We start from the raw sequence: 57,155 nt of genomic DNA, 5'->3' as shown, positions 1-57,155 counted from the left end.
AGGGGAGGGGCGGTGGCCCGCGACGCGCGGGCCCACCGGAAATGGGTCAGTCGGTGACGGTGACCGTGGCGGTGGCTCGCTTGGTCACCAGCTCGTCGTCGTAGGTCACGCCGATCCCAGGGCCGGAGGGCACGGGAAGGGTGCCGTCAGCGGCGATGGAGGTATAGCCGTCGGTGTAGCCACAGGTGTAGATCTCCGGCGATGGGTCGTCCAGGTGCGGTGAGACGTTGGCGACCTCGTAGAGCGAGGTCGCCTGCATGGCGGCGACCAGGTGTCGGTGGATGGGGCCCGGGCCGTGTACCTCGACGTTCACCCCGAGCGACTCGGCGAACTTGATCGTCTTGAGGCAGCCGGTGATGCCGAGGTCGTAGTGGGCGTCGACGCGGAGCAGGTCGGTGCCCCCGGCGAGCAGGAAGTCGGCCTTGGCCTCGGGGCCCGGGACGTGCTCGGTCTGCAGGATCGGGATGTCGAGCGCGTCGCGCAGCTGCTTGTGCTGGAAGGCTCCGATGCCGAGCGGCCGCAGGGGGTCCTCGTACCAGCGGAACCCCGCTTCCTGACACGCCTTGCCCACGAAGATCGCATCCGAGACCGAATCGAAGACACACGCGGGGTCGAGCATGAGGTCGGCGCGCTCGCCCAGGGTGGCGCGCATGTGCGCGACGTTCTCGGCTTCCTCCCACTTGTCGCCCTCGTGCCAGCTATGCATCTTGAACCCGGTCCAGCCCAGCTCACGTAGGGACCCGAAGAAGGCTGCCACCTCCTCTTTCGTGCTGAGGCTTCCCGCCCGATCAGAGTTCACCGAGGAGGCATAGGCCCGGACCCGCTCCCGGCCGCCCCCGAGAAGCTCGGTCAACGAGGCGCCGTAGACCTTGCCCGCCAGGTCCCACAGCGCGTTGTCCAACAGGCACAAGCCGTAGGAGTGGGCGGGGCGGGACAGCCGCCGGCCGGTGCGCAGGATCTGCTCGCGGGCGTGCCAGGGACGGCCGATGGCGATCCTGGCCACGTCGGCGGCCTGCTGTGCGGCACCGGTCGGTGCGTGGTTGGCGTACTCGCCGACGTGGCCGTCGGTGGTGTGCACGCGGACCATCACGACGGCGCGCTTGCCGGTGACGCCGGGCTGGTAGTACCAGGAACCGCCGCGGACGTCGACGTCGAAGGTGCGGGTGTAGCCGGGGGTGTCGACGTCGAACTGGACGACCTCGACCTTGTCGATGAGCGTGCTCACGTGGATTTCCTCTCGTGCCGCCCTGCTGTGCGCAGGCGGCGTCGACCGGGCGGCGGCGGCATGCCCGGCTGGATGCAACGGTCGGAACGGGTGGGTCAGGAAGGGAGGACGAGCGCTCCGTCCACCCGGCGGGGAACCGAGACGGTGCCGTCGCGCAGCTCCTCAGGCAGCACGTGCTCCGGAGCGGCCTGCCAGGCCATGGGGCGCAGGAAGCGGCGGATCGCCGTGGTCCCGACGGAGGTGTGGAAGCTGTCGGTCGAGGGCCACGGGCCTCCGTGGTGCTGCGCCCATGACACGGCGACACCGGTGGGGAAGCCGTCGAAGAGCAGCCGTCCGGTCCGCTCCCGGAGCACCGCGGCGGCGGCGTCCCGCTCCGCGTCGGCAGAGCTGCCGCCGTGCACACTGGCGACGAGAGATCCGGGAAGGCGGCGCAGCAGGGTCGCGAGCTCATCGGGCCGGTAGCGCACGACCACGGCCAGCGGCCCGAAGACCTCGTCGAGCAGAGCGTCGTCGAGCCGGTCGGTGACCAGGACGGCGGGACGCGCGGCGAATCCCTGCCCGTCCGGGGTGGTCCCGACGATCGGGTCGTAGCGGGTCAGACCGGCGAGAGCTTTAGCGTAGGAGTCGCTGATCCCGCGGTTGAGCAGTACCGGCGGCGCGACCTCGGCGAGGGATTCCCGCACGGCCTCGATCACCGCGTCGCCGGCCGCATCCGCCGGGACCAGGACGAGGCCGGGTTTGGTGCAGAACTGGCCGCCGCCCAGGGTGAACGAACCGACCAGGCCGGAGCCGATGTCCGAGGCGCGCTCCGCTGCCGCGATCGAGGTGACCAGGAGCGGGTTCACGCTGCCGAGCTCGCCGTAGAACGGGATCGGGTCCGGACGCTGGGCGATGAGGCGCTTCAACGCCGAGGCGCCCGCGTGCCCGCCGGTGAACGAGACCGCCGTGACGTGCGGGTCGCCGACCAGTGCCTCCCCTGCCCCGCGACCGAACACGACCGCGACGGTGCCCGCCGGCGCGCCGGCGTCGGCCGCCGCCCCGGCGAGGATCTCGCCGCACAGGGCCGAGGTCAGCGGGTGGCTGCCGTGCGCCTTCACCACCACGGCGCAGCCCGCCGCCAGCGCCGCCGCGGTGTCGCCTCCCGGCACCGAGAAGGCCAGCGGGAAGTTGCTCGCGCCGAACACCGCGACCGGCCCGGCCGGGACCAGCATCCGGCGCAGGTCGGGGCGCGGTCCCATCGGCGTGTCACCGGCGTGGTCGATGGTCGCCTCGAGGTAGGAGCCTTCCCGGAGAACGTCGGCGAAGAGCCGGAGCTGGTATGCGGTACGTGTCAGCTCGCCGTTGAGCCGGTCCGGGCCGAGGGCGGTCTCCCGGTCGGCGGTCGCGACGACGTCCTCGCGCCGCTGTTCCAGGGCGTCGGCCATGGTGGTGAGCAGCCCTGCGCGGAACCCCCGGCCGGCGGCGTCGAGCTCGCGGGACGCGGCGGCCGCTGCCGAGCAGGCGGCGGCGACGTCGGCCGGGTCGGTCTCGTGCAGGTCCGTGCTCGTCGACATCCCGCTCCGCGGGTCCACGGTGGTGACTGCGGCGCTCATCGGACACCCCACGCCGCGAGAATCTTCTCGACGTCGCCACGCGCGTCGGCGTCGAGCCGTGATGCCGGTGGCCGGACGTCGGGGCGGCCGTATCCGATCTGGTGCAAGGCCTCCTTGATGACGCTGACGTTGTCGGCGTTGTCGTGGGCGGCGCGAAGGTACTCGAAGTCCCGGACGGTGTCCCAGATCTGCATCGCCGCCGGGAAGTCACCCGCGGCGAGGGCCCGGTGCATCCCCAGCGACAGCTCGGGTACGACAGCGACCAGGCCCGAGGTGAAGCCCGTGGCGCCGGCGGAGGCGTAGGACGGCGCCGACAGCTCGGCGAGCCCGGCGATCCAGGTGAACCGGTCCAGCCCTGCGCGACGAGCCACGGCGGCGAAGTGCGCTGGGTCGGGGATCGCGTACTTGACGGCCACCACGTTGGGAGCGGCGTCGGCGAGTTCACCGAAGTCGCTCGCAGCGATCCGTGTGTTGCGGACGTAGGGGATCACCGCCACTTCCGGCACTGCGGTGGCGATGGCGCGGTGGTAGTCGATCCAGCCGCGACGGGACACGTAGGGGTGCACCGGTTGGTGCACCATGACGGCTGCGGCGCCGCGTGACGCGGCATGGCGGGCCGAGTCGACGGCCGTGGTGACGTCGAACCCGACGCCCGCCACGAGGAGAGAGTGCTCTCCGATCGCTGACGCGGTCAGGTCGACTACAGCACGGGTCTCCGCCGGCGTCAGGGTGTAGAACTCGCCGGTATTGCCGTTGGCCGTCAGTACCCGCACCCCGCCGTCGACCATCCGGCCGACGAGACGTTCGAAGGTGGGCGCGTCGATGGTGTCGTCGGCAGTGAACGGTGTCGGCGTGATCGCGACGACATCAGCCAGTCTGGTCCGAATCTCGTCGAAGTCCATGGCGCTCCTCGGTGTGTAGGCAGGGGACATCGCCTCCGGAGCCGATCGGTCCCGGAGGGAAGGTGGTCTCGTGTGAGCCTCAGCCGGCGGTTTGCTCCGCGGGCCCGTTCCGGTCGGTCGGATCTACGGTGCGGCCGAGCCGGGGGAGAACCCGCGCGACGAAGCCCGCGATGTGGTCGCGTAGCGAGTCGGCAGCGCGTGTGCTGTCACCGGCACGAGCGGCATCGAGGATTGCGCGATGCTCGTCTGCCTCGGTGCGCCAGCCACCGGCAGCCCGCCATCCGGACACGCTGACGAGGGCGGTCTGGTCCTTCAGCCCGTCGAGTGTGGCGACCAGCAACGGGTTGCCACAGCCGAGATAGAGCGACCGGTGGAACTCGCGGTTGGCCAGGCTCATCTCGACCTCGTCGCCGGCCTCGCCCGCCCCGAGCGCCCGATCCAACGCGGTCGACGCGGTGTCGAGGTCGCTGCCGCCCGCCACCGTCCGGCGGACGGCCTCGGGCTCGAGCAGGATGCGGAGATCGTAGATCGCGGCGGCCGCGGCACTGTCCAGCTCGCGGACCACCGCACCCTTGTACCGGCTCAGGCTGACCAGCCCGCTCCCGACCAATGTCTTCAGTGCCTCCCGCACGGGCGTCTTGGACATGCCGAGCATCTCCGCGATCTCGGACTCGATCAGCTGCTGACCGGGGCGCAACCGGCCGGTGAGGATGCCGCGCTTCACAACCGACAACGCACGGTCGGTGCGGTTCGCCAGCGGATCGTTGTCCGCGTCGGCCAACGACAGCCGCACGGCGGTCGTGGCATCCATGGGACTGCTCTGCATCGGGCTCCCGTCCTCGACTCTCATATACGAGATATGAAGGACTGTAGGATCCGATGTGGGTGGGGTCAAGAACCGCCCCGTTGCCGACGTGAGCGGAGGGGCCCGTGACAAGAACGGTCGAAGAGGTCGTCGCCTTGTGGGAGGCCGTGGTGCGCTCGGGTGGCGCAGTCGGATTCCCTGCGGACGTACCAGGCCGCGAGATCGAGACAGCAGCCGCCGCCCTGCACGAGGGCACGGTTCAAGGGACGGAGCACATGCTCGTCGAACGAGGAGCTGGGGGACTGCGCGGGCTGGTAGTGCTCAGGCCAGCACAAGGGAACCTGTTCGAGCATCGGGCGGCCGTCACGAAACTGATGGTCGAGCCATCCTGCCAAGGTGCCGGCATCGGTAGTCGCTTGCTCGAGCGCGTCGTCGACAGCGCGCGACAGCGTGGGTTTCTCCAGCTGCGGTTGTCGACGCGCGGCGGCGGGCCGCTGCCCGAGTTCTACTCCCGGCGAGGATGGACTCAAGTCGGTGTATTCCCTCGGGCGCTACAGGTCGCGCCAGGGGTGTTCTGCGATGAACACTGGTTTCACCTGAATCTATAGGTTGATGCCGGAACCGACACACCGACCGCCGCGCCGGAGCGGCCGGGTGGAGCAGCGGCCAGAACGCGGGGAACAGGCCCGACGGGTTCGTTCGAGATCTGCACCGCTGTTTTCGTCTGCGACGTCAGTCGCGGCCTATTTGAGCATGTCTTGACCCCTGGGCGGTCCGCCTTGCACCGGCTGCAGCAACTGGGCGAACGCGCGCTTCGGGTGTCGCGGCGGGGGCTCGGACAGCTTTCACCGGCTGTGCGTGGTCGGCTTGGCACCGCCATGGCCTTCGGACGATGCATGATCAACCGTACCGACTATCGATGATTCAGCCGCCGGCTGTCGACGGCGCGACACCGGCGGGTACACGGCGCTCCGGGCCGAGTGGGGTCTCTCGATCGGCACCATCGGTCTACTCACGTCCATCACCTTCGTCGGCATGATGTTCGGCGCCGTCCTCGGCGGGAGGCTGGCGGACCGCATCGGACGCCGGACGGTCATTCTGAGCTCCGTCGTCTTCTACTCGCTGTTCTCGCTCGCCGCCGCCGCGTCGCCGAACGTGGAGTGGCTCGGGGTGTTCCGCATCCTGACCGGGATCGGCCTGCAGGCCATGACGGGGGTCCTGCTCGTCTTCGTCAGTGAGATGTACCCGCACCTGCGCGGCCGCTACCAGGCGATCCTCCTGGGCCTCGGCTGCATCGGCGTGTCGCTCGTGGCCGGGATCTCGAGCCTGCTGGTGCCGCTCGGCCCGGGCATGTGGCGGTGGGTGATCGGCGTCGGCGCGCTCGGCGTCGTCGGCTGCATCCTCGGACTGCGCATCCTCCCCGAGTCGGTGCGCTGGCAGGTGGACAACGGACGGACGGTCCAGGCGGAGCGGCTGGTGAACCGCCTGGAGGCGAAGGCCCGGCTGAAGATCGGCGGTGCGCTGCCCGACCCGGTCGTGGCCCAGGAGACGGCGCCGGGTGTCCTCGGTGACCTGTTCACCCGGAGGTATCTCGGCCGGCTCGTGGTCCTGTCGATCTGCATGATCTGCTTCATCCTGCTCAACTACGGCTTCAACGGCTGGGTGGCGACGCTGCTGGTCGAGCGCGGGCTCCCCAACGCCGAGGCACTGCGCATCGCGTTCTCCATCTCCCTGGCCAGTGTGCCCGGCGCGTTCCTCGCCTATCCGGTCATCGACCGGTTCGAGCGGCGGGCCGTGGGCGCGGTGAGCATGGTGGTGGTCGCCCTCTCGCTGCTCATCTTCGCCTTCGCGCCCAACGCCACGGTGATGGTCGCCTCCGGCTTCGTGCTGACCGCGAGGAAGGATGCGCAGTGCTCGGCGGTCCAGGTCCAGTGGGTGACGCCGCTGTGGTCGTTTTCGATGTACTCGTCGGCGACGAACTGATGGATTCCGATGCCGTTCGTGGGGTCGGTGTTGGCGTATGTGGCGAACGTCGCGGCGATGGCTTCGCGCGTCGTGCTGCGCTGCCCGAGGACGGGGTCCTCGTGCACGATCGGTCCCTCGGTCGCCCAGTGGGCGAGGACCAGTTCGGGGCCCTTGGCGAAGGAGCGGATGTACTCCGCTGCCCAGTCCATGTTCATGATGATTTCCCTTGATCGGTGTGGATGGTGGCGGTCAGTTGCGCGGATCGGAGTCCGGCAGCTGGCCCGCCGTGATCCCGCCGTCGACGACGAGATCGGTTCCGGTGACCCAGGCGGCGGCGTCGGAGGCGAGGTATAGGTAGGCCTCAGCGACGTCGCCGGGTGAGCCGAAGCGGCGCAGGGCCGACTGGTTGGCCATTGAGTCGTGGAACGCCTGCGGGTCGTCCTGGTGGTCGATGAACTCCTGGAAGCCGGGAGTCAGGATGTAGCCGGGGGACACGCAGTTGACCCGGATGCCCACCTTGCCGCCCTCGATGGCCATCACGCGGGTCGCGGTGGCGATTGCGGCCTTGGATGCGCCGTAGGCGGCGAGGCCGAACATCGCCATCCGACCGGTGATCGACGACGCGTTGAGGATCGCGCCGCCGCCCGCGTCGGTGAACACCGGCCACACCGCGCGGGACATCACGAACACCGATCGCAGGTTCAGCGTGAGCATGTGGTCCCACTCGGGGACCGTCATGTCGGCGACGAACCGTGGGTCACCGTGGCCGGCGTTGTTCACCACGACGTCGAGCCGGCCCCAGGTCTTCAGAACCGTGTCGATGGCGGCGGCGACGGCGTTCTCGTCGGTGACGTCGACGGTCAGGGCTATGGCCTCGCCGCCGTCGGCCTCGATGACCTCGGCGATGTGATTCCCGGCAGTCTCCTCGAGCTCGAAGAGCGCGACGCGGGCGCCCTCGCCGGCGAACCGGCGTGCGGTCTCCCAGCCGATCCCGGCTCCGGCTCCGGTCACGATCACGACCTTCCCGGTGAACCGGGAAGCCGTGCGGACCAGGGGTGACTCTGACATGCTGACCAGCTCCTTCGCTGTGTGTGGGGTCAGGTCGGCAGGCCGCGAACGGGATCAGTCCCGTCCCAGCCGACCGCGGTCGCGGCGACGTGGGCGTACAGCTCGACGATCGCGTCGTCGTCGCGAAGCACTTCGGTCATGCACCCGAGTTCCCCGGCGCGTGTCGGCGTAGATGACCGAGGTCTGGCCGAACGTCAGCGACATGGCAATCCCGATCCCGCGCTCCTCGCAGAAGCGGCGGGCGGCGTCGACGTCCGGCACGAGCACGGCGACGTGATGGAAGCCCCCGACGCCGTCGGGGAAGGCGTCGCGGTAGACGCTCGGACCGTCGCAGAGTTGCTGGATGAGCTCGACGTGGGTCCCGCCGACCTGCGCCAGCGCTGCATCGCGGCCTCGATTTCGTCGACGACGAAACAGCACTGCACGACGTTCCCGGCACCGGGATAGATCATTCGGACCAGCTCCTTCGACGTTCCGACCGATCGCTCGCTCGGTACCCTTGCAATCGACATTCTGATGTGTCAAGTTGTGTCTTGTCGCCACCGCGGTCGCGCTTCACGCGGAGTAGCGGTCTGTCGGCGACATGCGTCCTCGCCAGGTTCAACTCGATCTTGAAGTGAAGGGGCACGACGTCGTGAACCGTTATCTGCGCGCATTCCGTGACTGTCTTCAGGTGATTTCTGACGCGCGTGAAGGTGAGAGAGACGCGCACCGCCAGGCGATTCTCGACAATTTCTTGCGGCATGCCGGTCTGGAGTTCTCCGGGCAGGACAAGAAGATCCTGACCCCGGAGATGACAGTCGAGGAGCCGATCTACCACGTGAAGTGGGGTCCGTCGCTGGCCGCCTACGAGGGCATGGACGCGGTCCAGGGCTACTACGACGCGGTGAACGAGGTCGTGTCGACTTTTCAGGACCACATCTGCTGGGTGAACGACTGGGGCGTCGCGTCGTACTCGACGTTCGTGCGGTTCACCACCGGCAGGGTTCTTGCTGCGGAGGGTGCCGACCTCGCCGCGGACGATCAGATGTACGCGCAGTTGCTGCCGATGGCGATGTTCTGGCGCTACGACGAGCGGGCCCGGCTGATCGGCGAGGACGTCTACATGTTGACCGCCCCGAGCTACGAGCGAATCCCGGACGGGGAGATGTTCGAGGTGGCCGAGCTGCACGCGGTCGCCCGCTCGTTCCTGAAGGACTGACGATCGTGCGGCGGGCCGGCCACGGCTCCGCCGGGAGGAGTTGCGCACGTGCCGCCATCCGTCGCCGAAGAGCACGAACCCGACCCGGGAGGTGTCGCCGCTCACCTGGAGCGACTGATCCGGGAGCGGGTTCCCGGGGTCGAGGACCTACGGCTGACCGGGCTGGTCCGCATCTCGGGCGGGCTCTCCCGGGAGAACTGGGTCCTGAACGCCGCATGGCGGGACACCGCGGGGGAGCACGACTTGCCGTTGATCGTGCGCCGCGACCCCGCAGGCAGCCTGTTGGACACCGAGCGTCGCGAGGAGTTCGCGGTGCTCCAGGCCCTGGAGCCGACGCCGGTCGCTGCCCCGCGGGCGCTGTGGCTGGACGAGGACGGGGCAGTGTTCGGCAGCCCGTCGCTGGTGATGGAGCGGGTCGAGGGTGTCTGCGACTGGTTCGTGCTGAACTCGGACCGTTCCGAGCCGGTCAGGTCGGGCCTCGCCCGGGCCTTCCTGGAGCAGCTGGTGTGGATCCAGCACGTGGACTGGCGCGCCCACCGGCTCGATGGTGCGCTCAAGGATCCCGGTGCCGACGCAGCGGTCGCCGCGTTGGACCGGTGGGAGGGCGAGCTGCGCCGGGTTGCCCTCGAACCGGTGCCCGAGCTCGAGCTCGTGCTGCGCTGGCTGCGCGAGCGGGCACGCCGCTCGACCCGAACGGTGCTCGTGCACGGTGACTTCAAGCCGGGTAACGCACTCGTCGTCGGCGATCGGATCAGCGCGGTGCTGGACTGGGAGACCGCGCACCTCGGGGACCCGCTGGAGGACCTGGGCTGGATCACCAACCCGGTCCGGGCGAAGGAGCACCAGATCCGTGGGCTCTGGGAGCGGGAGCAGATCGTCGCGGCCTACACGGCCGCGACCGGCCACGCGGTGGACGACGCCGAGCTCACCTGGTGGAACGTGTTCTCCTGCTGGAAGCTCGCCGTGATCGTGCTGACCGGCCAGCACGAGTTCGTCGCCGGCCGGTTCGACCGGGTGCACCACAGCCCGACCTGGCTCATACGGGCGATGCTGCGGATGATCGAGGAGGGGCCACGATGAGGCCTACCGTCGCCGAGCAGCTGGCGGGCACCTGCCTCGCGCTCGAGCGGGTGGTGTCGCCCGAGATCGAGGGCACCCCCGCCGCCGAGGTGCTGCGCGGGCTGGTGAAGAACCTGCGGATGCTGGAGACGAGCTGGGCCGCGATCCTGCCGTTCCTGCACTGGGACGTCGCTGAGACCGCCACCCTGCTCGGCCGCGCCCGCGAGGCGGCCCCCGCGCCCCTCGGCGCACGGATCGCGGAGGCGCTCGACGAGGCGCCGGTCGATCCGCTGGACGTCGTCGCGGTCGACGTCAGAAGCGACGGGCTGCGGGCGCTGCTCTCCGAGGTCGTCGTCGCGATCGACCCGACGAGCCCGGAACACGGGGCGATCGCTGCGCACTTCGACGAGCGCGCGCGCCGCTACCCGATGCGGATGGTGCCAGACGTACCGAAGGCAGGAGGGTGACGTGCTGACCAGCCTCGACGACAGCCTCTGGCACCAGCTGCCGACCACCTTCGACCACGTCGGCACCAGCGACCCGCGGTTCTTCGACCGCTACTGGTTCGCCTGCTACGCGCCCTACGGTGACACGGCGATCCAGGTCACCATGGGCGCCTACCGCAACATGAACGTGCTCGACGGCGGCGTCATCGTCGTGCACCGGGGGCGGCAGTACAACGTCCGCGTGTCGCGTTCGCTGGGCCATGAGGTCGACCCGGTCTGTGGGCCGCTGACCGTGCGACCCACCGTGCCGCTGCAGGAGTTCCGGCTCACGATCGCCCCCGGCGAGCACGGCGTGTCCGGGGAACTGATCTGGACCGGCGTGCTGCCGCCCGCCGAGGAGCGGCCGCACTTCGCGCGTACCCGCGGCCGGGTCACCGAGAACTACCGCCGGTTCGATCAGATCGGCACCGTCCGTGGACGGCTGGAAGTGGGCGGCGAGACGGTCGAGGTCGCAGACTGGTGGGCCTGTCGCGACCATTCGTGGGGAGTGCGCCCGCGGATGGGGGTCCGGGAGCCGGTGACCGGGCCGAAACCGGACCTGGCGCAGAAGGGGTTCGCCATGGCGTTCCTGTTCTTCGCCACCGACGCGGTCGCCGGGCACGTCCTGTTCGACCGGCGCGGCGACGATCCCGGCTACGTCACCGGCGACCTCGCGTGGCGGGACGGCAGCAGATTGGTGCAGGAGGTTTCCGGTACCGACCTGGACGTCTCACTGCACCCGGACACCCGGCGGTTCACCGACTGCGCGCTCGGCGCCACCCTGTCCGACGGCGAGGAGGTGACGTTCCGCTGCACGGCGCTGGGCTCCTCGATCGCGATGCAGGGCCTCGGCTACTCCGGCGGCTGGTCGGACCGCGGTGGCCTCGGCGTGTGGCGCGACGCGCGTCTCGAGCACGACGTCTGGGACGTCTCCCATCCCTCGACGATTCGCTACCCGGACGGCACCGAGAACGAGCACTGGCACCGGATCCAGCCGGTCGCCGTCGAGCTGGTAGGGGCCGGTCCGGTGAGCCGCGGGCAGGGAAGCATGACGCTGATCCTGAGTGGCCGGCTGCCGTGGCTGGGCCTGTCGTGAGCGCCGGCGAAGAGCTCCCGCTCGCCGGCATCAAGGTCCTGGAGCTGGCCCAGATGGTCGCCGGTCCGTCGGCCGGTCTGCTACTGGCCGACTACGGCGCGGACGTGGTCAAGGTCGAGCCTCCGCAGGGTGATGGCGGCAGGCTGCTGCGCTCGCTCGCGGCGGCGAGGCTGCCGGACTCACCGGTCTTCGTGGGCTACAACCGCGACAAGCGGCTGATCCGATTGGACCTGCGTAGCCCGGAGGGCCGCGAGCGGGTGCTGCGCCTGATCGACGAAGCAGACGTGGTGATCGAGGCTGCCCGGCCGGGTGTGATGGAACGTCTGGGCCTGGGTGCGGACGAGCTGCTCGACCGCAACCCGCGGCTGGTCTACGCGTCGGTGTCCGGCTTCGGGCGCGGACCGATCGGGCGGACCAAGGGCGGCGTAGACATCGTGGTGCAGGCCGAAAGCGGGATCATCTCGACCACGGGCTACCCGGACCGCCCCGGAACCAAGATCGGCTTCACCGCCGTGGACGCGGCGTGCGGGCACGCGCTGTGCCATGGCGTGCTGGCCGCATTGTTCCGCCGGGAGCGAACCGGACGTGGGGATGTCGTGCGGCTGAGCCTGTACGACGTTGCCCTGCACCTGCAGACCGGCCCGCTGACCGAATTTCTCATGACCGGTGTGCAGTCACCGCGGGCCGGCAACAGCGCCCCCCTCACCGCGCCCGCCGACCTCCTGCGATGCGCGGACGGCGCCATCATCGTCAGCGCCTACCTCGACTCGCACTGGCGCGCGTTCACCGCCGCGATCGGAGCTCCCGAGCTGCTCGACGACCCGCGGTTCACCGATGGTGTCGACCGGGCCCGGCACCGTGGCGAGCTGGTCGAGCTGATCGAGAAGAGACTCGCCGGCGGCAGCGTCGCGGAGTGGGTCGCCCGTCTGCTGGAGGTCGGCGTCCTCGTCGCCGAGGTCAAGGACTACGCCGCTGTCGTCGCGGATCCGCTGGCCGCCGAGAGCGGGCTGCTCCGAGAGGTCGGCGAGGAGCGCGGTGTGGCGAGCCCGGTGCGGTTGGAGCGCACCGTCGAACGCCCGCTGCGACCCCGTCGGGAGCTGGACGCCGTGGAGTTTCGAGGATGACCGACGCACTCGACCTCGCCGCGACGCTCGACGGCGGTCAGCGGAGCGCCGAGGTGCCGGTGAGCGAGTACGCGATCCGCACCTGGTGCGCGGCTCTCGATGAGACGAACCCGCTGTACCTCGACGAGGCGGCGGCGCGCCGAGCCGGATACCCGACGGTCCTCGCGCCGCCCGCGATGCTGCAGACCTGGACCATGCCGGTCACCGACCGGGCCGCGCACCCCACGCTGCACGCCCGGGTGCGCGGGCTCGCCCGCGAGGCAGGACTGACCGCGGTCGTTGCCACCGACTACGAGCAGGAGTATCTGCGCCCCATCCATCCCGGTGTGCTGCTCACAGAACGGTCCCGGGTGGAGGCGGTGTCCGCACTCAAGGACACCGCGCTCGGCCGCGGGCGCTTCGTCACGATCGGCTTCACGATCGCCGACGACGAGGGCCCCGTCGGCCGGCTGCGCGCCCGCACCTTCTACTTCGATCCGGCGCCGGGGGAGCGAGGCAGACGGCCAGCCAGCGTCAATGAGGGGCCTCAGAACCTGGAGCCGTTGGCCGTCCCCCTGAGCCGCACTCTGATTGTGACCGCGTCGTTGGCGTCGAACGACCACGAGGCGGTACACCACGACCATCAGGTCGCCACAGCGCAAGGGCTTCCGGACATCATCGCGAGCATCGTCACCACGGCGGGCCTGGTGCTCCGGTTCACCGGTGCAACATCGGGCCGGGCCTGGTGCCGCTCGCTGCAGCTGCGGCTGGCGCGCCCGGCCGTCCCCGGAGACGTGCTGACCCTGCGGGGGCACACGGACGGCCGGACCTACAGCGTGTGCGGCGACCACGCCCGGGGCGGCCACGTGTACGCCGAAGTCGGGTACGCCGCGGCCTGAGCCCGGCAAGGAAAGTGGTGTGATGACCAGCGTGGACCACGAGCAGCTAGACGTCGAGATCGTTGACTGGCGGCGCTACACGCACGACCGCACACTGCCGGACGTCCTCGACGCGGCACTCGACGTCTTCGTCAAGTTCGGCTACCACGGCACCACCGTGCGGGCCATCGCGATGAAGGCGGGCCTGTCGGTCCCCGGCCTCTACCACCACCACTCCAGCAAGCAAGAGATGCTCGCGACCCTGCTACGGATATCGAACGAGGACGTCATGGCCCGTAGCCGGGCCGCGCTCGCCGCAGCAGAGGATGCGCCCCGCGACCGGTTCATCGCGCTCGTCGAGAACATCGTGCTGTATATGTCGCACCGGCGCCGGCTCGCCAGAGCGGCCCGCGAGATCCATGCGCTGGAGGAGCCATACCGGAGCAGGCACGTCGCCCTTCGAGACGAACTTCAACGCATGGTGCTCACCGAGGTCGAGGCCGCCCGCGCCACCGGCGAGTTCCGCACAACCGACCCCAACGAGGCCACTCGCGCCGTGCTCGTGCTCTGCCAGGGCGTGGCCGAGTGGTACACCCCGGGCGGGCCCAAAAGGCCCGAGGAGATCGCCGCCCAGTACATCGGCTTCGCCCTCGCCCTCGTCGGCGGATCCATGGCCGATCCCACGTGACCGTTTCGCGGCCATAGGCCCACCCGGTCTGCAGGTCCGCCAGGCGGCCGGGGCAGGGTGCGCGGCCTCGGGCGAACTCGTGGGCTCACAGGTCTTCGAGATCCCCTGTGTGGACGACGGTCCGCCGCACGGCTTCCGACCGGGCCGAGGTGGCGAACGTGACGAACGCTCCGGGCTCTCCCCTTTCCACGCATTCCGATCGTGACCCTTGACACCGCCGTGTCCATACATACTATGTCCCTAGATTCTACGTCGGGGCTGCTCGCTCCGGCACAACGACGGAGGCGGCCCATGAAGGCGATCCAGCTCCTGGGGCCCACGAAGCTCGAGCTCACCGAGGTCGACACACCGGTGGTCGGCGAGCACGAGGTCCTGCTGCGGGTGCTCGCCGCGGGCGTGTGCCAGACCGACGTGCACATGCGCCGGACCACGGAGGCATGGATCCCTGCCGGCACGATCCTGGGACACGAAACGGCGGGCGAGATCGTCGAGGTCGGCGCAGGGGTTCGCGGCTGGGAAGCCGGAACCTCCGCGGCGGTCTATCCGGTGTGGTCCTGCGGGACGTGCTCGGCGTGTACCGCCGGCCGGCAGAACGCGTGCCGTCGCACCGGCAACCGGATGTTCCCGGCGGCGACGCCGGGTGTCAGCGTGAACGGCGGCATGGCGGAGTACATGGTCGTCCCGGCGGCGGCTCTCGTCGGGATCGCCGACCTCGACCCGGCCGTCGCCGCGACCCTCACCGACGCCGCGCTGACGCCGTACCACTCGGTGCGCGAGACCGCGCACCTGCTCACCCCGGGCTCGATCGCCGTCGTGATCGGCGCCGGTGGCCTCGGCCGGATGGCGATCCAGATCCTGCGGGCGATCACCGCCGCCCGGATCGTCGTGCTGGACGTTCGCGACGACGCACTGGACGCCGTCCGCAGCGAGGTCGACGCCGCCCTGCACTCCGCTGACCCGACGGTCGCGGAGCAGGTGCTCTCTAGAACCGGCGGCTACGGCGCGGAAGTGGTGCTGGACCTGGTGGGGACCGACTCCACGCTGGCGCTGGCCACCGGGATCGTCGCTCCGTACGGCGCCGTGCGGGCGATCGGGCTCACGGAGGGGCACTTCACGTTCGAGACCAGCCAGGGCGCCATGTCGCTGCCCTGGGGGGCCTCGCTGACCCGTCCCTACAGCGGGACGAAGGCGGATCTGGTCGAGGTGGTCGCCCTCGCGGCATCCGGTCACCTGAGGCCGCAGGTCCAGACCTTCCCGCTGGACCAGGGCCTGCTGGCGCTGGACGAGCTGGAGGCCGGCCGGCTCACCGGCCGCGGTGTGCTGCTCCCCGAGCAGAACTGACGTGCACCCCCCGTGCTGGATACCCCGGGACGGCAATGACGCCATCCGGAAGGAAGGGGAACGACCGTGACCACCGAACAGCAGGCCGCCGGGCCCGGAGTGCCCGTCGCCCCAGCAGCGCCGGGGCAGGGGTTGTCCCTGCGCAAGATCGCGGCCGCGTCGTGCGTGGGCAACCTGATCGAGATCTACGACTTCATCCTGTACTCGTTCGTCGCGGCCCTGGTCTTCGGGCCGCTGTTCTTCCCCGGGGCCGCGCCGTGGGCGGGCACCCTGTTCGCGATCTCGAGCCAGGCCGTGGCGTTCGTGGTCCGGCCGGTGGGGGCGATCCTGTTCGGGCGGATCGGCGACCGGGTGGGCCGGCGGCGCGGGCTGATCCTCACGCTGGGGCTGATGGGCGTCGCGACCGTGCTGCTCGGCCTGCTGCCGACCTACGCCACGATCGGGGCGGCGGCCCCGATCCTGCTGGTGACGCTCCGGGTGCTGCAGGGGCTTGCCTACGGCGGCGAGTGGGGCGGCGCGATCCTCATCGCGGTCGAGCACGCGCCGGAGAAGAGGAAGACGTTCTACGGCGCGATCCCGCAGGTGGGTGCGACGCTCGGCGTCGGTCTGGCCGCCGGATCGCTGTTGCTGATCGGCACCGCGGTGAGCCCGGAGACGTTCCAGGCCTGGGGCTGGCGGATCCCGTTCCTGGCCGGCGCGGTCCTGATCGCGGTCGGGATCGTCATCCGCACGCGGATCGAGGAGACCCCCGAGTTCAAGGCCGCGATCGCGCGCGCGGAGTCGGAGAAGGTGCCCCGTGCCGGCTTCGGGGTCACCCTCCGGGAGGGCTGGAAGGCCATCGTGGCCATGATTCTCTGTTGGCAGGCTGCGGCGATCGCCGTGCTCACCTTCGCGACGGGTCTGCTCGCGTTCGTGCCGCGCCACGTCGAGGGGCTGACGGCCATCGATGTCGAGATCGGCATGGTGATCGCGACGGTGGTCGTGGTGCCGGTGACCCTCGGGTCCGCGTACCTGGGCAGACGGATCGGCAAGGAGCGGGTGCTGCTGCTCTGCGGGATCTTCACGGCGGTGTGGGCGTTCCCCGGTTACTGGCTCGTCTCCGAAGGCTCGCCGGCGCTGCTGTGGCTCGGCATGACCGTGGGCCTGGTGAACTACGGGATGACCAACGGCGTGATCGGCGCGACGATGGCCGAGGCGTTCCCGGTCCGCTTGCGCTACTTCGGGCTGTCGTTCTCCTTCGCGATCGCCAGCGTGATCGGCGGGGCGCTCCTGCCGATCCCCGCGCTGGCCTGGGCCGAGGAGCTCGGCGGGTCCACGATGCCGCTCGCCCTGATCTTCCTGCTCGGTGGTCTGTGCACCGTGGCCGGCGCGTTGTGGACGATGCGGCTGCCGAAGTTCCGGGGCTCGGCCGACTCGTTCGCACAGGCCTCGGTCCACGACTGAAGCCCTGCGTGCCTGCGGGCCGTCCGCCCTCGCGGCGGACGGCCCGTCGTCGTCGTGGGGTCGTCTCTCGCATAATCTATGTATATAATAATCCTGAGTTGAGGAGGCGTGATGGACGAGGCAGTAGTGGTCGACGCGGTCCGGTCGCCGATGGGCAAGGGCAAGCCCGGCGGCGCACTGTCCGGCCTGCATGCGGTGGAACTGCTCGCGCAGACGATCTCGGGTCTGCTGGCGCGCACCGGGATCGACCCTGCCCGGGTCGACGACGTGGTGACCGGATGCGTGAGCCAGGCCGGCGAGCAGTCCGGCAACGTGGGCCGCATGGCGTGGCTCGCCGCCGGCCTGCCCGAGCACGTCCCGGCCGTGACCGTCGAGCGCAAGTGCGGGTCGAGTCAGCAGGCGGTGCACTTCGCCGCGGCCGGGATCATGAGCGGTCAGTACGACGTCGTGGTGGTGGCCGGCGTCGAGTCGATGAGCCGGGTCCCGATGGGCAGCAACCGGCTCGGCGCCGACGTGTACGGGCCGTCGGTCACTGCGCGCTACGCCCCGGGCCTGGTGTCCCAAGGCGTCGCCGCCGAGCTCGTGGCCGCGCGCTGGAAGCTCTCCCGCGAGCAGCTCGACGACTACGCGGCCCGCTCGCACCGGTTGGCCGGCGAGGCCGCGGACTCCGGCGGCTTCGACCGCGAGATCGTGCCGATCACGCTGGGGGACGGCACGGTCGTGGCGCGCGACGAGAGTATCCGTCGCGGGACCACCGCCGAGAAGCTCGCCGGGCTGACGCCGGCCTTCGCCGACGACGACGCGGCACGGCGGTTCCCCGAGATCGGGTGGTCGGTCACGGCCGGCAACTCGTCACAGATCACCGACGGCGCGAGCGCGATCCTGCTGACGAGCGAGCGCGCCGCGACCGAGCTCGGCCTGAGCCCGCGCGCCCGGTTCCGCGGGTTCGCGGTCTGCGGGGACGACCCGATCGCGATGCTCACCGCGCCGATCCCGGCCACCCGCCGGGTACTCGACCGGGCAGGGCTGGCGCTCGCCGACGTGGACCACTACGAGGTCAACGAGGCGTTCGCCTCGGTGCCCCTGGCCTGGCAGGCCGAGTTCGACGCGGATCCGGCCCGGCTCAACCCGCGCGGCGGTGCGATCGCCCTGGGACACCCGCTGGGCGCCTCCGGTGCGCGGCTGGCCACCACCATGCTCGGCGCGCTCGAGGCCACCGGCGGGCGGATCGGGCTACAGGCCATGTGCGAGGCCGGCGGCATGGCGAACGCCCTGCTGCTCGAGCGCATCTGACCAGCGAGACCACCGAGCGTGCCGGAAAGACCCGGCGCGCGGCGACAGTCGGAGGAATGACGTGGACATCTCAGGCATCTCCGCGGTCGTGACCGGGGGCGCATCCGGCCTCGGGCTCGCGACGGCGCACCGCCTGGTCAAGGCCGGCGCGCGGGTCGTGCTCCTGGACCTGGAGTCGTCCCGCGGCGCCGAGGCCGCCGCCGAGCTCGGCGGGAGCGCGCGGTTCGTCCCGGGCGACGTGACGACGGAGGACGGCGTGACCCCCGCGCTGGATGCGGCGCAGGAGTACGGCCCGCTGCGCGCGGTCGTGCACTGCGCCGGGCGCGGCCACGCGATGCGCATCCTGGGCAAGGACGGTAGCCCTGGCTCGCTCGAGGACTACGCGGCGATCATCAACCTGAACCTGATCGGCTCGTTCAACGTGGTCCGCCTCGCCGCGGCGCGGATCGCCCGTACCGAGCCGGTCGACGGGGAGCGTGGCGCCATCGTTCTGACGTCCTCGGTCGCGGCCTGGGAGGGCCAGATCGGGCAGATCCCCTACGCCTCGTCCAAGGCGGGTGTGGTCGGGATGACGCTGGTCGCCGCCCGCGACCTCGCCAGCAAGCAGATCCGGGTGGCCACCATCGCGCCGGGCATCTTCGACACACCACTGCTGGGCCGCCTGCCGCAGGAGGTCCGGGACTCGCTCGGGAAGATGGTGCCGCATCCCAGCCGGCTCGGCGCCCCCGACGAGTTCGGCGCGCTGGCGATGCACGTGCTGGAGAACCCCATGATCAACGGCGAGACCATCCGGCTCGACGGCGGCGTCCGGATGGCGCCGCGATGACCGAGCAGCTCGTCGCGCACACAGCAGACGACGCCCGGTCCGTTCCGCTGCTCGTCGAGCACGTCGAGGGCATCGCCGTGTTCACCCTCAACCGGCCGCGGCGGCGCAACGCGATCGATCTCGATACCGCCTGCCTGCTCAGCGCCGCGCTCGACGAGCTCGACGCCATCGACGAGCTGCGGGTCGGCATCCTCACCGGGACACCGGAGATGTTCTCGGCCGGAATGGACCTCAAGGCGTACGCCGAAACCGGCGAGCGGCCCGTGGACGAGCACCGCGGCGGGTTCGGGCTCGTGGCGAGACCGCCCCGGAAGCCACTCATCGCCGCGGTGGAGGGCCCGGCGCTCGGCGGGGGGTTCGAGATCGCGCTGGCCTGCGACCTGATCGTGGCCGGGGAGAGCGCGACCTTCGGCCTCCCCGAGGTCACCCGCGGGTTGGTCGCCTCGGGTGGCGGGATGCTGCGCCTGCCCCGGCGGATCCCGCGCAACCTGGCGACCGAAGCCGTGCTGACGGGCCGCCCGCTCACCGCGCCCCGGTGCGCGCAGCTGGGACTGGTCAACGCGGTGGTACCGGACGGGGGCGCGCTGGCGGCGGCCCGGTCCCTGGCCGAGGAGATCGCCCGGAACGCGCCGCTGGCCGTGCGCGCGTCCAAGAAGGTGATGGTCGAGTCCGCGCTCTGGCACGAGGACGAGCAGTTCGCCCGCCAGGAGGTCGTGATCGACCCGGTGCGCAGCTCAGAGGACGCCCGCGAAGGTGCCCGGGCGTTCGCGGAGAAGCGTGCGCCGCACTGGCGCGGGCGCTGACCCGGTCCCGCGCCGGACACGACGACGCCGGCGGGCCGTGACGGGCCGCCGGCGTCTGTCGTTCCGGGGACTCAGTGCCGCTGCTTCGTCCCTCGACCGCCGGGACTCAGTCGACCTCGGCGCAGAGCGTCGTCGCGATGCCGAGCTTGAGGACCTCTGAGGCACCCTCGTAGACGCGCATCGGCCGGGCCTGGCGGTAGTAGCGCTCGATCGGGCTGTTCGCGATCAGACCCCAGCGGCCCATCACCTGTACCGACCGGTCCACGACGCGGCTGGCCGCCTCGGTCGCGGCGACCTTGGCCATCGACGAGCGGTTCAGCGCCGCGCGGGCGTCCTCGCGTGCGAAGGCGGCGGCCTGGTAGGTGAGCAACCGGGCCATCTCGACGTCGTTCCAGGAGTCGGCGAGCAGCTGGGCGACCGGGCCGTGCTTGAGCAGCGGCCGGCCGAACTGCTCGCGGGTCCGGGCGTGCCGGGCGGCCTCCTCCAGCGCTCCGGTCGCCAGCCCGACGGCCGCGCCCGCGACCGACACCCGGAACACGGCGAGCGTGCTGAGCACCAGCGACATCGCCTTGCCGGGCACGCCGAGGCGCGCCTCGGGCGGGAGCGCGACACCGTCGAAGGAGACGTCGCCGAGCACGTGCGGGGCGATCAGCTCGGGGCTCGGCCGGGTGCTGACACCGGGAGCGTCGGCGGGCACGAGCACCAGCGACAGCGACGGACCGCCGTCGAGCTCCTCCTTCACCAGCGTGACGAAGAAGTCCGCGGCGCCGGCGTTGGAGATGAAGGTCTTCTCCCCGTGCACGACGAGCTCACCGTTCTTCTCCGTGACGGTCGTGGATACGTTCTTCAGGTCGGAGCCGGCGTTGTCCTCGGTCAGCGCCAGGCCGGCGAGGGTCTCCACCGAGGCGACGCGGGGCAGCCAGTGCCGGCGCTGCTCGTCCGTGCCGCCGACGGTGATCGCGTAGCTGCCGATGCCCTGCAGCGCGAACATCGAGTCCAGGTGCGATGAGCCTTTCATCAGGACCTCGCGCACCAGGCAGACGGCCAGCGGGTCGACCTTCTCCGCGCGCCCGCCGAACTCGGCGGGCACCATCAGCCCGGCCAGCCCACTCGCCCGCAGCGCCTCGCGTATCCCGGGATGGATCTCGCTCATCGCGTCCGCCTCGGCCGAGATGTCCGCGACGGAGGCCGTGAGAGCGGCCGCCTCCTCCTGCAACGCACGTTCGGCGGCACCGAAGCCGAACCACTTCTCTGTGGAGTCCATGAATACTATGATACTAAACAGCGCGACCGGCGTCGACGGCTCCGGGCCGGCTGCGACGGTGACACGGACAACGTGGTCGAGAGAAGGGTGGAGTCGATGACGACAACCGGTGCGAACGCGGTGACCACGTCGGGTGGGCGGCGCGCGGCGGAACTCCTGCCGCAGCCGGAGTGGCTGCCGAGACTGGAGGGCTCCGCCCCGAAGTTCGTCGAGGGCCTGGCGCGGGTCTCAGATGTGATCACCGCCGGCGGTGCGCTGCCGGCGGGGTTGAAATCGCTGTTCGCGGCGGCGATCTGCGCGGTCAAGCGGGACGGCGACCTCGTCGACCACTTCCTCGCAGCCGCGGCGAAGCAGGGTGTCCCGCGCGAGCACGCGGAGGGTGCCTCGGTCGGACTGCTGATCTCGCGGGGCGTGACCCCGCACGCTCTGTTCGTCGAGGCGACGGACAAGGCCTACGGACCACCCGCGGGGCCCCCTGCGAGCGGGGACGACGCAACCGCCGGCTTCGACGCCGACGTCCAGGGCGCCTACTCCTACTTCCGCGAGTACTTCGGCTCCGTGCCAGACTACGTCGAGCTGCTCGGGGATCGGGCAGGGAAGGGGCTGGAGGGTTACTTCCTCATGCGGGAGTCCTCCTTGGGGGAAACGCCGCTGCCCGCGCGCGACATGGAGCTGCTGTTGTGTTCGGTGAACGCCGCCGAGTACCAGGCCCGCTTCGTCGCGATCCACGCGCGCGGCGCGCGACGTGCCGGGGCCACCGAGGAGCAGCTGGTCGAGGCCACGCTCACGGCCATGCCGTTCGCCGGCGTGGCGTCCTGGCTGCCCGCCGCGCAGGGAGTGATCGACTCGCGGGACGAGCCAGGTGCCCCGGAATGAGCGGGATCTCTGAGTACGATGGTCAGGAAAGTTCCGCGCTGGACAGGGAGTGACCATGACCGCCGCCCGTAAGGACGTCGCGCCGCGCTCGGCGCCGTCCGGCATGCCTCCGAAGCGGGCGACGGTGATCGCGCAGCGGATCGTCAAGGAGATCAAGGGCCGCAACCTGCAGCCGGGCGCCCATCTGCCGCCCGAGCGGGACATGCTCGAGACCTACAACGTCGGGCGCAACACGCTGCGCGAGGCTCTGCGGGTCCTGGAACTGCAGGGCGTCCTGATGATCCGGCCGGGGCCCGGTGGTGGGCCGGTGGTCACGTCGCCGGACTCGCGGCACCTGGCCAGCACGCTCGCCCTGCTCATGCAGTTCGCCGACACGCCGTTCCGCGCGGTGATCGAGACACGCCAGCTGCTGGAGCCGCTCACGGCGCGGCTGTGCGCAGAGCGCAGTGATCATGGGCTGCTCGCGGACCTGCGGGGGTCGGTGGACCGGATGGGCGAGAGTCTGGACGACCGTGAGGCGTTCCTGGACGAGAACCGCCGGTTCCATGATCTCGTCGCCTGGGGCTCGGAGAACCCGTTGTTCGGGTACTGCATCAACTCCCTGCACTGGATCACCGACGGGACCGTTCTGGGTGTCGACTACCCGCGTCGGTTCCGCAAGATCGTCTGGCGGGCGCACGACGAGGTCTGCATCGGGATCGAGTCCGGTGAGGGCGACAAGGCCGAGGCAGCCATGCGCGAGCACATGGACGACACGCTGGCCTACTTCGAGCGGCACTACCAGCGGCAGATGGACGAGGTCCTGAGCTGGGAGATGTACGGCACCTGAGTCCCTCCGGCCGCACGGCCGGGCGGGCTCACGCGGCCTCGGGCCGCCGCCGGCAACGTCGACTGCATGCCCATCGTCTCGGCTGAACGGCTTCGAACTGCTCGGCCATGGCCTGGGCGTGCAGTGCTTCTGCTCGCTGTGCTCCGGCTGTGCCCTGCCTGTTCCCGGGTGCTCGGTACGTCCGCGCGAATGGCCGTCGACTCACATCTGGTGATCTCGCCGACGAGCGTCTAGGATCCGATCTGTTGTTAATCATATCCCTAGATTGTGATCTCGAGGCGGCGCCGGAAGAGTAGGCCGCGGCCGCCGACGACGACGTCAGGACCGGTGAGATGAGCAAGACGCTGCTGGAGCGGGAGCAGGACCACCCTCAGGAGATCGTGGTGGAGCGGGACGGCCGGCGGATCGTCACGATGGACTCGGCGCGGTACGTCGACGCCCGCAACACCGGTACCGACGTCGTCGTGCCCGCTTCCTACATCGGGGTGCTGCCGGCGCGGATGGTGGCGATCCACCGGCCGCGCGGGGTCATCGGGCACGACGCCTGCGTCGGCAAGGACGGCGCCGGCATCGCCGGGCTCTGGTACCTGGAGGCGCTGGGCATCCCCGCGGCCACCGCGGACGGGATGACCGCGGACATGGGTAATGGTGAGGACCTCTACCGCAGCGGTGTCGTGAAGCACGTCAACTACGTCGCCGAGATCTGCGGGGTGACGGCCGGGATGAGTGTGGCCGAGGCAGCGGATGTCCTGCTGGACAACGACCCCACCGACACCGAGGTCGGCAACAAGGTCCGCCGCGAGATCGTGGAGCGCCACGAGAGCGGCCGGCGGGTGGTGGTGACCGACTCGATCGTCTGGGCCTACCCCGAGGACGAGCAGGCCAGCGTGCTGGTCACGGCAGGACACACCGGACGCAGCGGCGCGAAGTTCCTGCTCGAGGCGAACCCGTGGGGGTTCATCTGCCACGACGGCGGGATGAGCAAGAACCGCTCGGGCGTGTCCGGCCTGGTTACCGCGGACGAGGCCGGGCTGGCCGGCGCCTGCATCGACGGCACGACCGCGCCGATCGGCGACGCCTTCCTCGGCTACGCCCACGGCCTGATCAGCGCGCACAACGAGGCCGCGGCCCGGCGTGGTGTCGAGGTCGGGATGACCGTCAAGGACGCCGCGCACCGGCTGCTGGTGGGTGGGGCGTGACCGTGCTCGACAGCACGGCGCTGACCGCGGACTTCTGGGCCGCGGCCGCCCGCCGTGAGCTTGTGCGCCCCGTGTGCCGGGACTGCGGCCACAGCTTCTTCACCCCGCAGGTCGCCTGTCCCGCGTGCCTGTCGGAGGACTGGGTCTACCGGCCGAGCTCCGGGCGCGGGACCGTCTACAGCGCCACCGTCGTACACAAGGCCCCGAGCCCCGGCTTCACGGTGCCGTTCGGGCTCGGCGTCATCGACCTGGAGGAGGGCTGGAGCATGCTCGCCACCCTCGTCGGCGACCGGCTCCCGCAGATCGGCAGTGCCGTCGAGGTCACCTGGGTCGAGCGTGACGGCCGGACCCAGCCGGCGTTCGCGGAGGCCACCTCGTGAACCTGTCCGGTGTCGCCGTCGTCGGCGTCGGGGTGACGCCGCAGCGGAAGCGCTCGCAGCGCAACTCGCTGCAGGTCGCCCTGGACGCGGCCAAGCTCGCCCTCGCCGACGCCGGCCTGAGCCATACCGACGTCGACGGCATCGCGGCCCGCTGGCCCGGCCCCGGCGGAACCGAGCTGGCGCCGGGCTCTGCGGACTGGTCGACCCTGCTCGGCGTGCCGCTCGACTGGATCGGCGACTCCTACCCGCAGGGGGTCCCGGCGCTGCTCGACGCGGCCGGGGCCATCCTCACCGGGCAGGCCACCACGATCCTGATCACAGGCGGGCAGGCGGGCGTGCTGGGCGGCGGCCAGGTCGCGTCCTACACCCGCCCGGGCAACGAGTTCGTCGAACCGTTCGGCGCGTTCACCGCCGCGCACTTCGCCCTGGTCGCCCAGCGCCATCTCGCCCGGTTCCCGCACGCCCGGCGCGGCGCTGCGGAGATCGCCGCGACGATCCGCAACACCGGGTCCGCGAACCCCGAGGCGGTCATGCACGGGCGTGGGCCGTTCACCGCGGACGACGTGCTGGCCGCGCCGCCGGTCGTCGACCCGTTCACGCTGCTGGATCTCTGCCTGGCCTCCGAGGGCGGCGCCGCGATCGTCGTGACCACCCTCGAACGTGCCCGCGACCTGCCGCACCACCCGGTCGTCGTGCTCGGCGCGGGCATGGAGTGGATGCGTCAGCAGTATGTCGACCCACCCCGCTACGAGCAGGTCTGGCCGATCGGGAGGCGGGCGGCGGCGAAGGCCTTCGGGCTCGCCGGGCTCGGCCCGTGTGACGTCGACGTGGCCCAGCTCTACGACGTCAACTCGCTCGAGGTCGCCCGCCAGTTCGAGGCGCTGGGTTTCTGCGAGGTCGGCGAGGGAACCGACTTCGCGCTCGCCACCGGCATCGGGCCGGACGGCAAGCTGCCCACCTGCACCGACGGCGGACTCCTGTCCTTCAGCCACATCGGCTGGGGAGCACCCACACTCAAGATCGCCGAAGCCGTCCGCCAGCTGCGCGGGCAGGCGGGCGAGCGGCAGATCCCCGGGGCCGAGGTCGCGATCGCGGCCGGCGCCGGCTCGGGGGCCCAGTACTACAACCTCGCGCTCCTCGGACGCGCCCGATAGACCACCACCACCGGAAGGAGAGTCGGCGATGACGACGACCGAGGCGCCCAGAGGCGCCACCGACGAGCTCGACCTGAAGCGCAACGGAGTGATCGACTCCGACGTCCACCCGAACTTCGTCAACGGCATCCGCGACCTGATGCCGTACATGAGCGAGACGTGGAAGACGCGCCTGGGCATCAGCGGCGACGACTGGGCGAAGGGGATGGCCGCGGCCCAGTTCACGCTGCCGCTGGACTACCTCTACATCAACCCGGCCGGTGCCTACCGCGCGGACGCGGCACAGCCCGGCGTCCCGCCTGCCACGGACCCGGTGTTCACGGCCAAGCAGCTGCTCGACCCGCACCACGTGTACCGGGCCGTGCTGCTCTCCGGGCAGTGCCTGGGCATCGGCGCAATGCCCGACGGCATGGTCGCCGCGACCATCGCCTCGGCCTACAACGAGTGGATGACCGAGCGCTGGCTGCAGGAGGACAAGCGCTTCCGCGGTGCCCTCGTGGTCGCCCCGCAGGACCCGGAGGCCGCGGTCGCCGAGATCGACCGGGTGGCCGGTCGCGACGGCGTGGTCGCGGTGTTCATGCCACTCGGGCAGATCCTGATGGGCGAGAAGCACTACTGGCCCATCTACGAGGCCTGCGCCCGGCACGAGCTGCCGCTGGTCACACACCCCAGCGGCACCGAGAACGTGTTCGCGAAGGCGCCCCAGATGGCCGGCACGCCGACCTTCTACCTGGAGTGGCACACCGCGCTGGGCCAGATCCACCAGTCCAACACGCTGAGCATGATCTGCCACGGCGTGTTCGAGAAGTTCCCGAAGCTCAAGCATGTGATCGCCGAGGGCGGGTTCATGTGGGCGCTCGAGGTCATGTGGAAGCTCGACCGGGACTGGAAGGGTCTGCGCAACGAGGTGCCGTGGCTGACCCGGCCGCCGTCGGAGTACCTGCTCGACCACGTCCGGTTCACCACGCAGCCCTTCGTCGAGCCGCACGACCCGCGCCACTTGGCGCCGCTGATGGAGATGATGCACGCCGAGCGCGTGCTGATGTACAGCTCTGACTACCCGCACTGGGACTTCGACAACCCGGACCGCGCGCTTCAGGGGCTCACGCCGGAGCTGCGCCGCCGGATCCAGGTCGAGACCCCCCGAGAGGTCTACGGAGACCGCCTTGACTGAGACGACGACCGGGCCCGACCTCGTCCAGAAGGAGGACGCCGTGCATCCGAAAGGCACGCCGCATGTCGTATGCCGCGTCGACGAGCTGCCGCCGGGCGACCGGAAGATCGTCGAGATCGACGGCCGGTCGATCGGGGTGCTCAACGTCGACGGCCGATACCACGCGCTGATGAACACGTGCCCGCACCACGGCGCGCCGCTGTGTGAGGGCGTCGTCAAGGGCACGATGGCCGACACCGCACCGCACGAGTACTCCTACGGCCGGCACAACGAGTTCATCACCTGTCCCTGGCACGGCTACGAGTTCCGGCTCGACACCGGGCGGGCCCTGGTCAAGACCGAGCGTGCCCGAGTGCGCGTCTACACCGTCGTCGTCGACGGCGATGACGTCGTGCTCTACGTCTGAGCGCGGGAACCCGCGCAACCCGAGGAGACACGACACATGGACATCGGTGTCGCCGTACTGGCGCATGCCCGGAACACCCCGCACGCGACCGCGGCGTTCGAGGGTGACCGGTCACTGAGCTACGCCGAGCTCGACGAACGCTCCAACCGCCTCGCGAACACCCTGCAGGGCCGGTTCGGCGTGCGCCCGGGGGACCGTGTCGCGGTGCTGCTGCGCAACCGGATCGAGGTCGCCGAGGCGATCGTGGGCTGCGCCAAGGCGGGCGCGGTGTACTGCGGGCTCAACTTCCGGATGAGCGAGGACGAGTACCGGGCGATCTTCGGCAACGCCGGCGCCCGCGTCCTGCTCACCGAGGGGCCCCTCCGCGACCTGGCCGAGACGCTCGGCGCCGAGTTCGGCATGGCCGTGCTCGACGTCGACGACGCGTCCGACGCCGGGTACGGCTCGCTCGCAAGCGCCTCGTCGGCGCCGCCGCCGACGGTGCACGCCCGGGCGCCCGAGGACGAGTTCTGCATCGTCTACACCAGCGGGACGACCGGGGCGCCCAAGGGCATCCTGTTCGACGCCCGCGCGGTGTCGACACACGCGATGGTCGCCGGGCTCGAGTACGGGATGTCGGCGAGCTCGCGCTGGCTGACCGCCATCCCGCACAACTCCAGCGTGCAGATCACCCTCGCGCCGACGTTCTTCCTCGGCGGTGCCGTCGGGTTCCTCGACTCCCGGGGTTTCGACCCCGGCGCGTTCGCGGCCGAGGCGACGAAGCAGGGCGCCACGCACACCTACCTGGTGCCGACCATGCTCTACCGCGTGCTCGAAGCCGGCCTGGAACGCTCCGCGCTGCCCACACTGACCTCGATCGGGTACGGCGCCGCGCCGATCGCCCCGGACCGGGTCACCGAGCTGGTCAGGCGGTTCGGGCCGGTGTTCAGCCAGCTCTACGGGATGGCCGAGGTCGCCTCGATCGCGACCATGCTGCGCCAGAACGACCACCGGCGGATCGCCGAGGGCCGCACCGACCTCACGGCATCCGCCGGGCGGCCGTCCTTCCTGACCGACGTGCGGGTGGTGAACGACGAGGGCGGCGACGCCGCCCCCGGCGAGCGCGGCGAGGTCCTGTTCCACACCCCGTACACCATGCTCGGCTACCACCGGAACCCGGAGAAGACGGCGGAGACGCTGGTCGACGGGTGGGTGCGCTCCGGTGACATCGGGCAGTTCGACGACGAGGGCTACCTCTACATCGTCGACCGCAAGAAGGACCTGATCATCCGCGGTGGCTACAACATCACCCCGTCGGAGATCGAGAACGTGCTCTACGCCCACCCCGCGGTCCTCGAGGCCGCGGTCGTCGGACTACCGGACACCGAGTGGGGTGAGTCCGTGCTTGCGGCGGTTGCGCTGCGCGCCGGCGCCACGCTCGACACCGCGGAGCTGCAGGCGCACTGCCGCGCCGCCGGGCTGCCCAGTATCAAGGTCCCCGGTCAGGTGCTGACGCTGGACTCGCTGCCCAAGAACGCCGTCGGCAAGATCGCCAAGCGTTCGGTCGTGGAGATCGCCGCGGGGAAGGGCGGCGCGCGGTGACCGGCCCGGCGGAAGGCGCGCCGGCGCGCACCGCGGCCGAGGAGGAGCTGAAGGTCGAGGTCATCGCCCGTGAGGCCGTGGCCGAGGACGTGGTGTCGCTGGAGCTGCGCCGCTGCGGCGGCGGCGCGCTGCCGTCCTGGACCCCGGGCTCGCACATCGACCTCGTACTCGACGAGCACCTCGAACGCCAGTACTCGCTCTGCGGCGACCCCGGCAACGGCGAGACCTGGCGGATCGCGGTGCTGCGCGAACCCGGGAGCCGCGGCGGGTCGGAGCACGTGCACGACCGGATCGGGGTCGGCGACATCCTCACCGTCCGCGGCCCGCGCAACCACTTCGCACTGGAGCCGGCGCCGCGCTACGTGTTCGTCGCGGGCGGCATCGGCATCACCCCGATCCTGGCGATGATCGCGCAGGCGGCGGCGTCGGGTGCGGACTGGAGTCTCGTCTACGGGGGCCGGCGCGCGGCCTCGATGGCGTTCCGCGACGAGCTCGCCGCGCACGGCGATCGGGTGCGGGTCCACCCGCAGGACAGCCACGGGCTGCTCCCGCTCGGCGAGATCCTCGGGACACCCGCCGAGGGCACGCTCGTCTACTGCTGCGGTCCCGAACCTCTGCTGCAGGCCGTCGAGCAGCAGTGCGCGAGCTGGCCGCACGGCGCGCTGCACGTGGAACGTTTCGCGCCCAAGGAGATCGGCGAACCCGTGCGGTCGCAGGGCTTCCGGGTGCGGTGCGCCCGGTCCGGGATCGAGGTCGAGGTGGGCCCGGACCACTCGATCCTCGAGGTGCTGGAGGAGGCCGGTGCTCCCGTGCCGTCGAGCTGCCGGGAGGGCACCTGCGGCACCTGCGAGTCCGACGTCGTCTCCGGGCGGCCCGATCACCGCGACTCCGTCCTGAGCGGCGACGAGCAGGAGGCCGGCGAGATCATGCTGATCTGCGTCTCCCGGTCGCTCGACGACGAGCTCGTGCTCGACATCTGAGAAAGGCACGCACCATGGACATCGATCTAGAAGGCCGGGTCGCGATCGTCACCGGCGCGAGCCGAGGGCTGGGGCGCGCAGCCGCCGAATCACTCGCGGCCGAGGGCGCGCGGGTGCTCGCGGTCGCCCGGACCACCCCGGGCCTGGAGAAGCTGCAGGCCACCCACCCAGACCGGATCGCGATCGCGACCGTCGACATGGCATCGGCCGACGAGGTGGCCGCCCTGCCCGACCTCGCCGTCGAGCGTTTCGGGCGCCTCGACATCGTGGTCAACAACGCCGGCATCGCCCCGGCCGGACGGTTCGTCGACCAGCCCCAGGAACAGTGGGACGAGGTCTTCGCGGTCAACGTGCGGGCGCCGGCGGTGCTGGCCAGGGCGGCGGGGAAGCACTTTCTGGCCCAGCGCTCCGGCAAGGTCATCAACGTCGCCAGTACGTCCGGGATCAACGGCAAGCCGGTGCTGGTGTCGTACTCGGCGTCGAAGGGCGCGATCCTGCAGTTCACCAAGGCGCTCGCCGCGGAATGGGGCCGGTTCGGCGTGCAGGTCACGGCGATCGCGCCGGGCGCGTTCGAGACCGATGCCCAGTCCGCCGTCCTCGATGACCCGGAGACCCTGACCCGGCGCCTGCGCAAGATCCCCGCCGGCCGGATGGGCCGCAGCGAGGAGTTCGGCCCGCTGGTCTGCTACCTAGCCTCCCCGCTGTCGGATTTCATGACCGGATCCGTCGTCGTGTTCGACGGGGGAGAGGTGAACAAGCTGTGATCATTGACGGGCACACCCACGTGTATCCGGACCGGGTCGCGAAGAAAGCGATCGCCGGCTCACCCGCGGACCTCAAGCGCTTCGGCGACGGCACCGTCGACAGCCTCACCGAGGTCATGGCGGCCTCCGGGGTGGACCGCTCGGTCTGCCTGGGCGTCGCCAACACCCCGGACCGCGTCGACAACGCCAACCGGTTCGCCGGGTCGCTGGACCCGGCCCGCTTCGTCGGGTTCGGCTCCGTGCACCCGGGGCTGAGCCCGGAGGAGAACGTCGCGAGCCTGCGCGCGTACGGGCTCAAGGGCGCCAAGGTGCACCCGATGTTCCAGGACCTGCGCCTCGATGACCCCCGCCTGCTCGCCACGCTGGACGCGATGTCCGGCGAGTTCGCCGTGATCATCCACGTCGGCGCGGCCGGGGAGGACCCGGGCGAGCGGTGCAGCCCGGCCATGCTCGCCGAGATCGTCCGCCAGTTCCCCCGGCTGGACGTGATCGCCTGCCACTTCGGCGGCTACCGGCGGTTCGAGGAGGCGGTCGAGACGGTCGTCGGGCTGCCCGTGCACCTGGACACCTCGTGGCCGCCGGGTCTGGCGACCCTGGCGCCGGATCGGGTCAAGGCCGTGATCGAGAAGCACGGGCCGGAGAGGGTCGTGTTCGCCTCGGACTGGCCGATGGCCGACCCGGGCGCCGAGATCGAGACGATCAGGAGCCTGGGCCTGTCCGACGACGACACCGACGCGGTGCTCGGCGGGAACCTCGCCCGCCTGCTCGGGATCGCCGGGTGACCAGGCGGGTCGCCCTGGTCACCGGCAGTGCCCGCGGTATCGGCCGCGCGATCCTCGAACGGCTCGCGGTGGACCACGACTGCGTGGTCCACGGGCGCCGGGACGCTGCGGCGGCCGAGGAGGTCGCGCGGGTCGTCGCGGGGAAGGGGGCCGACACGCTCGTCGTCACCGCGGACCTGGGTGATGCCGAGCAGGTCGCCCGTCTCGCCGACTCCGTCCTGCAGCGCTTCGGGCGGCTCGACACCCTCGTCGCGAACGCGGCATCGACGGCGTTCAAGCCGCTGGTCGACGTCGGCGTAAGGCACAGCCGGATGACGTTCGCGACGGTCGTCGACAGTCTGGTCGAGCTGGTGCACCGCACCGCCCCGGCGATGGGGGCCGGTGGCCGGGTGCTGACGATCGGTGGCCTGGACGCCCGGTTCGCCCAGGCCGGACACGGGCTGCTGGGTGGGGCGAAGGCGGCGCTTGAGGCCCTGACCCGGTCCTGGGCCGTCGAGCTGGGCCCTCGAGGCGTCACCGCCAACACGATCGTCCCGGGCCCGGTGCTCACCGACTCGCTGGAGACGTACCTGAACGGTCAGGACGACGTCCGCCGGTTGCTCGTCGACCACACCCCGGTCGGACGGCTCTGCACACCGGACGACGTCGCCGACGTGGCCGAGTTCCTCGTCTCCCCGGCTGCGGCCATGATCTCCGGCCAGGTCGTCACGGTCGACGGCGGCGTCAGCGCACAGGGCGGGCCGTGGGGCGCGATGCGCGAGCTCTGGTGAGACGCCGAGGGCGGTGAGGACGCGGGATGGGCCCGGGCCCACCAGGATCCGGGCCCATCGTGCATCCGCCGGCGGCCGATCAGCTCGTCACGGGGTGTGCGCTGACCAGCGGTGTATCGACCCCGATCCGGCCGGCGTCCGCCGCGCCGCCAGGCCCGCCGATCGCGTCCGAGCGGCCGGCTAGGACGTCGACGAAGAACCGGCGGTTGTCCTCGACGAAGGCGAGCTCGTCGCGGGTGGCCGCCAGGTCCTCGGTGATGGCCTCGACGGGACACACCGGCTCGCAGGCGCCGCAGTCGACGCACTCGTCGGGATGGATGTAGAGCTTGCGGTCCCCCTCGTAGATGCAGTCGACGGGGCATTCCTCCAGACAGGAACGGTCGAGCACGTCGATGCAGGGGCCGGCGATCAGGTAGGTCATGCCGAGTTCCTCCGAATGGTCAGGATGGGCTACGGGGCGACCCGTAGCTCCTTCGGGCCCCGGATCCAGAACGACGGCATCCACTCCATGTCCGGCTCGACCGGGTGCAGGGCGGGCATGCGCTGCAGGGCCTGGCGGACGGCGCTGCCGCACATGAGCTTCCCGAGCATGTCGCCGATGCAGTAGTGCGCGCCTCGGGCGAAGCCCAGGTGCTTGTTCTTGCCGGGGCGGTCGATGTCGAAGGTGTCGGGGTTCTCGAACACCCGCTCGTCGCGGTTGGCCGAACCGATGAAGGAGAACACCAGCGAGTCCGCCGGGATCGTCTCGCCGTGCATCGCGATGTCCTGCGTGGCCGTCTGGAACACGAAGTGCACCGGCGACTGGTGGCGCATCGTCTCGTCGACGACCTCGCTGAACAGCGCGGGGTCGGCCTGCGCCCGGGCGCGCGTCCCGGGCTGCTGGAACAGCTCCCACATCGATGTGCCGATCAGGTGCGACGGGGTCTCCGACCCGCCGAACTGGATCAGTGCGACGAGGCTGAGGATCTCGGTCTCGGTGAGCGACTGGTTCTCCTCCTCGGCGTGCACGAGGGCGGAGATGAGGTCGTTGCCGGGGTTCTTGCGCCGGTAGGCGATCTGGTCGGTGAAGTAGGCGCGCAGCTCCTCGACGCTGCGCTTCATCTGGGCGAGCTCGTCTGCGGGCAGGGCCGTCCGGCTGGGGGCCTTGATCAGGTCCATGGTCCATCGCTTGAAGTCGCCCCGGCCGAGCACCGCGTCCACGCCGAGGATCTCGGCGGTCACGCTGACCGGCACGTAGGCGGCGAAGTCGGAGACGAAGTCGAACTCGTCCTTCTGCTGCGCCTCGTCGAGCAGGTCCCCGATCACCTTCTCGATCCGGTCCTGCATGCCGCGGATCACCTTCGGGGTGAACGCTACGTTCGCGAGCTTGCGCAGCCGGGTGTGCTCCGGCGGGTCCATCGCGATGATCGAGGGTACTTCGGGGACAGGGTCGAACTCGCCGAAGGCGTTGGCGATGAAGTCCCGTGCCGAGAACAGCTCCGGGTGCTTGAACGTGTAGGCGCAGTCCTCGTACCGGAAGATGCCCCAGGCGTTGAGCGCCTCGATGAACCGGACCGGCGTCTCGTCCCGGGCCTGCTTGTACAGCGGATAGGGCTGCTGCTGGAACTCGGGGGAGAGCGGGTTGAAGTCGACCGCGGTCGTCATGGTGGGCTGTCCCTTCGTCGCGCGTCATCGAGCGATAAATCTAGGGATATAGTAGTGATAGTCACACCGACGTCAAGCGCCCGGCGGCCGGTGGTGGGTCATCCGTCTCGGGCGGTTGGTCAGGCGTGTACGGCGGTCAGCTCGTCCCAGAGGTGGGACTCACCGGCGGCGAGAACGCGCTCGCCGAGCACGGTCGCCCAGTGCTCCTCGGGGCGGTCCGCGTCCCGAAGGGCCCACAGCAGTCGCGTGAGCGGGTGCAGGTCGTACTCCTGCGTGATGCCGATGGCGCCGTGCAGCTGATGGGCCAACTGCGCTGCTTCGGTGGCCGCGGCCCCGCACACGATCCGGGCCGCGCCGGCCGCGGGGTACGCCCTCGATGTCCCGGCGTCCGCGAGCGCCATCGCCAGGGCGGCCTCGGCCTGGATGATCTCGACCCGGAACCGGGCCAGCGCCGTGCCGACGGCTGACAGCTTGACGAGCGGACGGCCGAACTGTTCGCGGCTATGGACGTGGTCACGCGTCAGGCCGTAGGCGCCGCGCGCCGCGCCGACCATCGCCGCCGACCGCAGCAGGGCCAGGCGTGCCGACACCGCCTCGGTCTCGACTCCGGTCAGCGGGACGAGCGTCGCGGCGGGTGCCTCGAGCTGGTCGAGTGGCTGTCCGGCGGCATCTGTCCCCGGCGTGATCAGGACTCCCTTGCCCCCGGTGTCCAGCACCGCGGGCGGGCCGTTCTCGCCCAGCACGATCACGTGCGAGGCGGGTGCCGCCGCCCAGGGGACCGTCAACCGCAGAGTGCGCGACGGCGGGTGGGTGGTGTACGCGACGGTCCCGAGGGCGGGTGACACGCCCGACCCGGCCATGGCCCAGCACGCCGTCGCATGTTCGGCGAGCGGCGTGCCGGCGCCGTGTTCGGCCAGCGATTCCGCGATCTCGACGAGGTCGCTCATCTCTCCGCCGGAGCCGCCTGTTTCCTCCGCCACTCCCACGGTGGTCAATCCCAGGTCGGTCAACGTCTTCCAGGGGTCGCCGCCCCCGCTCACGACGTCGCGCACCAGGTCGCGGAGCTCGCTCACGACGCCACCTCGTTCTTCGTCACGATGGAGAGCAGTACCTCGGACGCGCCGCCGCGAAGGGAGAATCCGGGTGAGGCCAGCAGGGCTTGATCGAGTGATTGCCGCAGGCTCGGCGGTCCGTGCGGGACGACGCGGCGAGCCAGTTCGAGGACGTCGCGCTCGAAGGCGTTGCCGAGCAGCTTGCAGGTGGCAGCCTCCTGGACGGGGGCCGCTCCCGCGTCCAGCATCTCCGCGATCATGTGGCACAGGCGGCGGAGCACCCCGAGCTGCGCGGCGAACCTGCCCAGCTCCGGGGCCAGAGTCGACGAGAGCGGGCTCGCGTCGCGCAGGATCGCGAGCAGCAGCGGGTAGGTCGTGAGGACCCGCTCCGGGCCGCCCCGTTCGAACGCGAGCTGCTCGGTGACCTGGCGCCAGCCCTCGCCCTCGGTGCCGATCAGGCGGTGCGCGGATACCCGGACGTCGTCGAACGTGACCTCATTGAAGTGGTGCTCCCCGGTCATGTCGACGATCGGTGAGACCCCGACCCCGTCGGCCGTCATGTCGACCACGAACTCGGAGAGTCCCCGGTGCGGGCGGTCTCTCTCGGTCCGGGGCGTGGTGCGGGCGAGCACGTAGGCATGGGTGGCGTGGTGCGCCCCACTGGTCCAGATCTTGCGACCGGAGATCCGGAAACCGTCGCCGTCCGGGAGGGCCCTGGTCCGGGCCGAGGCCAGGTCGGAGCCGGCCTCCGGCTCGCTGAGACCGAGGCAGAATGCGAGGTCGGCCGACGCGATCCCCGGCAGGATCTCTGCCTGCAGGCGCGGGTTGCCGTGCCGCAGGACGGTGGGGCCGATCTGCCGGTCGGCGATCCAGTGCGATGCGACCGGCGCACCGGCCCGCAGGAGCTCCTCGGTGACGGCCAGGCGGTGGACGTTGCTCAGGCCCTTCCCGTACGGCGCCGGCCAGGTCAGCCCGATCAGCCCGCGGGCCGCCAGTTCCTTGCTGAACTCCGGGTCGGGGCTGCGCAGCCACGAGTCGCTACGCGGCGTGTAGCGGCCGGCTTGTTGCCAGTCGGCACAGAGCTGCCGTACCTCCTTCCGCAGCTCGAAGGGGGTGGGTTGCGATGCCGTGTCGGACTTCATCGACTCTCGCTCCTCGGTTCCACGCGCACCGTCGTGGTGCGCGGCGCGACAAATCTATGAACACAGTACATAGAGATAAGCCGGGCGAGGTGTCGCGTGGGTGACCGAGTGGCGGACTTGACAGTGTTACGGCAGTCACGTCAGTCTAGGGTCATCGTTATCAGTTTCAGGCGCTTTCGATCCTGACCGACGCAGAGGGGCACGACGACGTGACCGAGACACCCGCCCGCCCGACGACCGGGCGCGACATGCACACGGACTTCGACATCGAGGACGTCTCGCTCGCCGAGAACTTCGAGGAGGTCCTCGACGACCTGGTCGCACGCTGCCCGGTTGCGCACAGCACTGTGGGCAAGGGCTACTACGTGGTCAACAAACACGCCGACGTGCGGCGGGTGGGCCAGGACTGGCGCACGTTCTCCAGCGCCGACGGGTGGCTGCTCAACCCGCCGGAGGTGACGATCCCGATCCTCCCCGAGGACCTCGACCCGCCCTACCACGACACCTGGCGGCGCGTGCTGAACCCGTTCTTCGCTCCCGGCAACGTGTCGAAGGTCGAGGACCTAGCCCGTACCTACGCCCGCCAGCTCCTGGACGGCTTCGCGGACAAGGGCGAGTGCGAGTTCGTCGCGGACTTCGCCTCGCAGCTGCCGGGTCTGATCCTGTTCAACTCGATCGTCCCGATCCCGGACGAGGACCTGCCACAGCTTTTCAATGACATCGACACCTACTCGTTCGGCCCGCTCGACGACCGGATCCCCGCCTTCGGGCGCGTGTACGAGTATCTGAACGACTTCCTCAAGGCGCGTGCCGAGCAGGAGCCCAAGGGAGACGTCATCGACGTCATCAACGCCGGCGTCGACAAGGACGGCGAACCGTCACCGTGGGAGGACAAGGTCCACACGCTGCTGGACGTGATCTTCGGTGGGCTGGCCACCACGACCCATGCGATGGCGGGGGCGATCTACCACCTCGCCACCCACCCGGAGATCCGCCGCGACCTGGCCGCACACCCGGAACTGGTCCCGAACGCCGTGGAGGAGACCGCCAGGCTCTACCCGCCGGTGGTCGCGCCGGCGCGCACCGTGAAGGCCGATGTCGAGATCGCCGGAGTCCAGCTCAAGGCGGGCGACCGTCTCGCGCTCAACTACGCGGCCGCGTCGCGCGATCCCGACGCCTGCGCGAACCCCGGCGAGTTCGATATCCGCCGCACCGATGTCGTGCAGTCGGCGTTCGGCGTCGGTGTGCACCGCTGCCTCGGAGCACACCTTGCCCGGCTGGAGCTGCGGGTGACGATCGAGGAGTTCCTGGCCCGGATCCCGGAGTTCGAGCTGGAGCCGGGCACCACTCCGTCCTACGAGAGCGCGCAGCTGCGGACGATGAAGAACCTGCACCTGCGCTGGACCCCGTCCGCCTGACCGCCACCCACCACGACAAGCCGGAGAACCGATGAAGGTCAAGGTCGACGGTGCACTGTGCACCGGGCACGGCCGGTGCTACTCGCTCGCCCCCGAGGTGTTCGACGTGGACGACGAGGGCTACAGCGAGCCACGCGACACGATGATCGACGTACCCGAGGAGCACGAGGAGGCGACACGCCACGGCGCGCGCGCCTGCCCCGAAGGCGCGATCTCGGTCGTCGAGTCGTGACGGCAAAGCTCTACGCGCTCATCCCGCGCCGCACCGACATCTCCGACGCGCAGTTCCACGCGTACTGGCGGGATCCGCACGCCACGCTGGCCAAGAAGATCACGAGCCTGCAGCGGTACGTGCAGAGTCACCGGATCTCCCAGCCGGCGCCCGGGCTGCCCGAGTCCCCGTACGAGGGATCGCCGAGGCGTACTTCGTCGATGCCGCGGCGGGGCTGGCCATGGGCGAGGACCCGGACTACGTCGAGCACGCGTTGCGGGACGAGCCGAACTTCATGGACGTTGACAACTTGGAGTTCCTCGTCACCGTCGAGCACGTCGTCGACGCGGGTCCGCCTCGTGGCCCGGAGGCCGTGGGCGTGAAGCTCCTGCAGCTGCTGCGACGTCCGGCCGGGGCCGACCGGGAGCGGTGGCGCACGGGCTTCCTCGGGTCCGGGCAGTGGGAGTTGACCTCCGCGCTGAGGGCGACACGTCACGTCATCGCGCCGTCGGTCTCGGAGAGCTATCCGGCCGACGGGCCCGCCCCCGCGTTCGACGCGGTACGTGAACTGTCCTGGCCTGATGTCGACGCGTTCCTGCGGGCACGCGACTCGGCCGCGTGGCCCGGGCTGCTGGACCCCGAATTCATCGACAAGGACTCGTGCGTCGCGCTTCTCGCCGAGGAGCACCGCGTCATCTGGCTCGAGGAGCACGTCGGGTGACGCGCGTCGCGGTTCGCGCGCGGGCCAAAACACCTCCCGGAAGGGGTGAGCAATGAAGCCGGCATCTTTCGAGTACTGGACGCCGACGTCCGTCGACGAGGCCGTCAAGGTCCTCTCCGGACTCGACGACCCGGGCGACGCGAAGGTCATGGCGGGCGGACAGAGCCTGATGCCGCTACTGAACCTACGGTTGAGCCAGCCGCTGCACGTCGTCGATCTGAACGGGGTCGACGGGATGGCGGACATCCGGCGCGAGGGCGACACCCTGACCGTGGGCGCGATGTGCCGCCAGCGTGCGGTGGAGCGCTCCGCCGAGGTGTCGGCGGCCGCCCCGCTCGTGGTCGAGGCGCTCGGCAACGTCGGGCACCCGGCGATCCGCAACCGCGGGACCGTGGGCGGGAGCATCGCGCACGCCGACCCGGCCGCGGAGATGCCCGCGGTCGCGCTGTGCCTGGACGCCGAGATGGTGGCGCAGGGCCCTGCGGGTGGTCGGGTGATCCCAGCGACGGAGTTCTTCGAGGGATTCCTGACCACCGCTCTGACCGAGGAGGAGGTCCTGACCGGCATCCGCTTCACGGCCGATGGGCCGGGCTCGGGGTCGGCGTTCGCCGAGGTCGCCCGCAGGCACGGTGACTTCGCGATGGCCGGCGTCGCGGTGCACGTCCGGCTCGACGGGGACACCGTCGCGCAGGCCCGGATCGCGGTCTCCGGGGTCGGACTGACCCCGGTCCGGGCGACCGGGGCCGAGTCCTCGTTGCGCGGGGCGACGGCGGCGGAGGACGCGTTCGCCGCCGCGGCCGCCGCGACCTCGTCGGCGTTGAGACCCGCGACCGACCTGCACGCATCCGGCGCCTACCGCACTCATGTGGTCGGTGTACTCGTCCGGCGGGCCCTGCGCACCGCCACCGATCGCGCGAGGGGGAACCGGTGAGCGACCGGGAGATCACGGTGACCGTCAACGGAACGGTCCACACGGCGTTGGTGGAGCCGCGGCGCACGCTGGCCGACTTCCTCCGCCACACGCTGGGCCTGACCGCCACACACCTCGGGTGCGAGCACGGCGTCTGCGGGGCGTGCACGGTCCTGCTCGACGGCGAGGCGGTGCGCTCCTGCCTGGCGCTCGCGGTCCACGCGGACGGGCACGAGGTCACCACCGTGGAGGGGATCGCGGAGCCGGGTCAGATGCATCCGGTGCAGACCGCCCTCTGGGAGAGTGGCGCGTTCCAGTGCGGGTTCTGCACGCCGGGCTTCGTGATGACGATCTACGGGATGGAGCGGGACGCGCGGGCCGGGCGGGGATGCCCGCGTTCGCGGACCGAGATCCGGGAGGAGCTCTCGGGCAACATCTGCCGCTGCTCCGGCTACCAGGCGATCGTCGACGGCGCGGAGGCGGCGCTGACGGCAGCGACCGGCTCGGCGTCGGGATCGGAGACACGGCGATGAGCTCCAGTGTCGTGGGCGGGCTCGTCGGAGCCCGGATCAAACGTCGCGAGGACGTCCGGATCCTGACCGGTGCGGGGCGCTACATCGACGATGTGCACGAGCGGAACACCCTGACCTGTCATTTCGTGCGCAGCACCCTTCCGCATGCCCGGATCTCCGGGTGCGACGTCGCGGCGGCACGGGAGATGGAGGGTGTCGTCGCGGTCATCACCGGCGACGAGATGGCGCAGTTCACGAACCCGATCAACCTCGGCGCCCCGATCCCCGGACTGAACAGCCCGAGCTTCACCGCCCTCGCGACCGGGACGGTCCGCTACGTCGGTGAGCCGGTCGCGCTCGTCGTGGCCTCGGACCGGTACGTCGCGGAGGACGCCGCGAGCCTGATCGAGATCGACTACGACCCGCTGGAGCCGGTCGTGAGCACCACCCAGGCCCTGGCCGACGGCGCGCCGCAACTGTTCGACGAGGTGCCGGGCAACGTCATCCACTCCGGTGAGATCGCCGTCGGCGACATCGACGCGGCGTTCGCCGAGGCCGACCACGTCGTCACCGACCGGCTCGACCAGCACCGCTGGACCTGCGCCCCGATGGAGGGGCGGGGCGGCGTCGCGACCTACGACCGCTCGACGGGGGTGCTCACCTACGAGGCCTCGACGCAGACCTCGCACCTGATGCGGCTGCTCGTCGCCGGGTTCATCAACCAGCCCATCCACCTCATGCGGGTGGTGACCAGCGACATCGGCGGTAGCTTCGGGCTGAAGTTCTCGATGTACCGGGAGGACGTCGCGCTCTGCGCCGCGGCGAAGCACCTCGGTGTCTCGCTGAAGTGGGTGGAGGACCGCAACGAGAACCTCACCGCGGGCGGGTCGGCACGGGACGAGACCCTCACGATCGACGCGGCGGTCAAGGCCGACGGGACGTTGCTCGGGTTCCGCGTGAACATGGTGATGAACCACGGCGCATACCCGGTGATGCCGCCCGCGCCGGTGGTGACCGGCATCGCGGGTCACATGCTGCCCGGTCCGTACCGGGTCCCGGCCTACCGGTTCACCTCGACGGCGGCGTGCACGAACAAGGCGTCCTACATCTCGCTGCGCGGCCCGTGGGCCGTGGAGACCCTGGTCCGGGAACGGATGATGGACCTGATCGCGAAGCGGGTCGGCATCTCCCCGGTCGAGGTCCGGCAGCGCAACCTGATCCCGGTGACCGAGCAGCCCACGATGAGCGGGGCCGGCTTCACACTGGACGGGGTCACGGCGGCGGAGACGTTCGCACGGCTCACCGAGATGATCGATCTCGACGAGATCCGGGCGCAGCAGGAGAAGGCACGGGCCGAGGGCCGCCTGGTCGGCTTCGGCGTCGGGACGTTCTACGAGCCGGCGCCGGGCACCCCGGAGTTCTGGGGCCTGATCGGTTTCCCGTTTTCGGCGGAGCCGGTGCGGCTGCGCGTCGAACCCGACGGTCACATCACGGCGTTCACCACCCAGATCCCGCACGGCCAGGGGCACGAGACCACGCTCGCCCAGGTGATCGCGGACGAGATGGGGGTCGCGTTCGACGACGTCCGGATCGTCTTCGGCGACACCGACGCGACGGTCTTCACCATGATCGGTACCGGCGGCAGCAAGGCCGGGATGATGGCCACCGGCGGCGCGATGGTGGCCGCACGTGAGGTGCGGGCGCGGGTCCTCGACATCGCCGCGCACATGCTCGAGGCGAGCCCGTCCGACCTGCAGATCGAGAACTCGGTGATCTCGGTGAAGGGTGCGCCGGGCTCGGCGGTGCCGCTCGCCGATCTCGCGATGGGCTGCTACATGGCACCAGGGATGATGCCCCAGGGCGTTGACCTCAACCTCGAGACGACGGCTCACTACGACGGCGAGAACGGCGGCTGGGGCCAGGGCAGCCACGCCTGCTGGGTCGAGATCGACCAGGAGACCGGCAAGATCGCGGTCACCCGCTATCTGGTCGTCGAGGACTGCGGGAAGATCATCAACCCGGCCGTGGTGGACGGCCAGGTGATCGGCGGCATCGCGATGGGCCTGGGCGGGATGCTGCTGGAGCACGCCGCCTACGGCGAGGACGGGCAGTACCTGGCCGGCACGTTCATGGACTACCTGATGCCCAGCGCGCCCGAGGTTCCCGAGATCGAGATCGAACACCTCGAGTACCAGGCGCCGACCATGGTCGGCTCCCGCGGTGTCGGGGAGGGCGGGACGGTACTCGCGCCGGCGGCGCTGCTCAACGCCGTCGACGACGCGTTCGGGCAGGTCGAGGCCGGTCGCATCACCGCAACTCCGCTGACGCCGACGAAGGTGCTCCAGGCACTGGGTGTCATCGAAGACTGACGGAAAGCCAGGACCGGGAGGTCGACGATGACCGCACGAACGGAATGGGCCGGGGCGATCGGCGACGAGCACGACGTCGTCGTGGTCGGGTCCGGCGCCATCGGGCTCACCGCGGCGCTGGCCGCGGCAGCGGGTGGGGCAAGGGTGCTCGTGCTCGAGAAGGGCCCCTACCTCGGCGGCACCTCGGCGGTCTCGGGCGGCATGCTCTGGATCCCGATGAACCGCTACCTGCGCGAGATCGGGAAAACCGACGACCGGACGGAGGCGCTGCGCTACCTCGCCGCCGTCACCGATCGGCGAACCAGCGTCGACGTGCTGGAGTCACTCGCCGACCGGGGCGACGAGCTGCTCGGCTTCCTGGCCGATCGCGCCGGCCTGCACTTCTGCGCCATGGAGCACTTTCCCGACTATCACCCCGAGTGGCCGGGAGCGCACGCCGGCGGCCGTTCTCTCGATCCGCTGCCCTTCGACATCACCCCGCTGGGCAAGCTCCGGGACAGCCTGCGACCCGACCACCGTCCGCCGTTCACCATGGTCGAGTACGAGCAGTGGCGGATCTTCACCCGTTTCCCGTGGGAGGAGCTCGCGCAGCGGGCCGAGCGGGGCCTGGTGGCGAGGGGACGGGCACTCGTCGCACCGCTGGTGCACGCGTGCGCACGGGCCGGGGTCGCACTCGCGACCGGCGCCGGTGCCGAGCGGCTGACGGCCACCGACGGCCGCGTCACCGGCGTCGTGCTGGCCGACGGCACAACGGTGAGGGCACCGTCAGGGGTGATCTTGGCTTGCGGCGGCTTCGAATGGGCGCCGGACATGGTCGAGAACTTCCTGCCCGGCCCGGTCGAGGCGAGCTGCAGCCCACCGCACAACACCGGTGACGGGATCCGGATGGCGGCCAAGGCCGGTGTCGCGCTGGGGAACATGCGTGAGGCGTGGTGGGGCCCGATGGTCCACGTGCCCGGCGACGAGACAGACGGGTGCCCGACCGGCACCCTGCTCCGTTTCGAGCGGACCGGACCCGGCTCCGTGATCGTGAACGGCGCGGGCCGCCGGTTCGTCAACGAGGCGCACAACTACAACGACATGACCAAGGCGTTCCACGCGTTCGACCCCCGCGCGTACGGGTTCACCAACCTGCCCGCGTACCTGATCTTCGACCAGCGCCACCTCCGGGAGTACGGCTTCCTCGGCCATCGGGCCGAACAGCCCACGCCGGTGTGGCTGACCAGCGCACCGACCCTCGGCGAGCTGGCGGGGAAGCTGGGCATCGACGCCGAGGGCGTCTCCGCGACGCTCGCGGAGTTCAACACCCATGCGCAGGAGGGCCGCGACCCGCAGTTCCACCGTGGGGAGAGTGCCTACGATCGCTACTGGGGCGACCAGTACGCCCCGTACCCGGCCCTGGGCCCGGTCGACACCGCACCGTTCTACGCGATCGAGGTGCGCTCGGGCGTGATCGGCACCAAGGGGGGTGTGGTCACGGACGGGAACGGGCGGGCGCTCGACCCGTTCGGTGACCACGTCCCGGGGCTGTACGCGGCCGGCAACACCACGTCGCACCCGATGGGCCCGGGCTACCCGGGCGCAGGCGCGACGCTCGGGCCGGGCTGCACGATGGGCTATCTGGCAGGACTCCACGCCGCGAGGCAGCCCGGCTGAGGATGGAGCGGCAGACGGGTTACCGGGGCCGCCGGCGATGGCCGCCAGGAGCGCGGTCACGGGCTGGTGTAGGTGCCTCGCAGGAGCCGCTTCTGCAACTTGCCCGTCTCGGTCCGGGGCAGGAAGCCGACGAAGTCGATGCTCCGCGGCAGCTTGTAGCGGGCGAGGCGCTCGCCCAGGAACTCCAGAAGTTCCCGCCCGAGGTCGGCGCCGGGGGCGGCGCCCGCGTCCGCCTGGACGACGGCCTTGACCTGCTCGCCCATCTCGTCGTCCGGCACGCCGATCACGGCGACGTCGAGGACGGCGGGATGCAGCGCGAGCGCGTCCTCGATCTCCTGCGGGTAGATGTTCACACCACCAGAGATGATCATGAACGCCTTCCGGTCGGTGAGGTAGAGGAACCCGCCGTCGTCGAGGTAGCCCATGTCGCCGGTGGTGCCCCAGCTCGGGTGCTTCGGGTTCTGCGCCTCGCGGGTCTTGTCGGGGTCGTTGTGGTACGCGAAGGGCAGCTCGTCGCGTTCGAAGTAGACGAGGCCGACCTCGCCCCGGGGTAGCTCGTCACCTGCGTCGTCGCAGATCCGGACGGTCCCGAGGAGCGCGGTGCCGACCGAGCCGGGTTTGCGGAGCCAGGTGGGGGAGTCGATCAGCGTGAGCCCGATGGCCTCGGTGGAGCCGTAGTACTCGTGCAGGATCGGGCCCCACCACTCGATCATCCGTTGTTTGACCTCGACGGGGCAGGGCGCGGCCGCATGCACGGCGACGCGGTGCGAGGACAGGTCGCGCGACGTGCGCTGTTCGTCGGGGAGCTTGAGCATCCGGACGAACATCGTGGGGACCCACTGGCTGTGGGTGACGCGGTAGCGCTCGAGGGACTCCAGCGCCGCGGCCGCGTCGAACCGGGGCATCACGACCACGGTCCCGCCGACCGAGTGCACCATTCCGCCGAACCTCAGCGGTGCGGCGTGGTAGAGCGGCGCGGGGGAGAGGTAGACCATGTCCTGGGTGAATCCGTACTGCGGGCCGAACACCGTCAGCAGTGCGTCCGGTGCCTCGTCGACCTGTACGCCGGGGAGCGGCGCCTTGACGCCCTTGGGACGTCCGGTGGTGCCCGAGCTGTAGAGCATGTCCTTGCCGCGGGGCTGGTCCGCGGGCCGTTCGGGCGGGGCGGCGGCGAGGGCTTCCTCGTAGTCGCCGTACCCGGCCACGGCCCCGCCGAAGGCCAGGCGCAGCGAGACCCCCGGCGTGTCGGCCGCGAGGGCGATCTCCCCCTGTACCGCCGAGACGACGAGTGCCGTCGCGCCGCAGTCGCCGACGATGTAGCCGACGTCCGCGGCGGTGAGGTGATGGTTGATCGCGGTGACGTAGAGACCGCTCCGGATGGCGGCCCAGAAGACCTCGAACGTGCGCGGCGAGTTCTCGGCGAGCAGCGCGACGTCGTCACCGGGTCGCAGGCCCGCCTCGCGCAGGACGTGAGCGAGGCGGGCCGAACGTTCGTCGAGCTCCGCGTAGGTCAGCGTCGCGCCGGTGTCGGACATGATCACGGCGGGCTTGCCGGGGGTGAGTTCGGCGAACGTGCCCGGGTACATAGGGGTCTCCTTCTCACTCAGGCGTCGACGTACGAGCCGCTGAGCAGGATCTGCTTGATGTCGGTGAACTCGAGGATGCCCTCCGCGCCGCACTCCCGCCCCCACCCGGACTGGCGGACCCCGCCGAAGGGCTCGGTCAGACACACGCCGGCCAGGTTGATGGCGACACCGCCGGAGCGGATCCGCCTGGCGACCGCGAGCGCCGCGTCGGAGTCGGACGAGTAGACCGAGGCCGCGAGCCCGAACCGGGTGTTGTTGGCGATCGCGATCGCGTCTTCGACGTCGTCGTAGGCGATCACCGAGATGATCGGGCCGAAGACCTCCTCCTGCGCGATGTAGCTGTCCTGGTCGACGTCGCGCAGCAGCGTGGGTTCGAAGTAGAAGCCCTTGCCGTCGAACTCCGGCGGCCTGCGCCCGCCGGCCACGACCTTCGCGCCATCCTGGACCGCACGCTCGAGCATCGACTCGACCCGGTGCAGGGCGCGCTCGTTGCCCAGCGGCCCGAGGATGGTAGTCGGGTCGAACGGGTCGCCCACGGGGTACTTGGCGAACTCCTCGACCAGCGCGGCGACTACCTCCTCGTAGCGGGCGCGGGAGACCAGCACCCTGGAGAGGCTGACACAGACCTGGCCGACGCCGCCGATCCCGCCGGGCACCAGCGTCGGCAGCACGTCCTCGAGCTTCGCGTCGTCGAGAATGATCGCGGGCGATTTGCCGCCGAGCTCGAGTGCCGTGCGGGCGAGCCGGGCGGAGGTACGGGACACGATGTCGACGGCGACCGGCCCCCCGCCGGTCATGTGCACCATGTCGATGTCGTCATGGCTGACGAGGTACTGGCTGGTCTCCAGGTCGGCCGCGAGCACGCTGACCACGCCGCGCGGGAACCCGGCCGCCGCGGCGGCGTCGGCCACCACGCGGGTCGTCAGCTGTGAGTCGGGAGCCGGCTTGAGCACGATCGGGCACCCCGCCAGTAGCCCGGGGATGATCTTCATTCCGAGCTCCACGACCGGTCCGTTGTAGGTCATGATCGCCAGCACGGTGCCGATCGGCTCGCGGGTCAGCAACACGTCCGAGCCGGCCGCGGTGCGCCGCTCCTCCCAGGGAAGCTCCGGCGCACGCCCGATGGCGTACCGCCAGATCATCTTCCCGGCGCCGGAGTTGATCATCTCACCGTGCGAGATCGGGAAGCCGGACTCGAACGCCCACAGACGGTTCATCTGGTCCATGCGGGACTCGAGCTCGTCGGCGAACCGGGAGCAGACCTCGGCCCGCTCCTCGACCGACATCCGTGGCCAGGGGCCCTCGTCGAACGCGCTCCGCGCCGCTGCGACCGCAGCGTCGGCCTCCGCCCGGCCGGGCAGGGCGACCGTCGCGACGGTGTCGCCGGTCGAGGGCATGACGACGTCCAGGGTCGCGGACGAGGCGGGAGTGACCCACTCGCCCGCGACGAACACCTCGGTCAGATGGGGACATTCGATGTCGAGCCTGGTGGGGCTCGGGCTGGTCGTGGTCATGCCGTCCTCCTGCAACTCTGCTGTGTCGGCTAATCTATGAATATCATAGTGAGTGATCTAGCTGTGTCTAGCCCTCCGGGTCGCGGGGCAGGAGCAGGCCGAGCGGGTGTTATTGGGCGTTGTCGCCGAGCGCCCTGCACGCGGCTTCGTCGCCGACGATGTGGTCGAACCCGACTGCGGCGCGCGTACAGCTCTGAACCGGCTCGACGGGGACTGGGCCGCCCCGCGCGGCTCAGGCCGGAACGATGTCCACGCCGCCGCCAGTGGCGAGCGGCTCGGCAGCGTGCCGGAGTCCGTCGAACACGACGTCGACGACGCGGTCGCGGCCGCCCGGCGCGCGTTCGACGACCCGCACGGCTGGTCGCGCTGGTCCCCGGCCCAGCGCGCCGAGGCGCTCGAGCGGTTCGCCGTCGCCCTGGAGAGCCGTGCTCAGGAGACGGCCACCCGCGTGAGCGCCCAGAACGGCATGCCGTTGCCGGTGGCGATGCAGCTCGAGGCCGGCTTCCCGCCACTGCTGCTGCGCTACTACTCCGGGATCGTCGCCCAGGGCCAGGAGGAGACCCGCGACGGGATGCTCGGTGGGAAGGCCCGTGTGCTGCGTGAGCCCATCGGCGTCGTCGGTGCGATCGTGCCGTGGAACGTGCCGCAGGGCATCACCTTCCTCAAGCTCGCCCCCGCGCTCGCGGCCGGGTGCACGGTGGTTCTCAAACCCGCGCCGGAGACCGTCCTCGACGCCATGCTGATGGCGGAAGCGGCCGCGGAGGCCGGGCTGCCCGCCGGTGTGCTGAACGTGGTGCAGGGCGGCCGCGAGGTGGGTGCGCATCTGGTCGCGCACCCGGGTGTGGACAAGGTGTCGTTCACCGGATCCTCGGCCGCCGGCCGGTCGTTCGCCGAGACGTGCGGGCGCCTGCTGCGCCCGGTCACCCTCGAGCTCGGCGGCAAGTCCGCGGCGATCGTCCTCGACGACGCCGACCTGGGCTCGACGATCGAGAGCTTCTTCGCGGCGACCCTGCTGAACAACGGTCAGATCTGCTGGCTCGGCACCCGGGTGCTCGCCCCGCGCTCCCGCTATGACGAGGTCGTCGACACGATCTCCGGCCTGGCCGGTTCGCTGAAGATCGGCGACCCGCTGGCAGAGGGCACCCAGATGGGCCCGCTGGTGTCGTCCCGGCAGCGGGATCGCGTGGAGTCCTACATCGCCAAGGGCAAGGCCGAGGGGGCCCGGCTCACCGTGGGCGGTGGCCGTCCCGCCGGCCTGGACCAGGGCTGGTTCGTCGAGCCGACGGTGTTCGCCGACGTGGACAACAACCACACGATCGCCCAGGAGGAGATCTTCGGGCCGGTGCTGTCGGTGATCCCCTACGGCAGCGAGGACGAGGCCGTCGCGATCGCGAACGACTCCGACTACGGCCTCGGCCTCGGCGGGTCGGTCTGGACAGCAGACCTGGAGCGCGGTGAGGCGGTTGCGAGGCGGGTCCGCACGGGCTCGATCGGCATCAACCACTACGTGAACGAGCCGGTGGCCCCGTTCGGCGGGGTCAAGGCCAGCGGCATGGGCCGCGAGCTGGGCCCGGAGGCCCTCAACAGCTACCAGGTCGTGAAGACCGTCTACCTCCCCGCCCCGCAGGCCTGACCGGCCGGTGGGCACGAACACATCCCAGGAGTTCCCATGAAGACACGCGGAGCCATCCTCCGTCAGGCCCCCGGCAAGTTCGAGGTCGTCGACCTGCACGTCGACGACCCGCGCCAGGACGAGATCCGGATCAAGATGGTCGCCTCCGGCCTCTGCCACTCCGACGACCACATGGCCACCGGGGATCTCCCGGTGGCGGTCTACCCGGTGTGTGGTGGCCACGAGGGTGGCGGCGTCGTCGAGTCCGTCGGCCCGAACACCTCCGGCTGGGAGGTGGGTGACAAGGCCATCTTCTCGTTCCTCCCGGCCTGCGGTAAGTGCCGCTGGTGCTCGACCGGTCACCAGAACCTCTGCGATCTCGGTGCCAACGCGCTCGTCGGCTCCCGGTGGAACGACCCGACCAGCTTCCGGATGCAGCTCGAGGACGGGTCCCCGGTCGGCCAGGCGCTCGGCATCTCCACCTTCGCCGAGCACACCACCGTCGCCGTCGACTCCGCGATCAAGGCGCCGGCCGACACGCCACTCGAGCGGGCCTGCCTGCTCGGCTGCGCGGTCGGCACCGGCTGGGGCTCGGCGGTGACCACCGGAGGCGTCCAGGCCGGCGACACCGTGCTGATCCTCGGCTCCGGCGGCATCGGTGCCAACGCGGTGCAGGGCGCCCAGCACGCCGGTGCCGCCCGGATCATCGTGGTCGACCCGGTCGCCTTCAAGCGCGACACCGCGCTGTCCCTCGGCGCCACCCACGCGGTGGCGACCGTCGAGGAGGGCACGCAGATCGCCCAGAGCTTCACCAACGGCCAGGGCGCCGACGTCGCCATCGTGACCGTCGGCGTGATCACCGGCGAGCACATCGCCCAGGCCTTCGCGGGCATCCGCAAGCAGGGCACGGTCGTGGTCACCGCGCTCGGCAACGTGACCGACGTCGGGATCCCGGTGCCGATCCTGGAGCTGATCCTCTTCGAGAAGAAGATCAAGGGCTCGCTGTTCGGGTCGTCGAACCCGCGCGCCGACATCCCGAAGCTGCTGGACCTGTACATGTCCGGCTACCTGAAGCTCGACGAGCTCGTCACGACCGAGTACGCGTTGGACGACATCAACCAGGGTTACGAGGACATGCACTCCGGCCGCAACATCCGTGGCGTCATCCGGTTCTGACCCGGCACGCCCGCCCGACGTCCCCGGTTCTGCGCCGCCACGCGGAGCCGGGGACGTCCTGTGTCCGGTCCCGGGCGGTCGACCCGCGGGGTCACCGGCGACGCTCGCTTTGGTCTGACCTATATAATAGTATCGGACTTCCACACCGACAAAGGAGCGTTGATGGACCTCGCTGACTCGCCCGAGGAGGCCGCGTTCCGGGAACGCGCGCGGGCATGGCTCGCCGAGACGCTCCCGCAGCTGCCCTGGCCCGAGCCGGTCGAGCTGGCCGACAAGCTGCCCTTCTGGCAGCAGTGGCAGCAGATGCTCGTCGACGGTGGCTTCGCCGGTCTGTCTTGGCCGCGCGGGTACGGCGGGCAGGGCCTCGACGCGAAGCTCCGCGCGGTGTTCACCGACGAGGCCGACCGGGCCGGCGCGCCGGAGCGGCTCAACACCGTCGGCGAGGACTTCGCCGGGCCGACGATCGTCGCCTTCGGCACCGACGCGCAGAAGGAGCGCTTCCTGCGCCCGATCCTCCATGGCGACGGTCTCTGGTGTCAGCTGTTCTCCGAGCCGGACTCCGGCTCCGACCTGGCCTCGCTGCGTACCCGTGCGGAGCGGGTGGAGGGTGGATGGCGGATCACCGGCCAGAAGATCTGGACCAGTCGTGCCCAGCTCGCGGGCAACGCGATCCTCCTGGCCCGGACCGGCGACACCGACCGGCCGCGACACAAGGGGATCAGCTACTTCCTGCTGCCGATGGACAGCCCGGGCGTCACCGTCCGGCCGCTGGCGCACATGCTCGGCGAGGCCGAGTTCAACGAGGTGTTCCTGGACGACGTGTTCGTCCCGGACGAGCTCCTGCTCGGCGGGGAGCACGACGGCTGGCGGGTCGCGATGGCGACGCTCGGCTTCGAGCGGGTCGGCATCGCGACCGGGAGGGTCAACACCCGGCGCGCGGTCGGCGACATCGTCGACGAGATCCGTGAGATGCGCGATGCCGGCGGGAACCCGCTCGGGGCCGACCCGACGGTCCGGCGCACCGTCGCCGACCTGTACGGCCGTGCGCTCGTCCACCACGCCATCGGGCAGCGGGTCCTGACCGCCGCCGCGGACGGCGCTTCGCCGGGCCCGGCCACCTCGATCGGCAAGCTCTACTTCTGCCCGCTCGTCGACGACCTCGCCGACTTCCGGCAGTCGCTGTCCCCACTCGGGGGGCAGCTCGCCCCGGCGGAGCAGTCGCCGGCCGAGAGCCGCTGGCAGCGCCTCGCCTACCAGGCCCGCGGCACCGCGATCGCCGGTGGGTCCACGTTCATCCAGCGCAACATCGTCGCCGAGCGGATGCTCGGCCTTCCGAGGGGCTGAGCATGGTCGCGACATCGCCGTCCGACCGGTCGGACGCGCCGGGTGTCTACGTCTGGGAGCCTGGTCCTGGATACACCGAGGTCGCCCGGTTCGCCCGCCGGCACGGCGTCCCGGACATCGATGAACTGCGCAAGCGCTCGGTCGCCGACGTCGGCTGGTACTGGCACACGGTCGTCGAGGAAGTGGGACTGCGGTTCGGCAGGCCCTGCTCACAGGTCCTCGATATCTCGGCCGGGATCATGGACCCGGAGTGGTTCGTCGGCGGCGAGCTCATCGTCGCCGACTCCTGCCTCGCCCGGTGGGCGGAGGACCCCGCGACCCGCGATCTCGCGGCGGTGGTGCACGAGGCGGAGGACGGCACAGTCGTCCGGCTGAGCTTCGCCGAGCTCGACGACCGGGCGCGCCGGGTGGCAGCCGGGTTGCGGGACCTGGGCATCGGGCGGGGTGACGCGGTCCCTCTACGAGGGCTCTCCGGATGTGCCCGACCCCGACAGGATCTGGCATCTGGTGCGGCGCCACCGCGTCACCATGCTGGGGGTGTCCACGACGTTGATCCGCACCGTCCGGACCACGGACGCCGGGCCGTCGCGCGAGATCGACCTGTCGTCGGTGCGGGTGCTGGAGTTGTGGCGCAGGAGCTGCGCCGCAGGGTCGCCGAGGAGCTGGGGAAGCCGTTCGCGCCGAGCCTGCTCTGCGCGGTCGGGCAGATGCCGAAGACGTCCGGGGCCTCGGCTCCCGACAGGCCGCCCGCGATGTCGTCCGGGCTGCGGCCGTCACGGCCGGGAGGGGAGGGGCTCCCGATGCCTCCTGAGACCGGCGGGCCGGCCACCTACATCCGCCGCGTCTCAGTCCTCCTCGGGGGCCACCGAGACCGTGGTGCGCTGGTCGACGGCGAGTGCGGCCGAGGCGTAGGCGTGGACGTGGCGCCCCATCCGGCGCTCCGCGGCCTCGGGGTCGCGCTCCCGGATGGCGCGCAGGACGGATCGGTGGGCGCGGACCGTCACGTCGCGCACCTCGTCGTTGACGAAGCCCTCGTTGTTCGTGGCGGTGTAGATGGCGCGGGAGAGCGCCATCATGATCCCGGTCAGGATCTCGTTGTGACTGGCGGTCGCGACGGCGACGTGCCAGTCGACGTTGGCTCGCAGGAAGCCGTCCAGGTCCGCGCTGGCCCGGATGTCGTCGTTGGTGGCCTCCAGCCGGCGCACGTCCTCCTCGGTGCGGTTGAGCGCGGCGTGTTTGGCGCACGCCGGTTCGATCGCCTCGCGGGTCGCGTGGACCGAGGTGAGGCGCATCTGCCGTCCGCGGATCAGCAGCCCGAGCGACGTCGCGACCGATTCCTCGCCCGGCTTCTGCACGAAGGCACCACCGGACCGGCCGGCCTTGATCCGGATCAGGCCCTGCACCTCCAGGATGCGCAGTGCCTCGCGGACGGTGGTGCGGCTCATCCGGGTCTGGACGACGAGTTCGCGTTCCGGCGGCAGGGGAGTCCCCTCGACGAACTCACCGGACAGGATGCGCTCGCGCAGTTCGTTGGCGAGCACGTCGGAGGCCTTCGGGACCTCCATCGGCGACAGCCGGATAGCCGAACGCAGCGGGTCGGCTGCCATGCGGACTCCCTCCCATTTGTCTAAAGGTCCAACCCAAACTAGCACTGGGTCGGCGTAGCGCGGTGGCGCCGCACCGCTCGCCGGCACGAACAGGAGCACGACAATGCGCTGGGAACTCTCGCCCGAGCAGGCCGACTTCCGCACCGTCCTGGCGGACTGGCTCGGTGACGTCTGTCCGCGGGACACGTTGCGGGGCTGGCTGGACGCCGGTGACCACGCGACGTTCGCACACCGGCTGCACACCGACGGATGGTTCGGCGTCGGCGCTCCCGAGGATCTGGGCGGTGAGGGCGGCGGTCTGGTCGAGCTCGCACTGGCCGCCGAACAGTTCGGACGGCATGCCGCACCGTCGTCGTCCTGGCTGGCGTCGATGGTCGCCCTCCCGGCCGTGGCCGCCGTTCCGGACGCCGCGAAGGCGCTGTTCGGCGACGGTGCCGTCGTCGCACTGGCGACGCCGGCGGGGACGATCCCGGGAGGCGATGCGACCGTCCGCGCCGCCGGGGCCGGACTGTCCGGGTCGGTTCCGACCGTCCTGGCGGCCGATGTGGCCGCGCGGTTCGTCGTCCCGGTGCGCGGGGAGAAGGGTCTCGAACTCCACCTCGTCGACGCCGGCCGCCCCGGCGTTCGGGTGCAGCCGCGCGCGCTGACCGACCGCAGCCGCTCCGTCGCCGACATCGAGCTGGACGGGGTGCCGTCCACACTGATCCAGGCGGATGCCGCTGAGGTGCTCGCGCGGTGTGCACACAGAGGTGCGGTGCTGGTGGCGGCCGACGCGCTGGGCGCGATGGTCGCGATGCTCGACGCCACGGTGGAGTACGTCGGCCAGCGCAAGCAGTTCGGTGTGCCGATCGGATCCTTCCAGGCGGTCAAGCACGCCGCCGCCGAGATGCTGGTGAAGGTGGAGTCGTCCCGGTCGATCGCCTACCTCGCGGCGGCCGTCGTCGACGCGGGCCGGGACGACGCCGCGGTGTACGCGGCCACGGCCAAGGCGCAGATCTGCGCCGCGGGCCCGGTCGCGGCCGACTCGGCGCTCACCCTGCACGGCGCCATCGGCTACACGTGGGAGCACGACCTGCAGTTCTTCTACAAGCGGGCCCTGCTCGACGCTGAGCTCCTCGGGTCGCCCGGCGCGTGGAACGACGTCCTGGCGGATCGGCTGCCACTCGTCCCGGGGCCGGAGATGTCATCGAAGGGTGGCGCCGCCGCTCGCGCGATCGGGTGTGACCCCAGCTGACTAATGGTCAGTCCTTTGGTAGATTAAGACCAGTTCCCGACATGGCGGTCACAGGAGGTGCCCAGTGGACTTCGGCCTCACGGACGATCAGGCGACGATCCGGGCGGCGGTCGCAGACCTCGCCGCCAAGTTCGACGACCAGTACTGGATGGAGTGCGACCGCGACAAGCGATTCCCCTCCGAGTTCTACGACGTCCTGGCGTCGGGCGGCTGGCTCGGGATCACGACGCCCGAGGAGTACGGCGGTCACGGCTTCGGCATCACCGAGGCGTCGATCCTGATCGAGGAGGTTGCGAAGTCGGGCGGCGGCATGAACGCCGCTTCCGCGATCCATCTGACGATCTTCGGTATGCATCCGGTGATCAAGCACGGCTCGGACGAGCTCAAGCGCCGGACACTGCCGGGTGTCGTCGACGGTTCCACGCACGTCTGTTTCGGCGTGACCGAGCCCGGTGCCGGACTGGACACCACGAAGATCACGACCTTCGCGGAGCGCGAAGGCGACCACTACCGGGTCAACGGGCGCAAGGTCTGGATCTCCAAGGCGATGGAGTCGAACAAGATCCTTCTCCTCACCCGCACCGAGAAGGCCGATGAGGTCGCCAAGAAGACCGACGGCATGACCCTGTTCCTCACCGACCTCGACCGGGACCGGATCGACGTCCGGCCGATCCCGAAGATGGGACGCAACGCCGTCTCGTCCAACGAGCTCTTCATCGACGACCTGATGATCCCGGTCGAGGATCGGGTCGGCGAGGAGGGCAAGGGCTTCACCTACATTCTCGACGGCATGAACCCGGAGCGGATGCTGGTCGCCGCCGAGGCACTCGGCCTGGGCCGGGTCTCCCTGGACCGCGCCACCCGCTACGGCAACGAGCGCCACGTGTTCGGTCGGCCGATCGGCATGAACCAGGGCCTGCAGTTCCCGCTGGCCGACTCGCTGGCCCGGCTCGACGCCGCCGAGCTCGTGCTGCGCAAGGCGACCTGGCTCTACGACAAGGGCGAACCGAGCGGCCGCGAGGCCAACACCGCCAAGTACCTGTGCGCCGACGCCGGCTTCGAGGCCGCCGACCGGGCACTGCAGACGCACGGCGGGATGGGCTACTCCGAGGAGTACAACGTCGCCCGCTACTTCCGCGAGGCGCGACTGCTCAAGATCGCGCCGCTGAGCCAGGAGATGGTCCTGAACTATCTCGGCTCGCACGTCCTGGGCCTGCCCCGCAGCTACTGAACCCACCCATCGGGTCGGTCCCACCACGAGGAGGCAAAACCACATGCCCGCGCTCGACGTCTTCTCCCTCGACGGACGCTCCGCCCTGGTCACCGGGGCAGGGGGCGGCATCGGTGCCGCCGTGGCGTCCGCGTTCGCCCGGTCCGGAGCGGCCGTTCTCGTCACCGACGTCGATGCCGACGCCGCGCGCACCGTCGCCGAGCGGATCGTCGAGGACGGTGGAACGGCCGAATCCGCGGAGCTCGACGTCCGCGACCGGGCCGCTGCCGACCGGGCCGCGGCTGCGGCCGCCGACCTGGCAGGCGGGACGTTGCACGTTCTGGTCAACAACGCCGGTGCCATCGCGCCGGCGATGTTCGCCAAGCTCGCCGAGGAGGACTTCCGGCGCATCGTCGACATCCACCTGAACGGATCGTTCACCTGCTCCCAGGCGGCGCTGCCGTTCCTGGCCGGCGACGGCAACGGGCGCATCCTCAACGTCACCTCCGCCGCCGGGCTGGTCGGCACGATCGGCCAGGCGAACTACGGCGCCGCGAAGGCGGGGATCATCGGCCTCACCAAGTCACTGGCCAAGGAACTGGCCCGACAGAAGGTCACGGTCAACGCGCTCGCGCCGCTGGCGGCCACCCCGATGACGGAGAACATCCGCAGCAACGAGAAGCTCGCGGCGAAGACACTCGAACGCATCCCGCTCGGGCGCTGGGCGGACGCCGACGAGATCGCCCCGAGCTTCGTGTTCCTGGCCTCCGCGGCCGCCTCCTACATCACCGGCCAGGTTCTGCCGGTCGACGGCGGGACCGTGATCTGATGCCCGGCAGGCAGAGCCCCCTCGCGGGCCGCGACGTCTTCGTCGTCGAGGGCACCCGCACGCCGTTCGGCCGCTCCCACCCGGAGAAGGGCTGGTTCCGTCACACCCATCCCAACGACCTCCTCGGCGCGGTCTACCGCGACCTGGTGGGCCGCGCCGGGATCGCTCCGTCGGTGGTGGAGGACCTCGTCGTCGGGTGCACCGCGCCGTTCGGCGAGCAGTCCCGCAACATCGCACGGAACGCATGGCTGCAGGAGGGCTACCCGCCGGAGGTGCCGGCCGTCGTGCTGGATCGGCGCTGCGGGTCGGCGCAGACCGCGTCGGAGATGGGCGCGGCACTGATCGCGTCGGGAGTGCACGACGTCGTGATCGCCGGGGGCGTCGAGCACATGGGCCACGTGCCGATGAACGCACCCGCGACGATCTCGGAGCTCTACGGGGAACCGTGGACCGCACGGATGTGGGAGCAGTACGACTTCGTCAACCAGGGTGAGAGCGCCGAGCTCATCGCCGACCGCTGGGATCTCTCACGCGAGGAGATGGACGAGTTCGCTGCGCGCTCGCACCGGTTGGCCGTGGCGGCGGCGCAGGACGGCCGGTGCGACGACGAGGTCATCCCGTGGAAGCTGGACGGCGAGGTGCGCACCGGCGACCAGACCGTGCGCCCGGGTACCACGACCGAGTCCCTCGCCGGGCTGAAGACGGTGTTCCGCAGCGAGGGCGGAAGGATCACCGCAGGGAGCTCGTCACCGATCTGTGACGGCGCCTCCGGGGTGCTGCTCGCCTCCGGGGCCGCCGTCGCCGAGCACGGCCTGACCCCGCGGGCCCGCATCCTGGACCAGACGACCGTCGGCGTGGATCCGGTGATCATGCTGACCGGCCCGATCCCGGCGACCCACCGCATCCTGGAGCGCACCGGGCTGAGCATCGCCGACATCGACCTGTTCGAGGTGAACGAGGCGTTCAGCTCCGTCGTGCTGGCATGGCAGCGCGAGCTCGAGCCCGACCCGGACCGGGTCAACGTGAACGGCGGAGCGATCGCGCTGGGGCACCCGGTCGGCGCGACCGGCGGACGGCTGCTGTCCACCGCCGTCGCGGAGCTGGCGCGACGCGACGCCGAGCTGGCCCTGGTCACGATGTGCTGCGGTGGCGGCCTCGGCACCGCGACGCTGCTGGAGCGGGTCTGACGATGCTGGACCTGCGACCGTTCCTGCGCCGCGGCGACGGAGTCTGGTGGAGCCAGGCCGCCGCCGAGGCCACCCCGCTGGTCGACGCGCTCCTGGACCAGGCCGGCGACATCGGTGCCGTCCGGGCGTTCTGCGGGCTGAGTTTCAACCGGCGGCTCGAGACGCCGCCGGACGCGGTGTCGCTGAGCTCCTACGGGGCGATGGGACGGTTGCGCGCCGCTCATCGGGCCGGTCGCCTCGACGTCGTCCCGGCGCACTACTCGGTACTGCCCCGGCTGTTCGCCGAAGG

At 70.8% G+C, this 57,155-nt stretch carries 53 protein-coding genes and 4 pseudogenes; 43 read left to right on the top strand and 14 right to left on the bottom strand.

Annotated elements, in window-relative coordinates:
- Positions 1-46: 46 nt before the first annotated feature.
- The 4 genes from I4I78_RS00955 to I4I78_RS00940 form a co-directional block, all read right to left on the bottom strand.
- Entirely contained in the window at positions 47-1,225 is a 1,179-nt protein-coding gene (locus I4I78_RS00955; RefSeq protein ID WP_218609221.1) for an enolase C-terminal domain-like protein, read from the bottom strand.
- 95 nt (positions 1,226-1,320) lie between these two features.
- Positions 1,321-2,817, bottom strand: coding sequence for an aldehyde dehydrogenase family protein (locus I4I78_RS00950; RefSeq protein ID WP_218609220.1), 1,497 nt, complete (start codon positions 2,815-2,817; stop codon positions 1,321-1,323).
- Positions 2,814-3,719, bottom strand: a complete 906-nt coding sequence (locus I4I78_RS00945; RefSeq protein ID WP_218609219.1) for a dihydrodipicolinate synthase family protein — start codon at positions 3,717-3,719, stop codon at positions 2,814-2,816. Before I4I78_RS00945 ends, I4I78_RS00950 begins: the two co-directional genes overlap by 4 nt.
- Before the next feature lie 79 nt (positions 3,720-3,798).
- On the bottom strand, positions 3,799-4,530 hold the full coding sequence (locus I4I78_RS00940; protein WP_218609218.1) for a GntR family transcriptional regulator: 732 nt from the start codon (positions 4,528-4,530) through the stop codon (positions 3,799-3,801).
- Positions 4,531-4,649: 119 nt separating this feature from the next.
- Here I4I78_RS00940 and I4I78_RS00935 point away from each other — a divergent pair, with 119 nt between their 5' ends.
- Positions 4,650-5,132, top strand: a complete 483-nt coding sequence (locus I4I78_RS00935) for a GNAT family N-acetyltransferase (protein WP_218609217.1) — start codon at positions 4,650-4,652, stop codon at positions 5,130-5,132.
- A 307-nt stretch (positions 5,133-5,439) separates the two neighbouring features.
- Positions 5,440-6,507 carry an MFS transporter gene (locus I4I78_RS00930; protein WP_218609264.1) on the top strand — a complete coding sequence of 356 codons (1,068 nt, stop codon included), beginning with the start codon at positions 5,440-5,442 and terminating at the stop codon, positions 6,505-6,507.
- A gap of 231 nt (positions 6,508-6,738) precedes the next feature.
- On the opposite strand, the gene I4I78_RS00925 is transcribed toward I4I78_RS00930, so the two are convergent.
- Together I4I78_RS00925 and I4I78_RS34090 are read right to left on the bottom strand one after the other, a co-directional pair.
- On the bottom strand, positions 6,739-7,557 hold the full coding sequence (locus I4I78_RS00925; protein WP_218609216.1) for an SDR family NAD(P)-dependent oxidoreductase: 819 nt from the start codon (positions 7,555-7,557) through the stop codon (positions 6,739-6,741).
- A gap of 264 nt (positions 7,558-7,821) precedes the next feature.
- Positions 7,822-7,977 (bottom strand): annotated as a pseudogene (locus I4I78_RS34090) (hypothetical protein); the annotation flags it as partial.
- A gap of 316 nt (positions 7,978-8,293) precedes the next feature.
- Between I4I78_RS34090 and I4I78_RS00915 the strand changes: the two are divergent.
- The 12 genes from I4I78_RS00915 (at position 8,294) to I4I78_RS00860 (ending at position 19,773) form a co-directional block, all read left to right on the top strand.
- Entirely contained in the window at positions 8,294-8,758 is a 465-nt protein-coding gene (locus I4I78_RS00915) for a hypothetical protein (protein ID WP_218609214.1), read from the top strand.
- 48 nt (positions 8,759-8,806) lie between these two features.
- Complete coding sequence (locus tag I4I78_RS00910; protein ID WP_218609213.1) at positions 8,807-9,838, top strand: phosphotransferase family protein; 1,032 nt, start codon at positions 8,807-8,809, stop codon at positions 9,836-9,838.
- A complete protein-coding gene (locus I4I78_RS00905; protein WP_218609212.1) occupies positions 9,835-10,284 on the top strand; it encodes a hypothetical protein in 450 nt (149 codons plus the stop codon). The genes I4I78_RS00910 and I4I78_RS00905 overlap by 4 nt, the downstream gene beginning before the upstream one ends.
- A gap of 1 nt (position 10,285) precedes the next feature.
- Positions 10,286-11,398: a hypothetical protein gene (locus tag I4I78_RS00900; RefSeq protein ID WP_218609211.1), complete on the top strand. Its 1,113-nt coding sequence runs from the start codon at positions 10,286-10,288 to the stop codon at positions 11,396-11,398.
- Complete coding sequence (locus I4I78_RS00895) at positions 11,395-12,522, top strand: CaiB/BaiF CoA-transferase family protein (protein WP_218609210.1); 1,128 nt, start codon at positions 11,395-11,397, stop codon at positions 12,520-12,522. The genes I4I78_RS00900 and I4I78_RS00895 overlap by 4 nt, the downstream gene beginning before the upstream one ends.
- Positions 12,519-13,400, top strand: coding sequence for a MaoC family dehydratase N-terminal domain-containing protein (locus I4I78_RS00890; protein ID WP_218609209.1), 882 nt, complete (start codon positions 12,519-12,521; stop codon positions 13,398-13,400). The genes I4I78_RS00895 and I4I78_RS00890 overlap by 4 nt, the downstream gene beginning before the upstream one ends.
- Positions 13,401-13,422: 22 nt before the next feature.
- Positions 13,423-14,067 (top strand): TetR/AcrR family transcriptional regulator, encoded by a 645-nt coding sequence (locus I4I78_RS00885; RefSeq protein WP_218609208.1) that lies wholly within the window; start codon positions 13,423-13,425, stop codon positions 14,065-14,067.
- A 291-nt stretch (positions 14,068-14,358) separates the two neighbouring features.
- A complete protein-coding gene (locus I4I78_RS00880) occupies positions 14,359-15,408 on the top strand; it encodes an alcohol dehydrogenase catalytic domain-containing protein (protein WP_218609207.1) in 1,050 nt (349 codons plus the stop codon).
- A gap of 66 nt (positions 15,409-15,474) precedes the next feature.
- Positions 15,475-16,851, top strand: coding sequence for an MFS transporter (locus I4I78_RS00875; protein WP_218609206.1), 1,377 nt, complete (start codon positions 15,475-15,477; stop codon positions 16,849-16,851).
- A 111-nt stretch (positions 16,852-16,962) separates the two neighbouring features.
- Positions 16,963-18,144, top strand: coding sequence for a thiolase family protein (locus I4I78_RS00870; RefSeq protein ID WP_218609205.1), 1,182 nt, complete (start codon positions 16,963-16,965; stop codon positions 18,142-18,144).
- A gap of 61 nt (positions 18,145-18,205) precedes the next feature.
- Positions 18,206-18,970: an SDR family NAD(P)-dependent oxidoreductase gene (locus I4I78_RS00865; protein ID WP_218609204.1), complete on the top strand. Its 765-nt coding sequence runs from the start codon at positions 18,206-18,208 to the stop codon at positions 18,968-18,970.
- Positions 18,967-19,773, top strand: coding sequence for a crotonase/enoyl-CoA hydratase family protein (locus tag I4I78_RS00860; protein ID WP_218609203.1), 807 nt, complete (start codon positions 18,967-18,969; stop codon positions 19,771-19,773). Before I4I78_RS00865 ends, I4I78_RS00860 begins: the two co-directional genes overlap by 4 nt.
- A 106-nt stretch (positions 19,774-19,879) precedes the next feature.
- Here I4I78_RS00860 and I4I78_RS00855 read toward each other — a convergent pair whose 3' ends face one another.
- On the bottom strand, positions 19,880-21,037 hold the full coding sequence (locus I4I78_RS00855) for an acyl-CoA dehydrogenase family protein (protein ID WP_218609202.1): 1,158 nt from the start codon (positions 21,035-21,037) through the stop codon (positions 19,880-19,882).
- Between the two features lie 96 nt (positions 21,038-21,133).
- Between I4I78_RS00855 and I4I78_RS00850 the strand changes: the two genes are divergently transcribed.
- From I4I78_RS00850 to I4I78_RS00795, 12 genes are all read left to right on the top strand, one after another.
- Positions 21,134-21,913: a carboxymuconolactone decarboxylase family protein gene (locus I4I78_RS00850; RefSeq protein WP_218609201.1), complete on the top strand. Its 780-nt coding sequence runs from the start codon at positions 21,134-21,136 to the stop codon at positions 21,911-21,913.
- Positions 21,914-21,968: 55 nt separating this feature from the next.
- On the top strand, positions 21,969-22,742 hold the full coding sequence (locus I4I78_RS00845) for a FadR/GntR family transcriptional regulator (RefSeq protein ID WP_218609200.1): 774 nt from the start codon (positions 21,969-21,971) through the stop codon (positions 22,740-22,742).
- A 332-nt stretch (positions 22,743-23,074) separates the two neighbouring features.
- Positions 23,075-23,941: a hypothetical protein gene (locus I4I78_RS00840; protein WP_218609199.1), complete on the top strand. Its 867-nt coding sequence runs from the start codon at positions 23,075-23,077 to the stop codon at positions 23,939-23,941.
- Positions 23,938-24,321: a Zn-ribbon domain-containing OB-fold protein gene (locus I4I78_RS00835; RefSeq protein ID WP_218609198.1), complete on the top strand. Its 384-nt coding sequence runs from the start codon at positions 23,938-23,940 to the stop codon at positions 24,319-24,321. Before I4I78_RS00840 ends, I4I78_RS00835 begins: the two co-directional genes overlap by 4 nt.
- Entirely contained in the window at positions 24,318-25,475 is a 1,158-nt protein-coding gene (locus I4I78_RS00830; protein WP_218609197.1) for a thiolase family protein, read from the top strand. The genes I4I78_RS00835 and I4I78_RS00830 overlap by 4 nt, the downstream gene beginning before the upstream one ends.
- A gap of 28 nt (positions 25,476-25,503) precedes the next feature.
- Entirely contained in the window at positions 25,504-26,649 is a 1,146-nt protein-coding gene (locus tag I4I78_RS00825; protein ID WP_218609196.1) for an amidohydrolase family protein, read from the top strand.
- Positions 26,642-27,055 carry a Rieske (2Fe-2S) protein gene (locus tag I4I78_RS00820; RefSeq protein ID WP_226378863.1) on the top strand — a complete coding sequence of 138 codons (414 nt, stop codon included), beginning with the start codon at positions 26,642-26,644 and terminating at the stop codon, positions 27,053-27,055. Before I4I78_RS00825 ends, I4I78_RS00820 begins: the two co-directional genes overlap by 8 nt.
- Before the next feature lie 36 nt (positions 27,056-27,091).
- On the top strand, positions 27,092-28,636 hold the full coding sequence (locus I4I78_RS00815) for a class I adenylate-forming enzyme family protein (protein ID WP_218609195.1): 1,545 nt from the start codon (positions 27,092-27,094) through the stop codon (positions 28,634-28,636).
- Positions 28,633-29,616, top strand: coding sequence for a PDR/VanB family oxidoreductase (locus I4I78_RS00810; RefSeq protein WP_308251832.1), 984 nt, complete (start codon positions 28,633-28,635; stop codon positions 29,614-29,616). The genes I4I78_RS00815 and I4I78_RS00810 overlap by 4 nt, the downstream gene beginning before the upstream one ends.
- Before the next feature lie 14 nt (positions 29,617-29,630).
- The gene (locus tag I4I78_RS00805; protein WP_218609194.1) at positions 29,631-30,380 is read left to right on the top strand and encodes an SDR family NAD(P)-dependent oxidoreductase; all 750 of its coding nucleotides are present in this window, start codon (positions 29,631-29,633) and stop codon (positions 30,378-30,380) included.
- Positions 30,377-31,162, top strand: a complete 786-nt coding sequence (locus I4I78_RS00800; protein WP_218609193.1) for an amidohydrolase family protein — start codon at positions 30,377-30,379, stop codon at positions 31,160-31,162. The genes I4I78_RS00805 and I4I78_RS00800 overlap by 4 nt, the downstream gene beginning before the upstream one ends.
- On the top strand, positions 31,159-31,932 hold the full coding sequence (locus tag I4I78_RS00795; protein ID WP_218609192.1) for an SDR family NAD(P)-dependent oxidoreductase: 774 nt from the start codon (positions 31,159-31,161) through the stop codon (positions 31,930-31,932). Before I4I78_RS00800 ends, I4I78_RS00795 begins: the two co-directional genes overlap by 4 nt.
- Positions 31,933-32,011: 79 nt before the next feature.
- Here I4I78_RS00795 and fdxA read toward each other — a convergent pair whose 3' ends face one another.
- The 4 genes from fdxA to I4I78_RS00775 form a co-directional block, all read right to left on the bottom strand.
- Positions 32,012-32,353: a ferredoxin gene (gene fdxA / locus I4I78_RS00790; protein WP_218609191.1), complete on the bottom strand. Its 342-nt coding sequence runs from the start codon at positions 32,351-32,353 to the stop codon at positions 32,012-32,014.
- Between the two features lie 29 nt (positions 32,354-32,382).
- Complete coding sequence (locus I4I78_RS00785; RefSeq protein ID WP_218609190.1) at positions 32,383-33,576, bottom strand: cytochrome P450; 1,194 nt, start codon at positions 33,574-33,576, stop codon at positions 32,383-32,385.
- 119 nt (positions 33,577-33,695) lie between these two features.
- Positions 33,696-34,649, bottom strand: a complete 954-nt coding sequence (locus tag I4I78_RS33630) for an acyl-CoA dehydrogenase family protein (protein ID WP_218609189.1) — start codon at positions 34,647-34,649, stop codon at positions 33,696-33,698.
- Positions 34,646-35,770, bottom strand: coding sequence for an acyl-CoA dehydrogenase family protein (locus I4I78_RS00775; RefSeq protein ID WP_218609188.1), 1,125 nt, complete (start codon positions 35,768-35,770; stop codon positions 34,646-34,648). The genes I4I78_RS33630 and I4I78_RS00775 overlap by 4 nt, the downstream gene beginning before the upstream one ends.
- 209 nt (positions 35,771-35,979) lie before the next feature.
- Here I4I78_RS00775 and I4I78_RS00770 point away from each other — a divergent pair, with 209 nt between their 5' ends.
- From I4I78_RS00770 to I4I78_RS00740, 8 genes and pseudogenes are all read left to right on the top strand, one after another.
- Positions 35,980-37,188 carry a cytochrome P450 gene (locus tag I4I78_RS00770; RefSeq protein WP_218609187.1) on the top strand — a complete coding sequence of 403 codons (1,209 nt, stop codon included), beginning with the start codon at positions 35,980-35,982 and terminating at the stop codon, positions 37,186-37,188.
- Positions 37,189-37,219: 31 nt separating this feature from the next.
- Complete coding sequence (locus I4I78_RS00765) at positions 37,220-37,420, top strand: ferredoxin (protein WP_218609186.1); 201 nt, start codon at positions 37,220-37,222, stop codon at positions 37,418-37,420.
- Positions 37,417-37,581 (top strand): annotated as a pseudogene (locus I4I78_RS34085) (EthD domain-containing protein); the annotation flags it as partial. The gene I4I78_RS00765 and the pseudogene I4I78_RS34085, both read left to right, overlap by 4 nt.
- 59 nt (positions 37,582-37,640) lie before the next feature.
- A complete protein-coding gene (locus I4I78_RS00760) occupies positions 37,641-38,120 on the top strand; it encodes a hypothetical protein (RefSeq protein WP_308251831.1) in 480 nt (159 codons plus the stop codon).
- Positions 38,121-38,172: 52 nt separating this feature from the next.
- Entirely contained in the window at positions 38,173-39,051 is an 879-nt protein-coding gene (locus I4I78_RS00755) for a xanthine dehydrogenase family protein subunit M (protein ID WP_218609185.1), read from the top strand.
- Positions 39,048-39,563, top strand: coding sequence for a (2Fe-2S)-binding protein (locus tag I4I78_RS00750; RefSeq protein WP_218609184.1), 516 nt, complete (start codon positions 39,048-39,050; stop codon positions 39,561-39,563). The genes I4I78_RS00755 and I4I78_RS00750 overlap by 4 nt, the downstream gene beginning before the upstream one ends.
- Complete coding sequence (locus I4I78_RS00745) at positions 39,560-41,911, top strand: xanthine dehydrogenase family protein molybdopterin-binding subunit (RefSeq protein ID WP_218609183.1); 2,352 nt, start codon at positions 39,560-39,562, stop codon at positions 41,909-41,911. Before I4I78_RS00750 ends, I4I78_RS00745 begins: the two co-directional genes overlap by 4 nt.
- Before the next feature lie 27 nt (positions 41,912-41,938).
- Positions 41,939-43,567 (top strand): FAD-dependent oxidoreductase, encoded by a 1,629-nt coding sequence (locus I4I78_RS00740; RefSeq protein WP_218609182.1) that lies wholly within the window; start codon positions 41,939-41,941, stop codon positions 43,565-43,567.
- A 56-nt stretch (positions 43,568-43,623) separates the two neighbouring features.
- Here I4I78_RS00740 and I4I78_RS00735 read toward each other — a convergent pair whose 3' ends face one another.
- A complete protein-coding gene (locus I4I78_RS00735) occupies positions 43,624-45,153 on the bottom strand; it encodes an acyl-CoA synthetase (protein ID WP_218609181.1) in 1,530 nt (509 codons plus the stop codon).
- 17 nt (positions 45,154-45,170) lie between these two features.
- Positions 45,171-46,667, bottom strand: coding sequence for an aldehyde dehydrogenase family protein (locus tag I4I78_RS00730; protein WP_218609180.1), 1,497 nt, complete (start codon positions 46,665-46,667; stop codon positions 45,171-45,173).
- 160 nt (positions 46,668-46,827) lie between these two features.
- Here I4I78_RS00730 and I4I78_RS00725 point away from each other — a divergent pair, with 160 nt between their 5' ends.
- From I4I78_RS00725 to I4I78_RS34080, 4 genes and pseudogenes are all read left to right on the top strand, one after another.
- Positions 46,828-48,300: an aldehyde dehydrogenase gene (locus tag I4I78_RS00725; RefSeq protein ID WP_218609260.1), complete on the top strand. Its 1,473-nt coding sequence runs from the start codon at positions 46,828-46,830 to the stop codon at positions 48,298-48,300.
- 36 nt (positions 48,301-48,336) lie between these two features.
- On the top strand, positions 48,337-49,455 hold the full coding sequence (locus tag I4I78_RS00720) for an NDMA-dependent alcohol dehydrogenase (RefSeq protein WP_218609179.1): 1,119 nt from the start codon (positions 48,337-48,339) through the stop codon (positions 49,453-49,455).
- 162 nt (positions 49,456-49,617) lie between these two features.
- Entirely contained in the window at positions 49,618-50,799 is a 1,182-nt protein-coding gene (locus tag I4I78_RS00715; RefSeq protein WP_226378862.1) for an acyl-CoA dehydrogenase family protein, read from the top strand.
- Between the two features lie 2 nt (positions 50,800-50,801).
- A pseudogene (locus tag I4I78_RS34080) lies at positions 50,802-51,071 on the top strand (acetyl-coenzyme A synthetase N-terminal domain-containing protein); the annotation flags it as partial.
- Positions 51,072-51,644: 573 nt separating this feature from the next.
- Here the strand turns inward: I4I78_RS34080 and I4I78_RS00705 are convergent.
- Complete coding sequence (locus tag I4I78_RS00705; protein ID WP_218609177.1) at positions 51,645-52,406, bottom strand: FadR/GntR family transcriptional regulator; 762 nt, start codon at positions 52,404-52,406, stop codon at positions 51,645-51,647.
- Positions 52,407-52,509: 103 nt separating this feature from the next.
- On the opposite strand from I4I78_RS00705, the gene I4I78_RS00700 reads away from it, so the two are divergent.
- From I4I78_RS00700 to I4I78_RS00680, 5 genes and pseudogenes are all read left to right on the top strand, one after another.
- The gene (locus I4I78_RS00700; protein WP_218609176.1) at positions 52,510-53,640 is read left to right on the top strand and encodes an acyl-CoA dehydrogenase family protein; all 1,131 of its coding nucleotides are present in this window, start codon (positions 52,510-52,512) and stop codon (positions 53,638-53,640) included.
- A gap of 64 nt (positions 53,641-53,704) precedes the next feature.
- Positions 53,705-54,871 (top strand): acyl-CoA dehydrogenase family protein, encoded by a 1,167-nt coding sequence (locus I4I78_RS00695; protein WP_218609175.1) that lies wholly within the window; start codon positions 53,705-53,707, stop codon positions 54,869-54,871.
- 43 nt (positions 54,872-54,914) lie between these two features.
- Positions 54,915-55,679 (top strand): SDR family NAD(P)-dependent oxidoreductase, encoded by a 765-nt coding sequence (locus I4I78_RS00690; protein WP_218609174.1) that lies wholly within the window; start codon positions 54,915-54,917, stop codon positions 55,677-55,679.
- Positions 55,679-56,866 carry a thiolase family protein gene (locus I4I78_RS00685; RefSeq protein WP_218609173.1) on the top strand — a complete coding sequence of 396 codons (1,188 nt, stop codon included), beginning with the start codon at positions 55,679-55,681 and terminating at the stop codon, positions 56,864-56,866. The genes I4I78_RS00690 and I4I78_RS00685 overlap by 1 nt, the downstream gene beginning before the upstream one ends.
- 2 nt (positions 56,867-56,868) lie before the next feature.
- Positions 56,869-57,155 (top strand): annotated as a pseudogene (locus tag I4I78_RS00680) (4-hydroxybutyrate CoA-transferase); the annotation flags it as partial.

The organism is Pseudonocardia sp. KRD291 (assembly GCF_019263595.1).
In the GTDB taxonomy this organism is placed as follows: domain Bacteria; phylum Actinomycetota; class Actinomycetes; order Mycobacteriales; family Pseudonocardiaceae; genus Pseudonocardia.
Note: the sequence above shows the minus strand (reverse complement) of the source record. Positions and strands in the feature narration are given on the sequence as shown.

Bases quoted from the DNA above. Each gene is read 5' to 3' on its own strand.
- I4I78_RS00740 (WP_218609182.1), top strand. From the start codon at position 41,939: ATGACCGCACGAACGGAATGGGCCGGGGCGATCGGCGACGAGCACGAC.
- I4I78_RS00880 (WP_218609207.1), top strand. From the start codon at position 14,359: ATGAAGGCGATCCAGCTCCTGGGGCCCACGAAGCTCGAGCTCACCGAG.
- I4I78_RS00685 (WP_218609173.1), top strand. From the start codon at position 55,679: ATGCCCGGCAGGCAGAGCCCCCTCGCGGGCCGCGACGTCTTCGTCGTC.
- I4I78_RS00870 (WP_218609205.1), top strand. From the start codon at position 16,963: ATGGACGAGGCAGTAGTGGTCGACGCGGTCCGGTCGCCGATGGGCAAG.
- I4I78_RS00885 (WP_218609208.1), top strand. From the start codon at position 13,423: ATGACCAGCGTGGACCACGAGCAGCTAGACGTCGAGATCGTTGACTGG.
- I4I78_RS00825 (WP_218609196.1), top strand. From the start codon at position 25,504: ATGACGACGACCGAGGCGCCCAGAGGCGCCACCGACGAGCTCGACCTG.
- I4I78_RS00720 (WP_218609179.1), top strand. From the start codon at position 48,337: ATGAAGACACGCGGAGCCATCCTCCGTCAGGCCCCCGGCAAGTTCGAG.
- I4I78_RS00690 (WP_218609174.1), top strand. From the start codon at position 54,915: ATGCCCGCGCTCGACGTCTTCTCCCTCGACGGACGCTCCGCCCTGGTC.
- I4I78_RS00860 (WP_218609203.1), top strand. From the start codon at position 18,967: ATGACCGAGCAGCTCGTCGCGCACACAGCAGACGACGCCCGGTCCGTT.
- I4I78_RS00890 (WP_218609209.1), top strand. From the start codon at position 12,519: ATGACCGACGCACTCGACCTCGCCGCGACGCTCGACGGCGGTCAGCGG.
- I4I78_RS00815 (WP_218609195.1), top strand. From the start codon at position 27,092: ATGGACATCGGTGTCGCCGTACTGGCGCATGCCCGGAACACCCCGCAC.
- I4I78_RS00735 (WP_218609181.1), bottom strand. From the start codon at position 45,153: ATGTACCCGGGCACGTTCGCCGAACTCACCCCCGGCAAGCCCGCCGTG.
- I4I78_RS00840 (WP_218609199.1), top strand. From the start codon at position 23,075: ATGAGCAAGACGCTGCTGGAGCGGGAGCAGGACCACCCTCAGGAGATC.
- I4I78_RS00705 (WP_218609177.1), bottom strand. From the start codon at position 52,406: ATGGCAGCCGACCCGCTGCGTTCGGCTATCCGGCTGTCGCCGATGGAG.
- I4I78_RS00805 (WP_218609194.1), top strand. From the start codon at position 29,631: ATGGACATCGATCTAGAAGGCCGGGTCGCGATCGTCACCGGCGCGAGC.
- I4I78_RS00845 (WP_218609200.1), top strand. From the start codon at position 21,969: ATGACCGCCGCCCGTAAGGACGTCGCGCCGCGCTCGGCGCCGTCCGGC.
- I4I78_RS00855 (WP_218609202.1), bottom strand. From the start codon at position 21,037: ATGGACTCCACAGAGAAGTGGTTCGGCTTCGGTGCCGCCGAACGTGCG.
- I4I78_RS00785 (WP_218609190.1), bottom strand. From the start codon at position 33,576: ATGACGACCGCGGTCGACTTCAACCCGCTCTCCCCCGAGTTCCAGCAG.
- I4I78_RS00945 (WP_218609219.1), bottom strand. From the start codon at position 3,719: ATGGACTTCGACGAGATTCGGACCAGACTGGCTGATGTCGTCGCGATC.
- I4I78_RS00940 (WP_218609218.1), bottom strand. From the start codon at position 4,530: ATGGATGCCACGACCGCCGTGCGGCTGTCGTTGGCCGACGCGGACAAC.
- I4I78_RS00850 (WP_218609201.1), top strand. From the start codon at position 21,134: ATGACGACAACCGGTGCGAACGCGGTGACCACGTCGGGTGGGCGGCGC.
- I4I78_RS00730 (WP_218609180.1), bottom strand. From the start codon at position 46,667: ATGACCACGACCAGCCCGAGCCCCACCAGGCTCGACATCGAATGTCCC.
- I4I78_RS00745 (WP_218609183.1), top strand. From the start codon at position 39,560: ATGAGCTCCAGTGTCGTGGGCGGGCTCGTCGGAGCCCGGATCAAACGT.
- fdxA (WP_218609191.1), bottom strand. From the start codon at position 32,353: ATGACCTACCTGATCGCCGGCCCCTGCATCGACGTGCTCGACCGTTCC.
- I4I78_RS00925 (WP_218609216.1), bottom strand. From the start codon at position 7,557: ATGTCAGAGTCACCCCTGGTCCGCACGGCTTCCCGGTTCACCGGGAAG.
- I4I78_RS00700 (WP_218609176.1), top strand. From the start codon at position 52,510: ATGCGCTGGGAACTCTCGCCCGAGCAGGCCGACTTCCGCACCGTCCTG.
- I4I78_RS00755 (WP_218609185.1), top strand. From the start codon at position 38,173: ATGAAGCCGGCATCTTTCGAGTACTGGACGCCGACGTCCGTCGACGAG.
- I4I78_RS00950 (WP_218609220.1), bottom strand. From the start codon at position 2,817: ATGAGCGCCGCAGTCACCACCGTGGACCCGCGGAGCGGGATGTCGACG.
- I4I78_RS00775 (WP_218609188.1), bottom strand. From the start codon at position 35,770: ATGAAGTCCGACACGGCATCGCAACCCACCCCCTTCGAGCTGCGGAAG.
- I4I78_RS00715 (WP_226378862.1), top strand. From the start codon at position 49,618: ATGGACCTCGCTGACTCGCCCGAGGAGGCCGCGTTCCGGGAACGCGCG.
- I4I78_RS00760 (WP_308251831.1), top strand. From the start codon at position 37,641: ATGGGCGAGGACCCGGACTACGTCGAGCACGCGTTGCGGGACGAGCCG.
- I4I78_RS00765 (WP_218609186.1), top strand. From the start codon at position 37,220: ATGAAGGTCAAGGTCGACGGTGCACTGTGCACCGGGCACGGCCGGTGC.
- I4I78_RS00905 (WP_218609212.1), top strand. From the start codon at position 9,835: ATGAGGCCTACCGTCGCCGAGCAGCTGGCGGGCACCTGCCTCGCGCTC.